The sequence below is a fragment of the Burkholderia pseudomultivorans genome, from assembly GCF_001718415.1.
GTDB lineage: Bacteria > Pseudomonadota > Gammaproteobacteria > Burkholderiales > Burkholderiaceae > Burkholderia > Burkholderia pseudomultivorans_A.
This window is the reverse complement of sequence record NZ_CP013378.1, coordinates 3543447-3600229: the sequence shown is the minus strand read 5'-3', so window position 1 is coordinate 3600229 and position 56783 is coordinate 3543447. Positions and strand designations below refer to the sequence as shown.

Sequence of the window (56783 nt, the reverse complement as noted above, 5' to 3'; positions counted from 1 at the left end):
AGCGCATCGACAGCTACCCGCACCAGCTGTCGGGCGGCCAGCGGCAGCGCGCGATGATCGCGATGGCGCTCGCGTGCCGGCCGCGCCTGCTGCTCGCCGACGAGCCGACCACCGCGCTCGACGTGACGATCCGCGCGCAGATCGTCGACCTGCTGCTGGAACTGCAGCGCGAGGAAGCGGAAAAGCGCGGGATGGCGATCCTGCTGATCACACACGACCTGAACCTCGTGCGGCACTTCGCCGAGCGCGTCGCGGTGATGGAGCATGGCCGGCTCGTCGAGAGCGGTCCGGTCGAGCGGATCTTCGCGGAACCGGCGCATCCGTATACGCAGCGGCTGCTGGCCAGCCGGCCGCAGCGCGCGGTGGCGCCGGTGATGCCGATCGCGCCGGTGCTGCTCGACGCGCGCCACGTGAGCGTGCAGTTCGCGCGCAAGCGGCCGGGCTTCGCCGGCTGGTTCGGCACGCAGCCGGTGACGGCGGTGGCGGACGTGTCGGTGTCGGTGCGGCAGGGCGAGACGCTCGGCATCGTCGGCGAGTCGGGGTCCGGCAAGTCGACGCTCGCGATGGCGCTGCTCGGGCTGCAGAAGACGGCGCACGGCGAGATCGAATTCCAGGGGCGCGCGCTGTCGGCCTACCGCGGCCGCGAGCAGACCGCGCTGCGCGCCAACATGCAGGTGGTCTTTCAGGATCCATTCAGTTCGCTGTCGCCGCGGCATACGATCGAGCGGATCGTCGGCGAGGGGCTCGAGCTGCATCGCCCCGAACTGACGCCCGACGCGCGTCGCGCGAAATCGCTCGCGGTGCTGCGCGAGGTCGGGCTCGACCGCACCGTGCTGCATCGCTACCCGCACGAGTTCTCGGGCGGCCAGCGCCAGCGGATCGCGATCGCGCGGGCGCTGGTGCTGGAGCCGCGCATCCTGATCCTCGACGAGCCGACGTCCGCGCTCGACGTGTCGATCCAGCAGCAGGTGCTGAAACTGCTCGCGAACCTGCAGCAGAAATACAACCTCGGCTATGTATTCATCAGCCACGACCTCGAGGTGATCGGCGCGATGGCGCACCGCGTCGCGGTGATGCAGGAGGGGGCGATCGTCGAGTCGGGCGAGGTCGCCGACATCTTCACGAGACCGTCACATCCTTACACACAAAAACTGTTGAAAGCGGTCTGGAAAGCGTGATAGGGCTCAATGGTCTGACTATCTCGATTGAATTTTTTAATTTGTTTTGACAAACGATTACGCGCTGGCTAGTATCGACCGAAATTTTCCGCCAATCAGCTGATTTTTAAGCAAATTCCATCGACCAATGCAGCATCGATCCCTGACCCAGGCATGCGCGCGCACCCTCGCCGGGCTGTTCATCGGCGCCCTGTTCGCAGCAGCTCCCGGCGCGTTCGCCGACGAAGTCAGCAGTTTTAATCAAAATGTCACGAATTCGACTCAAATCGGGTCGACTTCCTCCCTCCAGCAAGCCAGCACCCAGCCGTCGAGCGGCGGCGCGAAGTCGTTCCTGTCCGGCATGGCGGGCAAGGCCGGCGACGTCGTCGTCAGCGCGCTCAACATGATCGGCGTGCGCTATCGCTGGGGCGGCAATTCGCCGGATTCGGGCCTCGACTGCAGCGGCTTCGTGCGCTACGTGTTCCAGGACACGCTCGGCATGTCGCTGCCGCGTCGCGCGGAAGAGATGAGCCGCGTCGGCGAAAAGGTAAGCATGAGTAACCTGAAGCCGGGCGACCTCGTGTTCTTCAACACGATGCGCCGCACGTTCTCGCATGTCGGCATCTACATCGGCGACAACAAGTTCGTGCATTCGCCGTCGACCGGCAGCACGGTCCGCGTCGACGATCTCGACAACGGCTACTGGGAAAAGCGTTTCACCGGCGCGCGCCGCATCGAGACGCAGTTCCCGATGAAGGCCGACGATCTGCGCCAGCGCGTGCGCGCGACGATCGGCGACGACGCGGGCAACGGCAACAACTGAGTTTCTCCGCGGCCCGTCGCGGGCTGAATCGAAAAACCCCTGTCACCGAAAGGCGGCAGGGGTTTTTGCTTTGGGGCCGACGCCGCGGCGCGTTGCCGGCGCGCGCCGCGCGTGTGATGCGCCGCCGCCGTGCGCGCTCAGGCGGCGGCCACGCCGCGCGCCGCCGCGAGCTTGCGCTGCAGTTCCGGCATGATGCGCGCGACCGCTTCCTCGCCGGCGAGGATCGCCGCGTTGCGCTGGTTGAAGTCGCTGCCGCCCATCGCATTGAGATTCGGGCGGATCACGACGTCCGCGTACTTGTCGAGCTCGTAGGTCTTGATCGTCTGGCCCATGATCGTGAAGGTCTGCAGCAGCATCTCGATCGGGTTGTTGGTCGCCGCGCCGTCGGGGCGCGCCGAGATGTCGACCGCGATCACGAAGCTCGCGCCCATCTTGCGCGCGAACGACGCGGGCACCGGGCTGACGAGGCCGCCGTCGACGTATTCGCGGTTGCCGATCTTCACCGGCTCGAACACCGACGGCACGCTGCACGATGCGCGCACGGCGAGGCCCGTATTGCCCTGCTGGAACAGGATCGGCTGGCCGTTTTGCAGGTCCGTCGCGACGATGCCGAGCGGCTTGGCCATCTTCTCGATCGGCCGGTTGTTCAGCGTCTTGTTCAGGAAGTTCTGCAGCGCGACGCCCTGCAGCAGCCCGCGCGAGCGAAACGGCAGCGCCCAGTCGCTGATCGACGCCTGGTCCATGTCCAGCGCGATCTTGTTGATCTGCAATGCGTTCATCCCCGACGCATAGAGCGCGCCGACCACCGAGCCCGCACTGGTGCCCGCAACGATCTCGATCGGGATCCCGCGCGCCTCGAGCGCCTTCAGCACGCCGATGTGCGAGAAGCCGCGCGCGGCGCCGCCGCCGAGCGCGATGCCGATCTTCACCGGCTTTTCATGCGGCTGCGCGGCGCCCGATGCGCTGTCGGGACGGGACTTGTCGCCGAAGGACGTGCAGGCGGCGAGGCTGGCGGACGCGCACGCGATCGTGAAGTGGCGGCGCGACAGGCGAGGGGACGACATCGAATGGTTCTCCGGCGGCTGGGCGGCGGGGCACACGGCCCGCACGCGGCGATAGGTTCCGAGCGGCGGCGCGACAGGTTGCGCGCGGCCGGCGCGGCGCCGGCAGGCGGCCGCGGCGCGCACATCATAAAGCAAGCGGCGCGCTTGGCGCGATGTCCGGCGCGAGTATAATTCCGGCTTCTTTCCCGTTCCGGGCGTCGCCGGCCCCGTTGCTGTCCGCGCTGCCGTCGCCGTCCCGCGTCGAATCATTCATGCGCCCCAGGCGTTCGAGTTACCGTTTATGACCCGTCCTGTCCGTACCCGCTTCGCGCCGAGTCCCACCGGCTTCATCCACCTCGGCAACATCCGCTCCGCGCTCTATCCGTGGGCGTTCGCGCGCAAGATGAAAGGCACCTTCGTGCTGCGTATCGAGGACACCGACGTCGAGCGCTCGTCGAAGGAAGCGGTCGACGCGATCCTCGAGGGGATGCAATGGCTCGGCCTGGATTTCGACGAAGGCCCGATCTACCAGATGCAGCGCATGGACCGCTATCGCGAGGTGCTCGCGCAGATGCTGGAGAAGGGCCTCGCTTACCCGTGCTACATGTCGGCCGAGGAACTCGATGCGCTGCGCGAACGCCAGCGCGCGGCCGGCCTGAAGCCGCGCTACGACGGCACGTGGCGCCCGGAGCCCGGCAAGGTGCTGCCGGAGCCGCCGGCCGGCGTGAAGCCCGTGCTGCGTTTCCGTAACCCGCTGACGGGCACGGTCGTGTGGGACGACGCGGTGAAGGGGCGCGTCGAGATTTCGAACGAGGAACTCGACGATCTCGTGATCGCGCGCCCGGACGGCACGCCGATCTACAACTTCTGCGTGGTGGTGGACGACATGGACATGGGCATCACGCACGTGATCCGCGGCGACGACCACGTGAACAATACGCCGCGCCAGATCAACATCCTGCGCGCGCTCGGCGGCGAGGCCCCCGTCTACGCGCACCTGCCGACCGTGCTGAACGAGCAGGGCGAGAAGATGAGCAAGCGGCACGGCGCGATGAGCGTGATGGCGTATCGCGACGCGGGCTACCTGCCGGAGGCGGTCGTCAACTATCTCGCGCGCCTCGGCTGGTCGCACGGCGATGCGGAAATCTTCACGCGCGAGCAGTTCGTCGAGTGGTTCGATCTCGAGCATCTCGGCAAGTCGCCGGCGCAGTACGACCACAACAAGCTGAACTGGCTGAACGCGCACTACATCAAGGAAGCGGACAACGCGCGCTTGGCCGCGCTCGCGAAGCCGTTCCTCGCCGCGCTCGCGATCGACGACGCGGCACTCGCGGCGGGCCCGTCGCTCGAGGCCGTGATTGCGCTGATGAAGGATCGCGCGACGACGGTCAAGGAGATCGCCGAAGGCGCCGCGATGTTCTACCGCGTGCCGGCGCCGGACGCCGATGCGCTCGCGCAGCACGTGACCGACGCGGTGCGGCCGGCGCTGGCCGAGCTCGCCGCCGCGCTGAAGGCGGCCGACTGGACGAAGGAAGCGATCTCGGCTGCGCTGAAGGCGACGCTCGGCGCGCACAAGCTGAAGATGCCGCAGCTCGCGATGCCGGTGCGCCTGCTGGTCGCGGGCACGACGCATACGCCGTCGATCGATGCGGTGCTCGCGCTGTTCGATCGCGACGTCGTGGTGTCGCGTATCGAGGCGGCGCTCGCCTGAGGATCGGACGGACGCGGGGCCGCCACGCGGCAATCGACGACGGCCCCGCAAAAAATTTCGTCCGATTCGCAAAAAGGTATTTACAAGTTCAAAGTAGGTCCATATAATCTCATTTCTGTTCTGCAAGGGGGTATAGCTCAGCTGGGAGAGCGCTTGCATGGCATGCAAGAGGTCAGCGGTTCGATCCCGCTTACCTCCACCAACAGAACAAATTAGATTGGTTTGCGAAGCGCGGTGGTAATAAATGCTTCACAAAACGATTTAAAGCAGTTAGAATTTCGGCCTTCGCTGTTGATGAGAAGTGAATAGCGGAAGTCAGACAGATCTGAAAAGATTATGTCCCCTTCGTCTAGAGGCCTAGGACATCACCCTTTCACGGTGAGTACAGGGGTTCGAATCCCCTAGGGGACGCCAGATTCAGCGGCGTTTCATAGAAGTGTCGCGACGCTTGCAGGAACGTAACCGACGTCCTGCGAGTGACGGTGCAGAAAGTTGGAGCGGTAGTTCAGTCGGTTAGAATACCGGCCTGTCACGCCGGGGGTCGCGGGTTCGAGTCCCGTCCGCTCCGCCAGAACGAAGCCCGTTCAAGACGTCTTTGAGCGGGCTTTTGTATTAAAGGTGTAAGCAGTACGTTGTCCCCTTCGTCTAGAGGCCTAGGACATCACCCTTTCACGGTGAGTACAGGGGTTCGAATCCCCTAGGGGACGCCAGATTCAGCGGCGTTTCGTAGAAGTGTCGCAAGGCTTGCAGGAGCCGGGCAGGGTCCTGCGGGTCGCAGTGCAGAAAGCTGGAGCGGTAGTTCAGTTGGTTAGAATACCGGCCTGTCACGCCGGGGGTCGCGGGTTCGAGCCCCGTCCGCTCCGCCAGAACGAGGCCCGTTCAAAGAACGTCATTTTGAACGGGCTTTTGCGTTAAAGATGTAGGCAGTATGTTGTCCCCTTCGTCTAGAGGCCTAGGACATCACCCTTTCACGGTGAGTACAGGGGTTCGAATCCCCTAGGGGACGCCAGATTTCGGCGTCGTTCGAACAAACGATGCGCCGGCAGGAAGCAACCGACGCCTGCCAGGCAAGCAGCAAGACTGGAGCGGTAGTTCAGTCGGTTAGAATACCGGCCTGTCACGCCGGGGGTCGCGGGTTCGAGTCCCGTCCGCTCCGCCAAAAAATGAAGAAGCCCGCCTTGTGCGGGCTTTTTCATTTGTATTTCCGGCTGCGCCCGCTTGCGGGCGCGTGACTGCGGAGTGGAGGAAGCCGCCTGCGCGGCTTCCGGCGGGACTCGAAGGGATGCGCGTGCACGCGCATCCGCGGCCTGCAGGATGTAGGCGAGTCCCGTCCGCTCCGCCAGAAAATGAAGAAGCCCGCTTTGTGCGGGCTTTTTCATTTGTGTTTCCGGCTGCGCCCGCTCGCGGGCGCGTGACTGCGGAGCGGAGGAAGCCGCCTGCGCGGCTTCCGGCGGGGCTCGAAGGGATGCGCGTGCACGCGCATCCGCGGCCTGCGGGATGTAGGCGAGTCCCGTCCGCTCCGCCAAAAAATGAAGAAGCCCGCCTTGTGCGGGCTCAGATTGCTGACGAACCCCACGTTTTTGGAAGCGTGGGGTTTTGTCTTTCTGGGATCAGGATTGCGAGCTCGCCGCGAGCGGGTAGTCGAAGCTGCAGCGCAAACCGCTCACCAGACGCAGCAGCATGCGCACGAAGCGCCAATCGGGACCCGCTGGCCCCTTTTTCCGCTTCCGCGCCACCAGCATCGCGATCTTCTTGATGTTCTGCGCCGCCGCGGCCAGCAAGCACTGCTCGGCCACCTTGCGTAGCCCACGCATACGCGCATAACGGTGCCCATGCAGTTGCTTGGCATCGGCGAAGCTACGCTCCACCGTCTCCTTGCGCCGCGCGTAAATGCGTTGGCCCCATTCGGTCAAGCGCCGCGCGTCCACCTTCTCCTTGGCGCGCTCCCACACGTGGCGCGTCACCACCTTCACCGCGTTCGCACTGTTCGTGCACTGCGCGCGTACCGGGCAACGCCGGCAGATCTGCGGGTTGGATTTGTATTCCCGGTAGCCGACTCGATTGGTCGTGCTGTAAGGCAGTGCCTGCCCCTGCGGGCACACGTATTCGTTGCGATACGCGTCGTACTTGAACTGCCGTTTGTAGAACATGCCCGGCTTGTGGTTCGGCGTGCGATAGCCCATCACCCCGGCAATCCCTCGCTCCTCCAGCCCCTGGCACACCGCCGGCGTGAAGTAGCCCGCATCCAGCCCCACCGCATCGACCTTGAACTCGAAGCGCTCGCGCTGCCGATCCAGCCGATCCAGATACGGCTGGCTGTCGTGCACCGAGGCCGGCGTCACATGCGTATCGGTGATGATCGCGTGCCGGGCATCCACCGTGCGGTGGTCCAGATAGAAGAACCCTTTGGGCTTGTCGTCCCGAACCATGTAGCCGCTGTCCGGATCGGTTCGGCTGATCTTGGTGTCCTTGCTCGGCGGCGGCTCGTCGTCGTCGCGATCCAGCGGCTTCTTGCCATGCGCGGCCCGGTCCGCATCCACCGCCGCATTCAGCGCCTCCGTGTACGCCGCAGGCGTCTGCTCCAGCTTCACGACATCAAACTTGCCTTTGTTCGCATTCGCCTTCAGGTGCGTGCTGTCGGTGTACAGCACCCGACCATCGACCAACCCGCGCTTCATTGCCTGCCGCACGATCTCGTCGAAGATCTCCTGATACACCACCGTGTCCGGGAAGCGGCGGCGGCGATTCTGCGAGAACGTCGACGCATCCGGCACCTTGTCGGTCAGCCGGAACCGCGCGAACCACCGATAGGCGACGTTGACCTGGACCTCACGCATCAGTTGCCGCTCGCTGCCCACCCCAAACAGGTAGCCGATGAACAGCAGCTTGAACATCACCACGGGATCGAGCGCTGGCCGCCCGTTATCCGCGCAATACAGATGCGCCACCTTCGCGCGGATGAACTCGAAATCCACCGCCGCGTCGATCTGGCGCAGCAGGTGGTCCTTCGGCACGAGTTCCTCGAGCGTCACCATCTCGAGTTCGTGCTGCGTGGGCATGGGCGTCTTCAGCATCACGCCATTAAAAAACAAAACCCCCGCACTTGGCGAGGGTTTGTCAGCAATCTGAGCCCGCCTTGTGCGGGCTTTTTCATTTCCGCTTGCCCGCTCCGCGCAATTCGCGATTGCATCCGCGCAGGACTGCGCTATCGTGGCGGAATGCGTTCTGGACCCTTGCGCGATGCTCGACCCGACCGACCTGCGAATCCTGTATCAGCTCCGTCCCGCGGAGCCCGGCGATTTCCCGTTTGCCGAAGCGCTGACGCACGGCAACATGGGCGGCTATTACAAGCGCCACGGGCTCGTCTGGCGCAGCGACCTGTTCTATGCAAGCTGGCGCGAGTCCGAGAACTTCATCCTCGAAGCCGACGGCGAGCGCATCGGCGTGCTGCGCGTGACGGAAGAGGGCGACTCGCTGCATATCCGCGACGTGCAGATCGCGGCCGGCCATCGCGGGCAGGGCGCCGGCACTTACATGCTCGACATGTCGCACCGCTGGGCGCGCGCACGCGGGCTGCACGAACTGCAACTGCGCGTGTTCGTCGACAATCCCGCTGCGCGGCTCTACCAGCGCATGGGTTATCGCGTGACGGGCCCGCGGCTCGCGCAGCTCGGCTCGATCCGGCATATGGTGCGGCCGGTCTGACGGGCCGGATTCCCCGCGCGTCGGGGAGTCAGCGGGCGGTATCGAGCGCGTCGTCGTCCTGCGTATCGTCTTCGTCGGCTGGAAGGCCTTCCACGCCGCGGTGCTCGTAGCCGCGCAGCATGAAGGCGCGCGGGCTCTCGCCGAAGGCGCGCCGGAACATCGCTGAAAACGCGCTCTGGCTCTGGTAGCCGAGCTCGCGCGCGATATGCGACAACGGTCGCCCCTGGTTCAGCAGCGGGATCGCGCGCGCAAGCAGCGCCTGCTGCCGCCACTGCGAAAAGCTCACACCGAGCTCCTGCTTGAAGAGCCGCGAGATCGTGCGGGTGCTCGCGCCGACCTCGCTCGCCCAGTGTTCGAGCGATTCCGCATGCGCCGGTTGCGCGAGCACCGATTCGCACAGCGTGCGCAGCCGCTTTTCGTCGGGCATCGGCACCGACAGCGGCAGCGGTTCGGCATGGCTCAGCTCGTCGAGGACGAGCCCGCACAGCAGGCGTTCGCGCGCCGGGCTCGGATCGCGCGCGCCCAGCGCGACGATCAGTTCGCGCAACAGGCCCGTCACCTCGACGACGCGGCACGCGTCGAGCCCGTCCGGCACGATCGATTCGTCGATATAGAGCGTGCGCAGATACGCGTCCTCGACGATCACGACTTCGTGCGTCACGTGCGGCGGCACCCAGATCGCGCGGGACGGCGGCACCATCCACGTCGTGCCGGTCGTCGCGACGCGCAGCACGCCGCGCGACGCATACGCGAGCTGCGCCCACGCGTGCGTGTGCAGCGGGATGCGCCGGCCGGCGTCGACCTGGCGTGCGCGCACGCGCATCGGATGGACGCGGGTGGGCGCGAATTCGGGCGGGATGTCGATGACGTCGAACGGAGTCGATGCGTCGACCGTGACGGGCGGATTCATGGGCGATTCGGCGCGGCGGCGATGCCGTTATTGTAGAAGGGGCCGTGCAAGCGCATGCGGCGGTTTTTCGGTCGATAATGCAGCGTCCAAATGAACTTTGTATGGGGCCGCGCGCATTCGGGCGCCGGGGTTTGCCGGTATTGACGGCCGGCCGCGGATCGACGCGAACGCGAATGCCCGTCCTCGATCGACTGGAGACGACATGACACTGGCCACGACCGATCTCTGCGACGCGCACGAAGACCTGCTCGCCGCCGGCACGCTGCGCGTGCTCGAACCCGCGCTGCGGGCATATGGCGGCGCCGCGCGCTTCGCCGGCCCGGCGGCGACGCTGAAGCTGTTCGAGGACAACACGCTCGTGCGCGCGGCGCTCGAGCAGGACGGCGGCGGACGCGTGCTGGTGGTCGACGGCGGCGGCAGCCTGCGCTGTGCACTCGTCGGCGGCAACCTCGGCGCACTGGCCGAGAAGAACCATTGGGCCGGCATCGTGGTCTATGGATGCGTGCGCGATTCGGCCGAATTGCGCGCATGCAAGGTCGGCGTGCTCGCGCTCGCGACGCATCCGCGCAAGAGCGACAAGCGCGGCGTCGGCGAACGGGACGTGCCCGTCACGGTGCTCGGCACGCGGATCGCGCCGGGCGAGTGGATCTACGCCGACGAGGACGGCGTGCTCGTCAGCGCGACGGCGCTGACCTGACACGGCAACCCACGAATCGAAGAAGGAGAAGCAGATGCGCCACGTATTCGTCTACGGCACGTTGAGGGCGGGGGAAGCCAACGACATCGGCCACGCAGCCGCGCGGCACGGTATCGCCGCGCCGAAGCTGCTCGGGGCGGCCGCGCTGCCGGGCGAACTGTACGATTTCGGCACGTATCCGGGAATGACCGCCGGCGCGTCCGGCCCATCGCTCGTGTGGGGCGACGTCTACGAGATCGACGAACGGCTCGTCGCGGTGCTCGACGAGATCGAGCGCGTGTATCCGGGCGTCGATACGCTGTTCCGCCAGGAGGCGGTGACCGTCGAGCTCGGCGGCCGACAATACGCGTGCCTGTACTATCCGGTCGCCGCGCATGCGACGGCCGACCGTCCGCGCATCGCGTCGGGCGACTGGGTCCAGCACCGTCGCGAACGGGAAGCGGCCTGAGCAGCGGCGCGGCCGGTCCGGCCGCTAGGCACGAACGCTCGCTCACAAAAAAAGCGCCCGACGGGCGCTTTTTTTTCGCTGTCGCATTGCTCGATCGCGAGCGGACGAAACACGGGCAGGCCGACCGGAGATCCGGCCGGACTGCCCGCGCGTCGTCAGATTTCCTCGTACAGCGGCAGGGTCAGGAATTCGGTGAAGCCTTCCGACGTCGACATCTGTTCGAAGATCGCCGCAGCGCGTTCGTACGGCTGCGTGTTGCCGCCGACCGAGCGCTTCACGTTGTCGAGTTCGGCCTTGATATAGTCGCGCACGAGTTCCGCGGTGACCTTGCGGCCGTCGTCGAGCACGCCCTTCGGCGAGCGGATCCACTGCCACACCTGCGAGCGGGAGATTTCGGCCGTGGCCGCGTCTTCCATCAGGTTGTGGATCGGCACGCAGCCGTTGCCGTCGAGCCAGGCACCGAGGTAGTGGATCCCGACGTTGATGTTGTTGCGCAGGCCCGCTTCGGTGATCGGCGCCTCGGGCTGGAAGTCGAGCAGGTTCTTGCCCTCGACCTGCACGTCGTCGCGCTGCTTGCCGATCTGGTTCGGCTTGTCGCCGAGCACCTTGACGAATTCCTCCATCGCGATCGGCACGAGGCCCGGGTGCGCGACCCAGCCGCCGTCGTAGCCGTCGGTCGCGTCGCGCTGCTTGTCCGAGCGCACGCCGGCCATCGCCTTGTCGTTCGCTTCCGGATCGTTCTTGATCGGAATCAGCGCGCTCATCCCGCCGATCGCCGGCGCGTTGCGCTTGTGGCAGGTCTTCAGCAGCAGCAGCGCGTACGCGCGCATGAACGGCACGGTCATCGTGATCTTCGAGCGATCGGCCAGGCAGAAGTCGCGGTCGTTCTTGAACTTCTTGATCGCCGAGAAGATGTAGTCCCAGCGGCCGGCGTTCAGGCCCGAGCTGTGCTCGCGCAGTTCGTACAGGATCTCGTCCATCTCGAACGCGGCGAGGATCGTCTCGATCAGCACGGTCGCGCGGATCGTGCCGCGCGGCACGCCGACCGCTTCCTGCGCGGCGACGAAGATGTCGTTCCACAGGCGCGCCTCGAGATGGCTTTCCATCTTCGGCAGGTAGAAGTACGGGCCCGAGCCGCGCGCGATCAGTTCCTTCGCGTTATGGAACAGGAACAGCGCGAAATCGAAGATGCCGCCCGACACGCGCTGGCCGTCGACCGTCACGTGCTTCTCGTCGAGGTGCCAGCCGCGCGGGCGCACGATCAGCGTCGCGACCTTGTCGTTCAGCTTGTACGACTTGCCGTTCTGCTCGAGCGAGATCGTGCGGCGCACCGCGTCCTTCAGGTTGATCTGGCCGTCGATCTGGTTCGTCCAGCTCGGCGCGTTCGAATCCTCGAAGTCCGTCATGTACGAGTCCGCGCCCGAGTTCAGCGCGTTGATGATCATCTTGCGCTCGACGGGGCCGGTGATCTCGACGCGGCGGCATTGCAGGTCGGCCGGCAGCGGCGCGACCTTCCAGTCGCCTTCGCGGATCGCCTTCGTGTCGGCGAGAAAGTCGGGGCGCTCGCCTGCGTCGAGGCGCCTGGTGCGCTCGACGCGCGCCTGCAGCAGCGCCTGGCGGCGCGGTTCGAACGCGCGATGCAGCGCCGCGACGAGTTCGAGGGCCTCGGGCGTCAGGATCGCTTCGTAACCCGGCTTGATTTCGCCGGTGATCGCCATGCCTTGCGGCAGCGTGATCGGGGTGCTCATGAGTCTCATCTCCTTGGTCGGTCAGTTGCGGTTTCGGTGAAGGGGGAAGGCGGCAGCGCTGCGAACCTCAAGCGCCCGGGCCGGGGCGCGTGCGGTTGGCGGGCTTGCCGGACGGAGCCGGGGTGGCGAGGAATGCGAGCAGATCGGCCATGCCGGCGCCGCTGCCGTCGGGCGACACGCCGAGTTCCTCGGCGGGTGCGCCCGTGCGGTTGAGCCAGAACGTCGTATAGCCGAACCACGCGGCGCCGGCCACGTCCCACGCGTTCGACGACACGAACACGATGTCGCGCGGGTTCGCGCCGAACGCGGCGGTGCCGAGCGCGTACACGGCCGGGCTCGGCTTGTACGCACGCACGGCGTCGGCCGACAGCACGCGATCGAACAGGCCGGTCATGCCGGCGCTCTTGATCGCGATGTCGAGCATCTGCGGATTGCCGTTCGACAGGATCGCGAGCGGCGGGCGCGGCTCGAGCGCGCGCAGCTTGCGCAGCGCGGGCACCGTGTCGGGATAGGTGGACAGGCACGCGTATTCGTCCATCAGCCGCTTCTCGGCCGCGCTGTTCAGCGCTAGCCCGAGCGAACGCGCGGCGAACCGCAGCGCGTCGAGCGTGATGTCACGGAACGGGCGGTAGTGCGCGCCGGCCGGATCGGCGAGCGTGCGCAACTGCGAATATTCGATTTGCTTGCGTCGCCACAGCTGCGACAACCGTTCCCCGCGGCCGGGAAACATCTGCTCGGCCGCAGCCACGACCGCATGCACGTCGAACAACGTGCCGAATGCGTCGAACAGGATGGCGTCGGGAGAGGAGAGTGTCGTTGTGGCCGACATAGCCTTGCGCTCCAGTTTCAGAGGTCGGGTCGATTCTATTCGTGATCGCTGGTATCAAAAAAGACGCTAATCATCACTTGATCTTTTACTTTCATATACCTAATCTTGAGCGGCTTCAGTCAATGTGAAGGACGGCGCACCGTCCTTTCGAGTCATGGACCGGTTCAAACAGATCGAAACGTTCGCCGCGGTCGCGGCGAAAGGCAGCCTGTCGGCGGCCGCGCACGCGGAGGGCGTCGCGCCGGCGATCATCGGCCGCCGCCTCGACGCGCTCGAGGAGCGGCTCGGCGTCAAGCTGCTGGTGCGCACGACGCGCAAGCTCACGCTGACCTTCGAGGGCTCGGCCTTCCTCGAGGACTGCCAGCGGATCATCAACGACATGCAGAACGCCGAATCGAGCGTGTCCGCCGGCGGCGTCAAGGCGAGCGGCCATCTGCGCATCTCCGCGCCGGCCGGCTTCGGCCGGCGGCACGTCGCGCCGCTCGTACCCGAATTCAGCGGCGCGCATCCGGACGTGTCGGTCACGCTCGACCTGTCCGACCGGATGGTCGACCTCGTCAACGAAGGCTTCGATTGCGCGGTGCGGCTCGGCGAGCTGCCCGACTCGTCGCTCGTGTCGCTGAAGCTCGGCGAGAACCGCCGCGTATGCGTCGCGTCGCCCGCCTATCTGGCGCGGCGCGGCACGCCGACCACGCTCGCGGAACTCGCGCGGCACAACTGCCTGGCGCTTGCCGCGAACGCGAACCAGCAGCGCGGTTGGGCGTTCCAGGAGGACGACAAGGTCGTGTCGATCCGCGTGAACGGCACGATGGAATGCTCGGACGGCGCGGTGCTGCACGAGTGGTGCCTGGCCGGACACGGGCTCGCGTGGCGCTCGTGGTGGGAGGTCGGCGAGGATATCGCGGCCGGGCGTCTCGTCAGCGTGCTCGATGCGTTCGCCGCGCCGCCGATCGGCATCCACGCGGTGTTTCCGCAGCGCCGGCACCTGCCGCTGCGCGTGCGGCTCTTTCTCGATTACCTGAAGCACACGTACGAGCGGCCCGGCTACTGGGGCGAATAGGCGACCGAACAGGGCGACGGCGGCTCGGCCCGCGCGTTTTCGATATGAGGGCGAACCCGCTGCCGGCGCCGGTCGCGGCATTTCGCACACTACAATCGAAACACGCATCTCCGACGGGGCGCGGCCGGTGGATCCGGCACCGCGCCGCGCGGCGTGCGACTGACGAAGGAGGGCGCGATGTTCCGGCACATCCTCGTTCCAACCGACGGTTCCGAACTGTCCCGCAAGGCGATCGACGGCGCGATCGACCTGGCGCGCGCGGTCGGCGCACGCGTGACGGCCTATGCGTGCCTGCCGCAGTATCCGTACTCGCCGTTTTCCGAAGTGATCATCGAGCCGCCCGCCGATTTCCGTGCGCGCAGCGAGCGCGAGGCGCGCGCGCATCTCGACGAGGTCGAATCGGCCGCGAAGGCGGTCGGCGTCGCCTGCGACACCTGGACGAGCGTGCATCCGTCGCCGTACCTCGGCATCATCGAGGCGGCCGAGCGCGGCGGCTGCGACGTGATCTTCATGGCGTCGCACGGCCGCCGCGGGCTCGGCAGCCTGCTGATCGGCAGCGAAACGCAGCGCGTGCTGACCCATACGAAAATTCCGGTGATCGTCTATCGGTGATGCGGCGCCGTTCTTGTCCCGCGCAGGCGGTGTCGCGACCGGTGTTGAAAGAAAGCGCGCCGGACGAAGCCGGCGCGCGTCGCTGCCATGTCGGCCCGCAGGCCGTGCGGCCGGTCGCGCGCGAGCGCGCGCGCCTGCCGTCTCCTCCCTGATTCCTGTTCTGTGGCGGGCGCCGGCGTGACGCCCGCCGCGTGTTATGCGACCTTCTTGCCGTCGAAGAACTGTTCGTCCTCGGTCGAGCCGTGCAGCGCGGTCGTCGATGCTTCGCGCTCGACCGTCTGCGTGACCGCATCGAAGTAGCCGGTGCCGACTTCGCGCTGGTGCTTGACGGCCGTGAAGCCCTTGTCGGCCGCCGCGAACTCGGCTTGCTGCAGCTCGACGAACGCGCTCATCTGCGTGCGGGCATAGCCGTGCGCGAGGTTGAACATCGAGTAGTTCAGCGCATGGAAGCCGGCCAGCGTGATGAACTGGAACTTGTAGCCCATCGCGCCGAGTTCCTTCTGGAACTTCGCGATCGTCGCGTCGTCGAGGTTCTTCTTCCAGTTGAACGACGGCGAGCAGTTGTACGACAGCAGCTTGCCCGGGAACTGCTTGTGGATCGCTTCCGCGAATTTCTTCGCGTACTCGAGATCGGGCTTGCCGGTTTCGCACCAGATCAGGTCGGCGTACGGCGCGTACGCGAGGCCGCGCGAGACTGCCTGCTCGAGGCCCGGCTTCGTGCGGAAGAAACCTTCGACCGTGCGCTCGCCGGTCAGGAACGGCTTGTCGTTGTCGTCGATGTCGGACGTGATCAGGTCGGCGGCTTCCGCGTCGGTCCGCGCGACGAGCACGGTCGGCGTGCCCATCACGTCGGCCGCGAGCCGCGCGGCCGACAGCTTCGCGACGGCTTCACGGGTCGGCACGAGCACCTTGCCGCCCATATGGCCGCACTTCTTCACCGAGGCGAGCTGGTCCTCGAAGTGAACGCCCGACGCGCCGGCCTCGATCATCGCCTTCATCAGTTCGAACGCGTTCAGCACGCCGCCGAAGCCGGCTTCCGCATCGGCGACGATCGGCGCGAAGAAGTCGACGTAGCCTTCGTCGCCCGGGTTCTTGCCCTCCGACCACTGGATCTGGTCGGCGCGCGTCAGCGTGTTGTTGATGCGCTTCACGACGAGCGGCACCGAGTTCGCCGGGTACAGCGACTGGTCCGGGTACATTTCGCCCGCGACGTTTGCGTCGCCGGCCACCTGCCAGCCGGACAGGTAGATCGCCTTGAGGCCGGCCTTCACCTGCTGCATCGCCTGGTTGCCGGTCAGCGCGCCGAGCGCGTTGACGAACGGCTCGGTGTTGATCAGCGTCCACAGCTTTTCCGCGCCGCGCTTGGCCAGCGTGTGCTCGACCGCGATCGAGCCGCGCAGGCGCACGACGTCCTCGGCCGTGTAGCCGCGCTTGATCCCCTTCCAGCGCGAATCGGTTTCCCATTGCTTCTGCAGTTCCTGTGCCTGTTGCTGACGGGACATGATGAGCTCCTTGACGTATTTGCCTGACGAGATGAATCAACGATGACGATGCCGTCCACGAAACGGGGGAGGATTTGCGTGCACGTTTCGTGAAGTCTTGTATAAGAGTCTAGGCAAATCGATGCGCGCGAGACAGAGGCTTTGCGCAGAAGCCGATAAATTTTTATTCGTTATGAATCAGTATCTTGAAATTGATGTTTCGCAATAAGAAACGATTTTTCCTATCCTGCAATCGGTCGCGTTGTGCCGCGCAGCATGATTTTTTACGACACAAAAAAATTTTCCGTATCGTGAAATGGCGCGCGGGACGAAAAAAAACCGGCGCAGAAGCGCCGGTCGGCCGGATCAGCAGGGCGGCGAAGGGGCCGCCCATGCGCGATCAGGATGCGGAGTTGCTGCGGCGCGGGCCGCTGCTGCGCTGGCCGTCGCGACGGCCACCGTCGCGGCTGCCGCCCGGCTTGCCGCTCCAGCCGCCGCCGTTGCCGCTGCCGTAGCTGCGACCGCTGCCGCCATGACCGCCGCCCGGCTTGCCGCCGAAACGCCGGCCGCCGTTGCCGCCGCCCGGACGGCCGCGGCCGTTGCCGCGATCGTTGCGCGGGGGCGCCTTGCGCGGCTCGAAGCCTTCGATCACGTTGACCGGCAGCGGCGCACGCACGAAGCGCTCGATGCGCTTGAGCGCGCCTTGCTCGGCGTGGTGCACGAGGCTCACCGCGATGCCCGAACGGCCCGCGCGACCGGTACGGCCGATGCGGTGCACGTAGTCCTCCGCGAACTTCGGCAGGTCGTAGTTGAACACGTGCGTGATGCCCGGGATGTCGATCCCGCGCGCCGCGACGTCGGTCGCGACCAGCACGCGCACGCGGCGCTCGCGCAGCGCACGGATCGTGCGGTTGCGCGCGCCCTGCGGCAGGTCGCCGTGCAGCGCGGCCGACTGGAAGCCCGCGTCGGCGAGACGGCCGGCGAGCTGGTCCGCGTCGATCTTGGTCGCCGTGAAGATGATCGCCTGGTCGAGCGCGTTGTCGCGCAGCAGGTGATCGAGCAGGCGGTCCTTGTGGTCGCGGTCGTCGACGTAATGCACGGTCTGCGCGATGTTCGCGCGCGACTCGAGGCGCTGCTGGATCTCGATGCGTTCCGGATCCTTCAGCAGGCGGCTCGTCAGCGAACCGATCTTGCCGTCGAGCGTGGCCGAGAACAGCATCGTCTGACGCGACTCGGGCGTCGCCTCGACGATCGTCTCGATGTCCTCGATGAAGCCCATGTCGAGCATGCGGTCGGCTTCGTCGAGCACCAGCATCTTCAGCTCGGACAGGTCGATGCGGCCGCGCTCGAGATGGTCGAGCAGGCGGCCCGGCGTCGCGACCAGGATTTCCGGGTTCTTCGCGAGCAGCATCAGCTGCTGGCCGTAGGCGACGCCGCCGAGGATGCTGACGGTGCGCAGGCGCTTCAGGTGCTTGCCGTAGGTCGATGCGGCCGTCGTGACCTGCATCGCGAGTTCGCGGGTCGGCGTCAGCACGAGCAGGCCCGGGCGCGCGACCGGTTGCGGGCGGCGACCGCGACGATCGCCCTGGTTCGGTTCACGCGGCGCGCGCGGCTGTTGCGCCTGCGCCTTCTGGAGCTGCGCGAAACGTTCGATCGCGGGCAGCATGAATGCGGCGGTCTTGCCCGAACCGGTCGGGCTCGACACCAGCAGGTCGCGGCCGGCGATGCCGGCCGGAATGGCGCGCTGCTGGACCGGCGTCGGCTTCACATAGCCGGCGGCCTGCAGCGCGGAGACGATCTCCGGCGACAGCCCGAGCGACGCGAAGCTCGGCTCGTCCGACGCCGGTTCGAGCGCGGCCGGTGCGGCGGCGGCATCGAGACCGAGCGCCTGGTCGGCGATCGCGTTGAGCGGGCTGGAGTTGATGCTCGAAGTCATAACAATCCTTGAAACACAGATGGGTGAAACGTCGGCGCCAATCGCGCATACCCAAGTCGTCGGATTCAACGAGCAAATCGGGAAACGGGTGCAATCCGCCAAACAGATGGCGGATGAGGCATTAGAAGCTGTTTTGGGTGCGGCGCGCCAGGAGCGAGGCCGCCAGCCTGTGAGTGACGACCGCGAGGGCCGAAGCAGGAGGGGACAGGTTCTAAACCGGATTGGAGCTTAACGCTACGAAGCGTCAGGCCGGAACGGCCTTCGGGCCGTGCGCGGAAGCGACGCAGCCAGCATTATAAGGATTTTTGCTGCGCCGCGCCACTGATTTGATCGCCGATTGCGTCGGGACGCGAACCGGTCAGGAAGCGGTGCCGTTCTTCAGCGATTCGACGAGTTCGATGTATTGCTGCTTCGCGTCATCCTGCGAGGTGCCCTTGAGCGCATCCCAGGCGTCGTACTTGTATTTGCCGACGATGTCGGTGAAGCCCGGCTTGTCGCCGTGCGCGTCGCCGTCGGTGGCCTGCTTGAACAGCGCGTACAGGCGCAGCAGCGTCAGGTTGCCCGGCCGTTCCGTCAATTGCTTGACGTCGATCTGGGCCTGGTCGAAGCGGGCGGTGAGGTCGCTCATCGGGAGTCTCCGTAAGGGTTTCAAGTCGGGCGATCTTAACAAGCGGACCGCCGCGCAGGGTCGAGCGATCCTTCCAAACCGCCGGCCGCCGCACGCGCATGCGAAGATCGGGCCCGAACGCCCGTGGGAGCGGGGCGCCGCATTACAATGTCGGCCATGACGCAAACAGTGCTCCTCGCCATCGATACGTCGACCGAATACTGCTCGGTCGCGCTGCTGCGCTCGGCTTCGGCCGATGCCGGCGTTTCCTCCCCGCAAACCTGGGTCCGCCACGAACTGACGGGCGCCGTGTCGAGCACGCGCGTGCTGCCGGCGATCCAGGAACTCTTCGCCGAATCCGGGCTGACGCTCGCCGACTGCGATGCAATCGCATTCGGTGCGGGGCCGGGCTCGTTCACGGGCCTGCGCACCGCGACCGGCATCGCGCAGGGCCTCGCGTTCGGGCGCGGCCTGCCGGTCGTGCCGATCGGCACGCTGCTCGCATGCGCCGAGCATGCGCGGCTGCGCGCGCCCGGCACGACGCGCGTGCTCGCCGCGCTCGACGCGCGGATGGACGAAGCCTACTGGGCCGATTTCGCGTGGGACGATGCGGCCGGCGACTGGCGCACGCTGCATCCGGCCGCGCTCGACGCGCCGGGCGCCGTCGGCGTGCCCGATGCGCCGTTCACGCTCGCCGGCAATGCGGCGGCCGCGTTCGGCGCGCAGATGCCGGCCACCGCGCGCGCGGTGGCGATCGACGGTGAAGCGCTGCCGCACGCGCTGGCGGTCGCGCATGCCGCGCTGCGCGCGTTCCGCGCCGGGCGCACGGTGCCGGCCGACCAGGCCGCACCCGAATACGTGCGCGACAAGGTCGCACAAACGACCGCCGAACGCATCGCGGCGCGTGCCGCGCAGACGGGCGGGGCGCAACGATGACGGGCGTGCTGCTGAGCGACCGCTATCTGTCGCCGATGACCGACGCCGATCTCGACGAGGTCGTCGCGATCGAGCAGGCCGCCTACGAATTCCCGTGGAGCCGCGGCAATTTCGAGGATTCGCTGCGCAACGGCTATTTCGGCGTGTGCCTGCGGCACGTGACGGGCGCGCTCGTCGGCTATTGCGTGCTGATGCCGGTGATCGACGAGATGCATCTGCTGAACCTGTGCGTCGCGCCGGCGGCGCAGCGCTCGGGCGCGGGGCTCGCGCTGTTGCGCGAGGCGGTGCGCATTTCGCGCGCGGAACGGCTCGACGGCGTGCTGCTCGAGGTGCGGCCGTCCAATCCGCGTGCGATCCAGTTGTACGAGCGCTTCGGCTTCGTGACGATCGGGCGGCGCAAGAACTATTACCCGGCGCGGCATCGCAGCCGCGAGGACGCGATCGTGATGCGTCTGACGCTGAACAAGGATGGAGGGGGCGCGCATGGCGTGGACTGAAGCGGCGCTCGAGGAAATGGGCCTCGCGCAGATCTGGGTGCGGCGCGGGCAGCGCGCGGATGGCGAAGCCGTGGCGGCTGATGCAGGCGCGGTGGGCGCGTCAGCGACGCCGCAGGCCGATGCCGTCGCGGACGGCGGCGCTGCCGTTGCGGCGGCAACGGTCGCCCGGCAGCCGCGACCGGATCACGACGCCGGTTTGCCGCCGGCTGATGTAACGCGCAGCGCGGTCTCCGCCCGCGTACCGGCCGATGCGCCGCCGCAGGCCGTCGCGCCGGCATCCGACGCCATGCGACGCGATACAGCCGACGCGGCAGCCCGTCGCGAATTCGCCGACGAGCGCGCGTCGGCGCAACGCGAGTCCACTGCATCCACGGCCCCGATGCCGCCGGCTTTCGACGCACCGCCCGCCGCCGAAGACGATTTCGCGTGGTTCGACGCCGCGCCGCCGGGCGACCCCGTCGCGCCGGCCGAATCGCGCGCCGCGGAAACGCCGGTCGCGATGCTCGACTGGGATGCGCTCGCCGCGCGCGTCGCCGACTGCACGCGCTGCCGCCTGTGCGAGAAGCGCACCAATACCGTATTCGGCGTCGGCGATCGCGAGGCGGACTGGATGCTGGTCGGTGAGGCGCCGGGCGAGAACGAGGACAAGCAGGGCGAACCGTTCGTCGGCCAGGCCGGCAAGCTGCTCGACAACATGCTGCGCTCGCTGTCGCTCGAGCGCGGCCGCAACGTCTATATCGCGAACGTGATCAAGTGCCGGCCGCCCGGCAACCGCAATCCCGAACCGGACGAGGTCGCGCGCTGCGAGCCGTATCTGCAGCGCCAGGTCGCGCTCGTGAAACCGAAGCTGATCGTCGCGCTCGGCCGCTTCGCCGCGCAGACGCTGCTCAAGACGGATGCGAGCATCGCCTCGCTGCGCGGCCGCGTGCATGCATACGAAGGCGTGCCGGTGATCGTCACCTACCATCCGGCCTACCTGTTGCGCAGCCTGCAGGACAAGTCGAAGGCCTGGGCCGACCTGTGCCTCGCGCGCGACACGTTCGGCGCGGCGGCGGGCGGCGCCGCGCAACAGCCGGCCGGGCAATGACGGCCCGCGCGGCGTTCGCGTTCGTCGATACGCTGCGCGACGCCGCAGTCCGCGACCTGGCGTGGCTCCTCGCGAGCCCGAGCCTGCTCGCCGCGGCGCCGGGCGCGTCGCTCGCGCAGCCGTGGTCGGACGCCGCCGAACGGGCCGCCGTCGAGGCGTGGCTGGCGGCGCTCGACGCCGCGCCGGCGCCGCTGCACCGTGCGCTCGACGGGCTGCGACCCGTGCGCCTCGGCCGCTATGCCGAATGCCTGCTCGAATATTTCCTGACGCACGGCCCGTCGCTGCGGCTCGTCGCGGCGAACCTGCCGCTGCGCAGCAACGGGCACACGCTCGGCGAAGTCGACTTCCTCGTCGATACGCCGGACGGGCGGCGCCTGCACTGGGAACTGGCGGTGAAGTGCTATCTGTGCGCGCCGGTGCACGCGGGCGCATCGCTCGCCGATTTCGTCGGACCGAATCTCGTCGACCGGCTCGACCGCAAGCGCAGCCGGCTCATCGACCATCAGCTGCGGCTGAGCAGCCGCAACGGCTTCACGCTGCTCGGCTACGGCGCGCTGTCCGCGGCGCAGATGTTCGTGAAGGGCTGGCTGTTCTATCCGCACGGCGCGACACGGCCGCCGGTGTCCGCCGAAATCGCGCCCGATCATCCGCGCGGTTTCTGGCTCACGCATGCGCAGTGGCCGGACTGGGCGGCCGCGCAACCGGCCGGTGCGGCGTGGAGCGTGCTGCCGCGGCTCGCGTGGCTTGCGCCGCGGCGGATCGCCGCGCATGCCGATGCGGCGCCCGAACCGCTGGCGGCCGCGCGCGCGTTGCCGCCGGTGCTGGGCGCGCGCCAGCCGCCCGCGCTGATCGGCGTTTATGAACCGTGCGACGACGGGACGTGGCGAGAGACGGCGCGCGGCTTCGTCGTCCCGGACGATTGGCCCGCGCGGGCGCGGGCATTTGCGGCGCAGGTCGACTGAAGTCGGACCGACGTTGCGTCAGTCGCGGTGGTCTGCCGCGCTTACCACCAGCGATGGAAATGATGGACGGGGCCGACGCCGTGGCCGACGTCGAGCCGCCCGCTCGCGGCAATCGCGCCGGTCAGGTAGGTCTTCGCGGCGCGCACCGCGCTTTCGAGGTCGGGATGCTGCGGCAGCAGCGCCGCGATCGCCGACGACAGCGTGCAGCCGGTGCCGTGCGTATTGCTGACGGGCACGCGCGGACCGTCGAGGCGCACCGTATGCGCCGCTTCCACGAGCCAGTCGGGGCTCGCGGCCGCGTCGGGCAGGTGCCCGCCTTTCATCAGCACGGCGCGCGCGCCCGTTTGCAGCAGCGCGCGGCCCTGCCGGACCATGTCGTTCTCCGTCGTCGCGGGCGTGTCGCCGAGCAGTGCGGCCGCTTCGGGCAGGTTCGGCGTGACGACCGTCGCGAGCGGCAGCAGCGCATCGCGCAGCGCGTCGACCGCGTCCGGCGCGAGCAGCGCATGCGCGCTTTTCGAGATCATCACCGTGTCGAGCACGACGAAGCGGGGCGCGTAGCGCCGCAGCGCGTCGGCGACCGCGTGCACGATCGAGGCGTTCGCGAGCATGCCGATCTTGACCGCGTCGATGCGGATGTCGTCGAACACCGCGTCGAGCTGCGCGGTCACGAACGCGGGCTCGGGCGCATGCACGCCGGTCACGCCGCGCGTGTTCTGCGCGGTCAGCGCGGTGATCACGCTCGCGCCGTAGGCGCCGAGTGCGGAGAACGTCTTCAGGTCGGCCTGGATGCCTGCGCCGCCGCCGGAGTCGGAGCCGGCGATCGTCAGGACGTTGGGTATCGGGTGCGTCATGATGGCAGGGCGCCGCTTCGGGGAGCGGCGCCGACGGACGGGAACGGGAAGTGTAGCGTCAGTGCTTCGACTCGCCGATCAGCGCGACCGCATCGAACTGACGCTGGTTCGCCTGGTGGCGGCGCATCACGAGCCACATCGTCAGGCACACGAAGGTGCCGAACAGCACGATCACGACGCCGACCGGCACGTCGAGCCACACCAGCACCGCATACAGGCACAGCATCACGAGCACCGACAGGTTCTCGTTGAAGTTCTGCACCGCGATCGAGTGGCCGGCCGACAGCAGCACGTGGCCGCGATGCTGCAGCAGCGCGTTCATGGGCACCACGAAGTAGCCCGACAGCGCGCCGACGCACATCAGGAAGATGTACGCGATGATCAGGTACACCGGCATGCGCATGTGGCCGATGTGCACGGCCCAGTGCGACGGGAACAGGTCGCGCGTGTAGAACGCCATCAGCATCACCGCGATGCCCATCATGATGCCGACGGGCAGCACGGTCAGCGACTTCTTCAGCGGGATCTGGGCCGCCGCCGCGACTGCGCCGCCCGCGACGCCGACCGCGACCACGGCCTGCAGCAGCGCGCCTTCCGACAGCGACATGCCGAGCGACACCTCGGCCCATTTCAGCACGATGAACTGCAGCGTCGCGCCCGCACCCCAGAACAGCGTCGTGACCGCGAGCGAGATCTGGCCGAGCCGGTCGCGCCACAGCACCATGAAGCAGTCGGCGAAGTCGGTGACGAGCTTGACCGGGCCGCGTTCCTGCTTCGGGTAGCGGGCGCCCGTATCGGGAATCCGCAGGTTGAACAGTGCGGCGATCACGTAGATGGTCATGATGACCGCCATCGCCGATTCGGCCGGCGTATTGATCCATGCGGGCGTGTGCGCGATCACGTGCGACGCGATGTGCGGGCTGATCAGCGCGCCGCCGAGCACGGTGCCGAGGATGATCGAACTGACGGTCGTGCCTTCGATCCAGCCGTTCGCGGCGACGAGCCGGTCGGCCGGCAGCAGTTCGGTGAGAATGCCGTACTTCGCGGGCGAATAGGCCGCCGCGCCGAAGCCGACGATTCCGTACGCGATCAGCGGGTGGGCGCCGAACAGCATGATCAGGCAGCCGACCACCTTGATCGAGTTGGTGATGAACATCACGCGACCCTTCGGGCGCGAATCAGCGAACGCACCGACGAATGCGGCCAGCACGACATAGGACAACACGAAGAACAGCTTGAGCAGCGGTGTCATCCAGTTGGGGGCGTGGAGGTCTTTCAGCAGGGCGATGGCGGCGATGAGAAGCGCATTGTCGGCCAGCGACGAGAAAAACTGCGCGGCCATGATGGTGTAAAAACCTTTTTTCATCTGATGCGATGCTTTCGTCGCTGCGGCTTGGCCGCGTAGGCCGCCTGGTATGCGATCGGCTTATTCCGTTCGAAATGGGTTGTGCGCACGGCTTTATAACATGAAAATACGCCAATTCGGACTAGCAAGATTCCCCGATCGTTCCGCAAATTGTCGGCTTCGGTGCTCAAAAGGCGCGGTAAGCTGATGATTCGCAAGCGTCTTTACGTAAATTTCCCATGCCGCGCCCGATCTCCGCCACCATCCACACCGCCGCTCTCGCGAACAATCTCTCCGTCGTCCGCCGCTATGCCGGCCCGTCCAAGGTCTGGGCGGTCGTCAAGGCCAACGCGTACGGCCACGGTCTCGCGCGCGTGTTTCCCGGCCTGCGCGGCACCGACGGCTTCGGGCTGCTCGACCTCGACGAGGCCGTCAAGCTGCGCGAGCTCGGCTGGGCCGGCCCGATCCTGCTGCTCGAAGGGTTCTTCCGCTCGACCGACATCGACGTGATCGATCGCTACAGCCTGACGACGACCGTCCACAACGACGAGCAGATGCGGATGCTGGAAACGGCCCGGCTGTCGAAGCCCGTCAACGTGCAGCTGAAGATGAACAGCGGGATGAACCGGCTCGGCTATGCGCCGGAGAAATACCGCGCCGCGTGGGAGCGCGCCCGCGCGTGTCCCGGCATCGGCCAGATCACGTTGATGACCCATTTTTCGGATGCCGACAACGAGCGCGGCGTCGCCGAGCAGCTTGCGACCTTCGAGCGCGGCGCGGCGAGCATCGCCGGCGCGCGCAGCCTCGCGAACTCGGCGGCCGTGCTGTGGCATCCGGACACGCACTTCGACTGGGTGCGGCCGGGCATCGTGCTGTATGGCGCGTCGCCGTCCGGGCTGTCGTCCGATATCGCGGACACCGGCCTGAAGCCGGCGATGACGCTCGCGTCCGAGCTGATCGCGGTGCAGACGATCGGCAAGGGACAGGCGATCGGCTATGGCTCGACGTTCTCCGCGCAGGCGCCGATGCGGATCGGCGTGGTCGCGTGCGGCTATGCGGACGGCTATCCGCGCGTCGCGCCCGAAGGCACGCCGGTGATCGTCGACGGCATCCGCACGCGGATCGTCGGCCGCGTGTCGATGGACATGATCACCGTCGACCTGACGCCGTGCCCGCAGGCCGGCGTCGGCGCGCGCGTCGAGCTGTGGGGCAACGCGCTGTCGATCGACGACGTCGCGCGTCATTGCGGGACGATCGGCTACGAGCTGATGTGCGCGGTCGCGGCCCGCGTGCCGGTGCGCGCGGAATAAGGGTAGTGCGCGTGGCCAAACAGAAAACCGTCTACGTCTGCAGCGAATGCGGCGGACAGACCCCGAAGTGGCAGGGGCAGTGCCCGTCCTGCCAGGCCTGGAACACGCTCGTCGAGTCGGTGGCCGAGTCGCCCGCCGCGCATCGCTTCCAGTCGCTCGCCAAACGCGCGCCGGTGCAGCGTCTCGCCGATATCGAGGCGGCCGACGTGCCGCGCTTCTCGACCGGCATCGGCGAGTTCGACCGCGTGCTCGGCGGCGGGCTCGTGCCGGGCGGGGTCGTGCTGATCGGCGGCGATCCGGGCATCGGCAAGTCGACGCTGCTGCTGCAGTCGCTCGCCGACATCGCGAGCGAGCGGCGCGCGCTCTATATCAGCGGCGAGGAATCGGCCGCGCAGATCGCGTTGCGCGCGCAACGGCTCGCGCTGCTCGACGGCGGCGCGCCGGCGGCCGAACTGAAGCTGCTCGCCGAGATCCAGCTCGAGAAGATCCAGGCCGCGATCGACGCGGAGCGGCCCGACGTGGCCGTCATCGACTCGATCCAGACCGTCTATTCGGACGCGCTCACGTCGGCGCCCGGCTCGGTCGCGCAGGTGCGCGAGTGCGCGGCGCAGCTCACGCGCATCGCGAAGCAGTCGGGCACCGCGATCATCATGGTCGGGCACGTGACGAAGGAGGGCAACCTCGCCGGTCCGCGCGTGCTCGAGCACATCGTCGACACGGTGCTGTACTTCGAAGGCGACACGCACTCGTCGTTCCGGCTCGTGCGCGCGTTCAAGAATCGCTTCGGCGCGGTCAACGAGCTCGGCGTGTTCGCGATGACCGAGCGCGGGCTGCGCGGCGTCGCGAATCCGTCGGCGCTGTTCCTGTCGCAGCACGAGCAGGTCGTGCCGGGCTCGTGCGTGCTCGTCACGCAGGAGGGCACGCGCCCGCTGCTGGTCGAGGTCCAGGCGCTCGTCGATACGGCCCATGTGCCGAACCCGCGCCGGCTCGCGGTCGGCCTCGAACAGAACCGGCTCGCGATGCTGCTGGCGGTGCTGCACCGGCACGCGGGCATCGCCTGCTTCGACCAGGACGTGTTCCTGAACGCGGTCGGCGGCGTGAAGATCACGGAGCCGGCGGCCGATCTCGCGGTGCTGCTGGCGATCCACTCGTCGATGCGCAACAAGGCGCTGCCGAAGGGACTGATCGTGTTCGGCGAAGTGGGGCTCGCGGGCGAGATCCGGCCGTCCCCGCGCGGGCAGGAACGGCTGCGCGAGGCGGCGAAGCTTGGCTTCACGATCGCGCTGATTCCGAAGGCGAACGCGCCGAAGCAGGCGATCGAGGGGCTGAAGGTGATGGCCGTCGAGCGCCTCGAGCAGGCGATCGACAGCGTGCGCGACCTCGAATGAACGACGCGGCAGGCGCCTGCCGTGCGATCTGGCGCGTAATTCGTTGTAAAGAATATGTAGGCTGCTGTAACCCGCCGGACATTGCTTTTCCCTATCCTTTGCCGGATTGTCGAACCGCGCATCGTGAAGGGAAGCTATGTTGAAATCGTATGGGCAAGCGCCGGACGCACGCGTGTACAACCTGCGCGGCTGCCGCGTCTCGGAGCCGATCCGTCAGCCGTGGGGCGGCGGATGCCGGATCGTCGAATGGATCGATTCGGAAGGGCGGCTCGCGCGCCGCGTCGTGGCGGAGCACGTGACCGAAGCGGAAGTCGCCGCGGCGATCCGCCGGCCGACCGAAGGGCGCCGGCACCTGATGGGCGACGACGAGCAGATGCCGCGCGATACGCTGCCGCGGCGCTGAGCCGGTGGCCGGCGGGCCGCGAACGAGATCGACAAGGCCGGGCAATGTGCCCGGCCTTGTCGTATCCAGGGTGGTGGTGGCTTGGCGGCGCGCGGAAATGCCGCGACGCCGGCGCGGCTTGGGCGGCGCGGCCGGGCGCGCCCCGCTCGCGGTCAGCCGATCTGCTCGAGTTCTTCCTGCGCGGCGAGCCAGTCCGCCTCGATCGTTTCGAGCCGCGCGTTGACGTCGCCGAGCGTGCGGATCGCGTCCGTGAGTTCGGTCTTGCGCGCCGGTTCGTAGCTCGCCGAATCGGCGACGAACGCATCGAGACGCGCCTTTTCCGCGTGCAGCGCGTCCATTTCCTTTTCGAGCTTCGTGATGCGCGTCTGCAGCGGCTTCTTCAACTGCGACAGGCGCTGCCGTTCCTCGGCCGCCTGCCGCTTCTGGTCCTTGCGGTTGACGGCCGGCCCGGCGCCGGACTCGGCCGCGCCGTCGGCCTTCGCGGCCGCGCGCTGCTCGGCCGCATGCTGCAGCAGCCAGTCGCGGTAATCGTCGAGGTCGCCGTCGAACGGCTGCAGCCGGTGCTTGGCGACGAGCATGAACTGGTCGGTCGTCGCGCGCAGCAGATGACGGTCGTGCGACACGAGAATCAGCGTGCCGTCGAACTGCGCGAGCGCCATCGTCAGCGCGTGACGCGTTTCGAGATCGAGGTGGTTGGTCGGTTCGTCGAGCAGCAGCAGGTTCGGCTTCTGCCAGATGATCAGCGCGAGCGCGAGGCGCGCCTTTTCGCCGCCGGAGAACGGGCCGACCGGGCTCGTCGCCATGTCGCCCGAGAAGTTGAAGCCGCCGAGGAAGTCGCGCAGTTCCTGCTCGCGCGTGTCGGGTGCGAGCCGCGCCAGATGCGCGAGCGGCGAATCGTCTTCGCGCAGCGTCTCGAGCTGATGCTGCGCGAAATAGCCGATCGTCAGCCCCTTGCCTTCGCGCACCTGGCCCGACAGCGGCGCGAGCGTACCGGCCAGCGTCTTGATCAGCGTCGACTTGCCCTGGCCGTTCGCGCCGAGCAGGCCGATGCGCTGCCCGTTCTGGATCGACAGCGCGACGCGCTCGACGATCGGGATTTCCGCGCCGTCGTCGGCACGGTAGCCGCAGCGGACGTCTTCCATCACCATCATCGGGTTCGGCGCGGCGTCGGGCGTGCGGAATTCGAACGTAAACGGCGACGCGACGTGCGCGGGCGCGATCAGCTCCATCTTCTCGAGCGCCTTCATCCGGCTCTGCGCCTGCCGCGCCTTGGTCGCCTTGGCCTTGAAGCGGTCGATGAAGCTCTGCAGGTGCGCGACCGTCTTCTGCTGCTTTTCGTAGGCGCTTTGCTGCAGCGCGAGCTGCTGCGCGCGCAGCACTTCGAACTGCGAGTAGTTGCCGCCGTAGCGCTTCACCTGGCGGTTCTCGAGATGCAGCGTGACGTTGCAGATCGAGTCGAGGAATTCGCGATCGTGCGAGATCACGACGAGCGTGCCGGGGTAGCGGTGCAGCCAGTCTTCCAGCCAGACGATCGCGTCGAGGTCGAGGTGGTTGGTCGGTTCGTCGAGCAGCAGCAGGTCGGAGCGGCACATCAGCGCCTGCGCGAGGTTCAGGCGCATGCGCCAGCCGCCCGAGAAGCTCGCGACGCTCTCGCGCGTCTGCGCGAGCGTGAAGCCGAGGCCGAGCAGCAGCGCCTCGCCGCGCGCGGGCGCGGTGTAGCCGTCGGCGTCGGCGAATGCCGCGTGCGCTTCGGCTTCGGCCGCCCCGTCATGGGCGGCCGACGCGGCGGCGATGCGCGCCTCGATCTCGCGCAGCGCGGCGTCGCCGTCGAGCGTGTAGTCGAGCGCGGAGCGATCGACGGCCGGCGTTTCCTGCGACACATGGGCGATCCGCCACGACGGCGGCATCGAGAAATCGCCGGCGTCGGCGTGCAGCTCGCCGCGCAGGACCGCGAACAGCGTCGACTTGCCGGCGCCGTTCGCGCCGATCAGGCCGGCTTTCTCGCCGGGATTGAGCACGAACGATGCCGAGTCGAACAGCGGCTTGGTGCCGCGCGCAAGGCTGAACTGATTGAAACGGATCACGGCGGAAATGACTGGCCAAAACCGCTATTCTAGACCGCGCGCCGTGTGCGCACGCATCGGCCGTCCGGCAGATGCCGCACCGGCGCGATTTCGCCTAGACTCCACGTCGATCCGGTTTCGAAAAAGGAGTATCCGATGTCCACCCTGTATTCGTTCAGCGCGCAGACGCTTGCCGGTGCGCCGGCGTCGCTCGATGCGTATCGCGGCAAGGTGCTGCTGATCGTCAATACCGCGAGCGAGTGCGGTTTCACGCCGCAGTACGCGGGGCTGCAGAAACTGTACGACCAGTACGCGACGCGCGGCTTCTTCGTGCTCGGCTTTCCGTGCAACCAGTTCGGCAAGCAGGAACCCGGCGACGCCGCACAGATCGGCGCGTTCTGCGAGCGCAATTACGGCGTCACGTTCCCGATGTTCGCGAAGATCGACGTGAAGGGCGAGCACGCACACCCGCTGTACCGCTACCTGACCGACGAGGCGCCCGGCATCCTCGGCCTGAAGGCGATCAAGTGGAATTTCACGAAGTTCCTGATCGACCGCGAAGGGCGCATCGTCAAGCGCTATGCGCCGTCGACCAAGCCCGAGGAGATCGCCGCGGATATCGAAAAGCTGCTGTGACGGCGGGGCCGCCGCCCCCGCACGGCCGGCCCGCCGCTACAGAATCGGTGCGAACAACCGCGCGACGTGCATCGCGATCCGGCGCCACGCAGGCGAGTGCCGGTATTCGTTCGTGTCGACCTCGTACGCCTGCGCGAAGTCGGCGTCGAGCATCGCTTCGACTTCGTCGGCAAACGCGCGGTCGATGGTCAGCACCATGATCTCGAAATTGAGCCGGAACGAGCGGTTGTCGAGGTTCGCGCTGCCGATCGCGGCCGCGATGCGGTCGACCAGCACGACCTTCTGGTGCAGGAAGCCCGGCCGGTAGCGGAACACCTTGACGCCGGCCTCGACGAGGTCGCGCGCATAGAGCTTGGACGCCTCGAACACGACATAGTGATCGCGCCGGCTCGGGATCAGGATGCGCACGTCGACGCCGCGCATCACCGCGAGCTTCAGCGCCGCGACCACGGCCTCGTCCGGCACCAGGTACGGCGTGGTGATCCATATCCGCTCGCGCGCCGCATGGATCGCCTCGACGAAGAACAGCGAGCCGGTCTCCTGCTTGTCGGCGGGCCCCATCGGCACCGCGAGGCAGTGCATGCCGTCGCCGGGCAGCGCGGCCGGCGGCGGGGCGAGCGGCGGCAGGTTCTGGGTCGCCCAGTGCCAGTCTTCCGCGAACACGTACTGGATGCTCGCGACGACCGGGCCGCGTATCTCGATATGGGTGTCGCGCCACGGCGACAGGCGCGGATTCGCGCCGAGATACTCGACGCCGACGTTGTGTCCGCCGACGAACGCGCGGTTGCCGTCGACGACGACGATCTTGCGGTGATTGCGGAAATTGAGCTGGAAGCGGTTGACGAACTTGCGATTGGTCGCGAACGGATGGACTTCCACGCCGCCCCGGCGCAGCGTGTCGACGTAGCTGTGCGGCAGATCGAAGCTGCCGATGCTGTCGTACAGCAGATAGCAGCGCACGCCGGCCGCCGCGCGCGCGAGCAGCGCGTCGCGCAGCATCTGGCCGAGCGCGTCGTCGCGCACGATGAAGAACTGGATGATCACGTAGGCGCGCGCGGCGTCGATCGCCGACAGGATCGCCGAGAACGTCGCGTCGCCGTTGACGAGCGTGCGCACCGCGTTGCCGCCGACGAACGGCATGCCGCCGAGCCGCGTGAGCGCAAGCACCGCCGATCGGCCGAGCGCGTCGCCGGCCGGACCGTCGGTTGCGTCCGCATCGAGCCACGGCGTGCGCTGCGTATGCGTGCGCAACGCTTCCGTCTCGTGGCGGCGTGCGTCGACGTAGCCGGAGAACTTGCTGCGGCCGAGGAACAGGTAGGGGATGAGCGTCAGGTACGGCATCGCGGCGAGTGAGACCGCCCATGCGATCGCGCCTTGCGAGGTGCGCGTGTTCAGGATCGCGTGGAATGCCGCGATGATCCCGAGCACGTGGATGGCCAGGATCAGCGTGCCGAGGTGTAGCCAGTCGAGGGTCATAGGCGCGTGACGGACTCCTGAAGTCATGCGGCGCGGCCGCCGCTTACGCGCATCTTACCCAACCGTGCGGCGCAGCGGTGTGCTGCGCCGCACGCAACGGTGCCCGTCAGGCCTTGCGCGGCAGGTCCGATGCCTGGATCAGGAACACGCTGTCTTCGCCCGCGCTGGTGGGCAGCCACGTCAGCTCGAGGCCGCCGAACGCGGCTTCGACGTGCTCGCGCTCGTTGCCGATCTCGACGACGAGCACGCCGTCGTCGTGCAGCCAGCGGTGTGCGTCGGCGACGATGCGACGCACGATGTCCATCCCGTCGTCGCCGCCGGCCAGCGCCATCTCGGGCTCGTGGCGGTATTCGGGCGGCAGCGCGGCCATCGACGCGGCGTTCACGTACGGCGGGTTGGTCAGGATCACGTCGTAGCGCGTGTCGGGTTCGGCGCGGAACGCGGGCAGCGGCGCGTAAAGATCGCCGCGGTGCAGCGTGATGCGATCGCCGAGGCCGTAGTCCTGCACGTTGATCGCGGCGACTTCGAGCGCCTTGTCGGACAGGTCGACCGCATCGATCTCGGCGTTCGGGAACGCGCTCGCCGCGAGGATCGCGAGGCAGCCGGAGCCCGTGCACAGCTCGAGCACCGCGCCGACCTGCTCGGGATCGGCGACGTACGGCTGCAGCCCGTCGTCGAGCAGCTCGCCGATGAACGAGCGCGGCACGATCACGCGCTCGTCGACGTAGAACCGGTGGCCGTGCATCCACGCTTCGTGCGTGAGGTAGGCGGCCGGCACGCGCTCGGTCGCGCGGCGTTCGATCACGGCGAGCACGGCCTCGATCTCGTCGGGCAGCAGCCGCGCGTCGAGGAACGGCTCGAGCGTGTCGAGCGGCAGGTCGAGCGTGCGCAGGACCAGGTAGGCCGCTTCGTCGTACGCGTTGTCCGAGCCGTGGCCGAATGCGAGCTTCGCCTTCGAGAAGCGCGTGACCGCGTAGCGCAGCAGGTCGCGAACGGTTGCAAAAGGTGTCGTCATGCGAGGCTCCGTCAGGCGATCAGTTGTTCAAGCACGCGGCGATACACGTTCTTCAGCGGGTCGATGAAGCGCAGCTCGATGTGCTCGTCGATCTTGTGGATGCTGCCGTTCGGCGGCCCGAACTCGATCACCTGCGGGCAGATGCGCGCGATGAAGCGGCCGTCCGACGTGCCGCCCGTCGTCGACAGCTCGGTCGTGAGGCCCGTCTCGGCGTGGATCGCGTTCGACAGCGCGTTCGACAGCTCGCCGCGCGGCGTCAGGAACGGCAGGCCGCTTACCGACCACTTCAGCGTGTAGTCGAGGCCGTGCTTGTCGAGGATCGCGTGCACGCGCGCCTGCAGGCCTTCGACCGTGCTGGCCGTCGAGAAGCGGAAGTTGAACAGCAGCTCGGCGTGGCCGGGAATCACGTTGGTCGCGCCGGTGCCCGCGTGCAGGTTCGACACCTGCCAGGTGGTCGGCGGGAAGTATTCGTTGCCTTCGTCCCACCGTTCGGCGGCGAGCTCGGCGAGCGCCGGCGCGAGCAGGTGGATCGGGTTCTTCGCGAGATGCGGATAGGCGATGTGGCCCTGCACGCCCTTGACGATCAGCTCGCCCGACATCGAGCCGCGGCGGCCGTTCTTGACGACGTCGCCGAGCTCGGCGGTCGAGGTCGGCTCGCCGACGATGCAGTAGTCGACGCGTTCGCCGCGCGCTTCGAGCAGTTCGACGACCTTCACGGTGCCGTCGGTGGCCGGGCCTTCCTCGTCGCTCGTGATCAGGAACGCGATCGCGCCGCGGTGGCCGGGATGCGCGGCGACGAATTCCTCGGCGGCAACGACGAACGCCGCGAGCGAGGTCTTCATGTCGGCCGCGCCGCGGCCGTACAGCTTGCCGTCGCGATGCGCGGGGATGAACGGCGGCGAGGTCCACTGCTCGAGCGGGCCGGTCGGCACGACGTCGGTGTGGCCCGCGAACGCGAGCAGCTTGCCGTCGCGGCCGTCGGCGCCGCGCTTGACGGCCCACAGGTTGGTCACGCCGTGCGACGCGATGGTCTCGCATGCGAAACCGAGCGCGGCGAGGCGCTCGGTCATGATCTGCTGGCAATGCTGGTCGTCCGGCGTCACGGACGCGCGGGCGATCAGTTGTTCGGTAAGGGCTAGGGTGGCGGACATGGTTCGGACCACTTTCGATAAAAAATGCCGGCGCGGTGGCCGGCAGCGATGGGACGTCGGGCGCTGCGCGAACCGATGCCGCGCAGCGCGGGCGCCGCTACGCGGCGAACAGCGCCGCGTACTGGTCGGCCGCGAAGCCGAGCGATTTCACGCGACCGTTGACGACGAGCACGGGGCGCTTGATGACCGACGGCTTGTGGATCATCAGCGCGACCGCGCCGGCCTGCGTTTCCGCGGCGGCCTTCATGGCGTCGTCGAGGCCGCGCCACGTGGTGCCGCGCTTGTTGACGAGCGCGTCGAGCGAGACGTCCTTCAGCCAGTCCTCGATCAGCGGCGCGCTGACGCCGGCCTTCTTGAAATCGTGGAACTCGAACTCGACGCCGTGATCGTCGAGCCACACACGGGCTTTCTTCACGGTGTCGCAGTTCGGAATGCCGTAGACGACCACGGTGCGCGGCTTGGCCATCAGTCGCCTCGCAGCAGCTCGTTCAGGCCGACCTTCGCACGCGTCTTCGCGTCGACCTTCTTGACGATCACCGCGCAGTACAGGCTGTGCGAGCCGTCCTTCGACGGCAGGTTGCCCGCGACCACGACCGAGCCGGCCGGGATGCGGCCGTAGCTGACTTCGCCGGTTTCGCGATCGTAGATCTTGGTGCTCTGGCCGAGGTACACGCCCATCGAGATCACCGAGTTCTCCTCGACGATCACGCCTTCGACGACTTCCGAGCGCGCGCCGATGAAGCAGTTGTCCTCGATGATGACCGGGTTTGCCTGCAGCGGCTCGAGCACGCCGCCGATGCCGACGCCGCCCGACAGGTGCACGTTCTTGCCGATCTGCGCGCACGAGCCGACAGTGGCCCACGTGTCGACCATCGTGCCTTCGTCGACGTAGGCGCCGATATTCGTGTACGACGGCATCAGCACGACGTTCTTCGCGATGAACGAGCCGCGGCGCGCGATCGCCGGCGGCACGACGCGGAAGCCGCCCGCGGCGAAGTCTTCGGCCGTGTAGTTCGCGAATTTCGACGGCACCTTGTCGTAGAACTGCGAGTAGCCGCCGGCCGGCATCGGCGCGTTGTCCTCCAGGCGGAACGACAGCAGCACGGCTTTCTTCAGCCACTGGTGCACGGTCCAGTTGCCGTCGATCTTCTCGGCGACGCGCAGCGCACCTTTGTCGAGTTGCTCGATCGCGTGAGCGACGGCTTCGCGGACTTCGGCGGGCGCGGCCTTCGGCGACAGCTCGGCGCGGTTTTCCCAGGCGGTATCGATGATTTGCTGAAGTTGTTGCGACATGTTCGTTTTCGCAGGAGATGGATGGAATTGATCGGGAAGGACGATTAACGCGCGAGACCGCGGCAGAAATCGACGATGCGTTGCGCGCCCTCGACGCATTCGGGGGTGCCCGCGACGAGCGCGATCCGGATGAAATCGCGGCCCGGATTCGTGCCGTGCGCGTCGCGCGCCAGGTACGAGCCGGGCAGAACCGTCACATTATAGTCGTCGTACAGGCGGCGGGCGAACTCGGTGTCCGACAGGCCGGTGCGCGCGACGTTCGCCCACAGGTAGAACGCGGCGTCCGGCAGCTTCACGTCGATCACCTCGGCGAGCATCGGCGTCACGGTGCTGAACTTCTGCAGGTACAGCGCGCGGTTCTCGCGCACGTGCGCCTCGTCGTTCCACGCGGCGATGCTCGCGTGCTGCCACACGGGCGACAGCGCCGCGCCGTGGTACGTGCGGTACAGCAGGAATTGCTTCAGCAACGCCGCGTCGCCGGCGACGAAGCCCGAGCGCATGCCGGGCACGTTCGAGCGCTTCGACAGGCTCGACAGCATCACCAGACGCTCGAAGCCGCGGCCGAGGCGGTGCGCGGCCTCGAGGCCGCCGAGCGGCGGCGCGGCTTCGTCGAAGTAGATTTCCGAATAGCATTCGTCGGACGCGATCACGAAGCCGTGGCGATCCGACAGCGCGAACAGCTCGCGCCAGTCGTCGAGCGTCAGCACCGCGCCGGTCGGGTTGCCCGGCGAGCACACGTACAGCAGCTGGGTGCGCGCCCAGACCTCGTCGGGCACGGCCGCGTAGTCGCACGCGAAGTTGCGGGCCGGATCGCTGTTCGCGAAATAGGGCTCGGCGCCGGCCAGCAGCGCCGCGCCTTCGTAAATTTGATAGAACGGATTCGGACAGAGTACGATCGCTTTCTTGCCGCTTTCGGCCGGACGCGCGTCGATCACCGTCTGCGCGAGCGAGAACAGCGCCTCGCGCGACCCCGACACCGGCAGCACCTGCGTGGCCGCGTCGATCGACGGCAGCCCGTAGCGGCGTTCGAGCCAGCGCGCGATCGAGGTGCGCAGCGCGTCCGAGCCGGCCGTGGCCGGATAGGCGGCGAGGCCGTCGAGCGCGGCCACCACCGCGTCGCGGATCAGCGCCGGGGTCGGGTGCTTGGGCTCGCCGATGCCGAAGCTGATCGGTTTCAGGCCGGCCTGGGGTGTCACGTCCTTGAACAGGGCGCGCAGCTTTTCGAAGGGATAGGGCTGGAGCGAGTCGAGTCGAGGGTTCACGGGCGAAGCGGCCATCGCGGCCGGTTGGAGCGAAAGGAGCGGCGGCGCGCCGCGCGGCTGCGAACGGCGCCGGCGGCGCGCGAGTCGCAGCCGACGATTATAACGTGACGAACTGCGGACACGGCCTGCCGGAACGGCGGCCGGCCGGACGAATAAAGGGTATCGAAGCAAATGAATAACGCGGTACGCGGCAGCCTGCCGACACTGGCGATCCTGATCGGCGCCTCGGTATGGGGCCTGATCTGGTATCCGCTGCGGATCCTCGCGTCGCTCGGCGTGACGGGCACGCTGGCGAGCGCGCTGACGAGCGTCGTCGCGTTCCTGTTCGTGATCGTCGCGCGGCACCGCACCATCGCGACGCTGCGCTGGCACTGGGTGCTGCCCGGGATCGCCGTGACGGCCGGCGTGACGAACCTCGGCTTCGTCTGGGGCACGATCCACGGCGAGGTGCTGCGCGTGATGCTGCTGTTCTACCTGACGCCCGCGTGGACCGCGATCTATGCGCACTTCCTGCTGCGCGAGCGGCTGACCTGGGCCGGCGCCGGGCTCGCGGCGCTGTCGATCGGCGGCGCGATGCTGATGCTGTGGTCGCCGCAGCTCGGCATGCCGCTGCCGGCCGATCTGGCCGAATGGGCGGGGCTGGCCGCCGGGCTGAGTTTCGCGATGAGCAACGTGCTGGTGATCAAGGCGAGCCGCGAGCTGCCGGAGATGCGCGCCGAGATGCGCACCGCGACGCTGTTCGGCGGCGCGGCCGTGTTCGGCGCGGTCGCGTCGCTGTTCGAAGGGCTGCCGGCCATGCCGGCGGGCGGCCAGCTCGGCGTCGCGGCGCTGATCGTCGTCGCGATCGGCGTGACGATGGCGTCGAACAACCTGCTGGTGCAGTACGGGCTCGCGCGCGTGCCGGCCAACCGCGCGTCGATCATCATGCTGTTCGAGATCGTGATCACCGCGCTGTCGGCCTGGGTGTTCGCGCACGAGCTGCCGAGCGCGCGCGAGTGGGCGGGCGGTGCGTGCATCGTGCTCGCGACGCTGCTGTCGAGCCGGGTCCACCGCTCGGCGCCCGCGCAGGGCAAACCCGGCGACGGTCAGGACGGCGCACGCGCGATGGTATGATTGAAGCCGTTTGCGGGGCCCAACGCTTCAGTGCGCGGCCCCGTTTTTGAATTCCGGAGGCGCGCGGCGCGAACGGGCCGTCTGGTCCGGCGTCGCGCGCCGCTGTTCGTTTCACCTCTTCTTCACATCCGATACCGCCGTGCGTCTGAGCTCGATCAAACTCGCTGGCTTCAAATCCTTCGTCGATCCCACGCATTTCCAGGTTCCGGGCCAGCTTGTCGGCGTGGTCGGCCCGAACGGATGCGGCAAGTCCAACATCATCGACGCCGTGCGCTGGGTGCTCGGCGAATCGCGCGCCTCCGAGCTGCGCGGCGAGTCGATGCAGGACGTGATCTTCAACGGCTCGACCGCCCGCAAGCCCGGCAGCCGGGCGAGCGTCGAGCTGATCTTCGACAACTCCGACGGCCGCGCGGCCGGGCAGTGGGGCCAGTATGGCGAGATCGCCGTGAAGCGCGTGCTGACGCGCGACGGCACGTCGAGCTACTACATCAACAACCTGCCGGCGCGCCGCCGCGACATCCAGGACATCTTCCTCGGCACCGGCCTTGGCCCGCGCGCGTACGCGATCATCGGGCAGGGCATGATCGCGCGGATCATCGAGGCGAAGCCCGAGGAGCTGCGCGTGTTCCTCGAGGAAGCCGCGGGCGTGTCGAAGTACAAGGAGCGCCGCCGCGAGACCGAGAACCGCCTGCACGACACGCGCGAGAACCTGACGCGCGTCGAGGACATCATCCGCGAGCTCGGCGCGAACCTCGAGAAGCTCGAGGCGCAGGCGGTCGTCGCGACCAAGTACAAGGAACTCGTCGCCGACGGCGAGGAGAAGCAGCGCCTGCTGTGGCTGCTGCGCAAGAACGAGGCCGCCGGCGAGCAGCAGAAGCAGCAGCGCGCGATCGAGCAGGCGCAGATCGACCTCGAGGCGCAGACCGCGAAGCTGCGCGAAGTCGAGTCGCAGCTCGAGACGCTGCGCGTCGCGCACTACGCGGCGAGCGACGCGATGCAGGGCGCGCAGGGCGCGCTGTACGAGGCGAACGCCGAAGTCAGCCGCCTCGAGGCGGAGATCAAGTTCATCGTCGAGTCGCGCAACCGCGTGCAGGCGCAGATCGCCGCGCTGAACGCGCAGCGCGAGCAGTGGCGCGCGCAGGCCGAGAAGTCGCAGGACGAACTCGAGGCAGCCGAAGAGGCGCGCGCGATGGCCGACGAGAAGGCCGCGCTCGCCGAGGACGACGCCGCGGCCAAGCACGACGCGCTGCCGGCGCTCGAGGCGCAGTGGCGCGACGCGCAGGCGCAGCTCAACGACGAGCGCGCGCGGATCGCGCAGACCGAACAGTCGCTGAAGCTCGAGGCCGCGCACCAGCGCAACGCCGATCAGCAGCTGCAGCAGCTGCAGCAGCGTCACGAACGGCTGAAGGCCGAGGCGGGCGGGCTCGACGCGCCGGACGAGGCGCAGCTCGAGGAACTGCGCATGCAGCTCGCCGAGCAGGAGGAAATCCTGGCCGAGGCGCAGGCGCGCCTCGCCGACGCGCAGGAGACGGTGCCGCGCCTCGACGGCGAGCGCCGCGCCGCGCAGGAGCGCGTGCAGGCCGAAAGCGCGCAGATCCACCAGCTCGAGGCGCGCCTCGCCGCGCTGAAGCAGCTGCAGGAAAACGTTCAGACGGAAGGCAAGGTGCAGCCGTGGCTCGACAAGCACGAGCTTGGCGCGCTGCCGCGTCTGTGGAAGAAGCTGCATGTCGAGCCGGGCTGGGAAGCGGCGCTCGAAGCGGTGCTGCGCGAGCGCCTTGCCGCGCTCGAAGTGTCGAATCTCGACTGGGTGAAGGCGTTCGCGACCGATGCGCCGCCCGCGAAGCTCGCGTTCTACGCGCCGCCGGCCGCCGGCGAGCCGCCCGCGGCCGTGCCCGGGCTGCGCCCGGTGCTGTCGCTGGTGCGCATCGACGATGCGGGCATCCGCGCGGTGCTGAACGACTGGCTCGGCAACGTGTACGTCGCCGACGACGTCGCGCAGGCGCTCGCGACGCGTACGCAGCTGCCGGCGGGCGGCGCGTTCGTCGTGAAGGCCGGCCACATCGTCACGCGCGTCGGCGTGCAGCTGTACGCGGCCGACTCGGAGCAGGCCGGGATGCTGGCCCGCCAGCAGGAAATCGAGAACCTGACGCGCCAGGTGCGTGCGCAGGCGCTGCTCGCCGACGAGGCGCGCACCGCGGCAGTGCGCGCGGAAGCCGCGCATACGCAGGCCACGCAGGCGCTCGGCGACGTGCGCGCGCAGGCCGAACGCGCGACGCAGCGCGTGCATGCGCTGCAGATGGAGGTGCTGAAGCTCGCGCAGGCGCACGAACGCTACACGCAGCGCAGCACGCAGATCCGCGAGGAGCTCGAGGAGATCGGCGCGCAGATCGACGAGCAGCGCGCGCTGCGCGCGGAGTCGGAAGCGAATTTCGAGCGCTTCGACGGCGAGCTCGCCGAATTGCAGGCGCGCTTCGAGGACAACCAGCTCGCGTTCGAGGCGCTCGACGAGTCGCTGACGCAGGCGCGCCAGCAGGCGCGGGATCTCGAGCGCGGCGCGAACGACGCACGCTTCGCCGCGCGCAACGCGGCGACCCGGATCGACGAGCTGAAGCGCAGCATCCAGGTCGCGCACGAGCAGAGCGAGCGGGTCGCAGCATCCCTGGAAGACGCGCGCGCCGAACTCGAGACGATCAACGAGCAGACTGCCCACACGGGCCTGCAGGACGCGCTCGAGATTCGCGCGGTGAAGGAAGAGGCGCTGCAGGCCGCGCGCATCGAGCTCGACGACCTGACGTCGAAGCTGCGCGCGTCGGACGAGCAGCGCCTGGTCGCCGAGCGTTCGCTGCAACCGCTGCGCGACCGCATCACCGAGCTGCAGCTGAAGGAACAGGCCGCGCGCCTGTCCGTCGAGCAGTTCGCCGAGCAGCTCGCGGCGGCCGAGGTCGACGAGGAGGCGCTGCGCGAGAAGCTGACGCCCGACCTGAAGCCGTCGTACCTGCAGGGCGAGGTCACGCGCCTGAACAATGCGATCAACGCGCTCGGCCCGGTGAACATGGCCGCGCTCGACGAACTGAAGGCCGCGAGCGAGCGCAAGGTGTTCCTCGACGCGCAGTCGGCCGACCTGACCGACGCGATCACGACGCTCGAGGACGCGATCCACAAGATCGACCAGGAAACCCGCACGCTGTTGCAGGGAACCTTCGACGAGGTCAACCGTCATTTCAGCGACCTGTTCCCGCGTCTGTTCGGCGGCGGCCAGGCGAAGCTGATCATGACGGGCGACGAGATTCTCGATGCCGGCGTGCAGGTGATGGCGCAGCCGCCCGGCAAGAAGAACGCGACGATTCACCTGCTGTCGGGCGGCGAGAAGGCGCTGACGGCCACTGCGCTGGTGTTCGCGATGTTCCAGCTGAACCCGGCGCCGTTCTGTCTGCTCGACGAGGTCGACGCGCCGCTCGACGACGCGAACACCGAGCGTTTCGCGAACCTCGTGCGCGCGATGTCCGACAAGACGCAGTTCCTGTTCATCTCGCACAACAAGATCGCGATGGAGATGGCGCAGCAGCTGATCGGCGTGACGATGCAGGAGCAGGGCGTGTCGCGGATCGTCGCGGTGGACATGGAAACCGCCGCGGGTTTTGCCCAGAATTGACGTTTGACGAAACCGGACCGCGGGCGCGCGGCGCATGGGCGCCCGTTCGCGGATCCGATCAGAAGAATTGCTGATGGAGCGTGCATGGACGAGTTGACACTCGGTTTGATCGGCGCGGGCGCCGTCGTGGTGGGCGGCGTCGTGGTCTACAACGCATGGCAGGGCGCGAAGGTGCGGCGCAGGATGCCGCGGCCGATGCCGGAAGAGGCGGCGGAGGCGATGAATCGCCCCGAGCGCGACGAGGATCTGCCGTTCATCGAGCCGGTTCGCCAGCCGGTGCGGCGCGAGCCCGTCGCGCCGGCAGCCGCCGGCAGCGCGCCGGTCGAAGCCGCGCGCGTCGAGCCGACGTTCGGCGGCGCCGCGCCGGCCGACACGCTGGCCGACCTGCAGGCCGAGGCGACGGGCAGCGACGTGCCGGTCGACGCGGCCGAGACCACCGAGTCGACGCATTCGGCCGAGCCGGCCAAGGCGTCCGAGCCGGCCGTCGCCGGCGAAGGCGCGGCCGCGGCCGAGCATCCGGCGTCGTCCGAATCTGCCGAACGTGCCGAGCCGGTCCTGCCGGCCGCGACGACGATTTCGTCGGCGCCGCCGACCGTCGTCGATCGCCGCATCGACTGCATCGTGCCGATCCGCCTCGGCGCGCCGCTGCCGGGCGACAAGATCCTGCCCGTCGCGCAGCGGCTGCGCCGCGCGGGCAGCAAGCCGGTGCATATCGAGGGCAAGCCGGAAGGCGGCCACTGGGAACTGCTGCAAAACGGCGTGCGCTACGAGGAACTGCGCGCGGCCGCCCAGCTCGCGAACCGCAGCGGCGCGCTGAACGAGCTCGAGTTCTCCGAATTCGTGACGGGCGTCCAGCAGTTCGCCGACGCGATCGACGGCGCGCCCGAATTCCCGGACATGATGGAAACCGTCGCGATGGCGCGCGAGCTCGACGGCTTCGCGGCGCAGTGCGACGCGCAACTGTCGATCAACGTGATGTCGGACGGCGCGCCGTGGTCGGCGAACTACGTGCAGGCCGTCGCATCGCAGGACGGGCTGCTGCTGTCGCGCGACGGCACGCGCTTCGTGAAGCTCGACGCGAAGCAGAACCCGGTGTTCATGCTGCAGTTCGGCGACACGAACTTCCTGCGCGACGACCTGACGTACAAGGGCGGCAACATGATCACGCTGGTGCTCGACGTGCCGGTTGCCGAAGAGGACATCCTGCCGTTCCGGCTGATGTGCGATTACGCGAAGTCGCTGTCCGAGCGGATCGGCGCGCGCGTCGTCGACGACTCGCGCCGGCCGCTGCCGGAGTCGACGCTGCTCGCGATCGAGCAGCAGCTGATGAAGCTGTACGCGAAGCTCGAGCAGGCGGGCATTCCGGCCGGTTCGCCGGTCACGCGCCGCCTCTTCAGCCAGTAACGCGAACGCGCGGGCGGCGGGCTTCGGCCGGCGTCGCCCGCTGCTGCGGCGCACCGCGCATGCGGCACTGCAGCGAGCCCCGCAGGCGCCGATGGCGGGCCGAATGCGTCCCTATTGAGCGCCCCGCCATGGCGCCAAACTGAGATAATCTGACATTCGATTTTCTCAGAAAGCATCTGCCGCCAGCATGGCCCGAACCCCAGCCGAACCGCCAGCCAGCCAGCCCGACGCGCGCGCCGCGTGGCTGCGCGACCAACTTCAGCAGGCGAACTACGCCTACTACGTGCTCGACCAGCCCGATCTGCCGGACGCCGAATACGACCGGCTGTTCGCCGAGCTGCAGCAGCTCGAAGCCGATCATCCCGAATTCGTGACGCCCGATTCGCCGACGCAGCGCGTGGGCGGCGAGGTGGCAAGCGGTTTCACGCCGGTGGTTCACGATGCGCCGATGCTGTCGCTGAACAACGGCTTCGCGGACGACGACATCGTCGCGTTCGACAAGCGTGTGGCCGATGCGCTCGGCAAGGCCGTCGACCTGGCTGGCTCGGTGACGGACCCGGTCGAATACGCGTGCGAACTGAAGTTCGACGGGCTCGCGATCTCGCTGCGCTACGAGCGCGGCGTGTTCGTGCAGGCGTCGACGCGCGGCGACGGCACGACCGGCGAGGACGTGACCGAGAATGTCCGCACCATCCGTTCGATTCCGCTGAAGCTGAAGGGCGCCGACGTGCCGGCCGTGCTCGACGTGCGCGGCGAGGTGCTGATGTTCAAGCGCGATTTCGCACGCCTGAACGAACGCCAGCGCGCGGCCGAGCAGCGCGAATTCGCGAACCCGCGCAACGCGGCGGCCGGCAGCCTGCGCCAGCTCGATCCGAAGATCACCGCGCAGCGGCCGCTGTCGTTCTTCGCGTACGGGATCGGCGTGCTCGACGGCATGCCGATGCCCGACACGCACAGCGGGCTGCTCGACTGGTACGAGACGCTCGGCCTGCCGGTGAACCGCGAGCGCGCGGTCGTGCACGGCGCGGACGGGCTGCTCGGCTTTTTCCGCAAGGTCGGCGAGAAGCGCGACGGGCTGCCGTACGATATCGACGGCGTCGTCTACAAGGTGAACCGGCGCGACGAGCAGGATCGGCTCGGCTTCGTGTCGCGCGCCCCGCGTTTCGCGCTCGCGCACAAGTTCCCCGCGCAGGAAGCGCTGACGAAGCTCGTCGCGATCGACGTGCAGGTCGGCCGCACCGGCGCGATCACGCCGGTCGCGCGGCTCGAGCCGGTGTTCGTCGGCGGCGCGACCGTGACCAACGCGACGCTGCACAACGAGGACGAAGTCCGCCGCAAGGATATCCGCATCGGCGACACGGTGATCGTGCGGCGCGCGGGCGACGTGATTCCGGAGGTGGTCGGTGCGGTGCTCGACCGGCGTCCGGCCGATGCGGCCGAATTCGTGATGCCCACCGAGTGCCCGGTGTGCGGCTCGAAGATCGAGCGCCTGCCCGACGAGGCGATCGCGCGTTGCACGGGCGGGCTGTTCTGCCCGGCGCAGCGCAAGCAGGCGCTGTGGCACTTCGCGCAGCGCCGCGCGCTCGACATCGACGGGCTCGGCGAAAAGATCATCGACCAGCTCGTCGAGCTGAACTTGGTGCGCACGCCGGCCGATCTGTTCAATCTCGGCTTCGCGACGCTCGCCGAGCTCGACCGGTTCGCCGAGAAGTCCGCGCAGAACCTGCTCGATTCGCTCGAGAAGGCGAAGCACACGACGCTCGCGCGCTTCATCTACGGGCTCGGCATCCGCCATGTCGGCGAGTCGACCGCGAAGGACCTCGCGAAGCACTTCGGTTCGCTCGACCCGATCATGAACGCATCGATCGACGAGCTGCTCGAAGTCAACGACGTCGGGCCGATCGTCGCCGAATCGATCCACCAGTTCTTCGCGGAAGAGCACAACCGGACCGTGATCGAACAGCTGCGCGCGCCGGGCAAGGTCACGTGGCCGGAAGGGCCGCCCGCGCCGAAGGCGCCGCAGGGCGTGCTGGCCGGCAAGACGGTCGTGCTGACCGGCACACTGCCCAACCTCACGCGCGACGCGGCGAAGGAGATGCTGGAGGCGGCGGGCGCGAAAGTGGCGGGTTCGGTGTCGAAGAAGACGGATTACGTGGTCGCGGGCGCCGAGGCCGGCAGCAAGCTGGCGAAAGCGGAGGAACTCGGTATTCCCGTGCTGGACGAAGAAGGGCTGCACCAACTCCTGGAGGGTCATGCGCGATGATTCGCGAAATCCTGAAGATGGGCGATCCGCGCCTGCTCGAAGTCGCCCGGCCGGTCGAGCGGTTCGACACGCCCGAGCTGCACGAGATCGTCGCGGACATGTTCGAGACGATGCATCACGCGAACGGCGCCGGGCTGGCCGCGCCGCAGATCGGCGTCGGGCTGCAGATCATCATCTTCGGCTTCGGCAGCAACAACCGTTATCCGGAGGCGCCGCCGGTGCCGGAAACCGTGCTGATCAACCCGAAGCTCGAATACATGCCGCCGGACATGGAAGAGGGCTGGGAAGGCTGCCTGTCGGTGCCGGGCATGCGCGGCGTGGTCAGCCGCTACGCGAAGGTGCGCTACAGCGGCTTCGACCAGTTCGGCGCGAAGCTCGACCGCGTCGCCGAGGGCTTCCACGCGCGGGTCGTGCAGCATGAATACGACCACCTGATCGGCAAGCTGTATCCGATGCGGATCACCGACTTCACGCGCTTCGGCTTCACCGAGGTGCTGTTCCCGGGGCTCGATCCGGCCGCCGACGACTGAGCATGAAAAAGCCCGCTTGCGCGGGCTTTGTTCATTGATGGCTTCGGCGCGGGCGGGGCCGGCTGCCGTCAGAACGACTCGTCGGCCGACAGGTAGCGCCACTGGCCCTGCGGCAGCGCGCCCAGCATCACGCGGCCCATGCGCACGCGCTTCAGGCCGATCACCTCGAGGCCGACCAGTTCGCACATGCGGCGGATCTGGCGCTTGCGACCTTCGCGCAGCACGAAGCGCAGCTGTTCGCCGTTCTGCCAGCTCACCATCGCGGGCTTCAGCGCGACGCCGTCGAGTTCGAGGCCGTGACGCAGTTTCGCGAGCGATTCGGCGGGGAAGTGCTGGTCGATGTCGGTCAGGCGCTCGCCGAATTTCACGCGCACCAGGTATTCCTTGTCGACGTCCGACTGTTCGCCGATCAGCTGCTTCGCGATCCGGCCGTTCTGCGTGAGCACGAGCAGGCCCGTCGAATCGATGTCGAGCCGCCCGGCCGGCGCGAGCGTGCGCAGGTGCTGCGGCGAGAAGCGCAGCGGCGAACGGTCGCCGCTCCAGTGGTTGTCGCGCGTGATCAGCACGGCGGCCGGCTCGTAGCCGTCCTCGGCCTGGCCCGACACGTAGCCGACCGGCTTGTGCAGCAGGATCGTCACCTGCGCGGCCTGGGCGGCCTGCGCGCGTTCGTCGATCTCGATGTGCTGGTCGGCGCGCACCTTGGTGCCGAGCGTGTCGATGCGTTCGCCGTCGACGAGCACCCAGCCCTTTTCGATCCATTCGTCGGCTTCGCGGCGCGAGCACAGGCCGAGTTCGGACATGCGCTTCGACAGGCGCATCAGGCCGGTTTCGTCGCCATGGTCGACGTCGGTGGCGCGGCGCTTGACCGGTTGCGCGGTCTTGATGCCGGCGCCCGGCCGGCGCTCGGTGCTGTCGCGCGACGGGCGTGCCGGGCGCTCGCCGAAGCTGCGCTTTGCGCCTTCGCTGCCTGCCGTGTCGCGGTAGGGGGCGCGCTTGCCGCCTTCCGCGCTGGTGCTGGCGCGGCGCGGCCGGGCCTCGTCGTCGCTGCGGCGCGCCGGACGATCGGACGACGTGCGGCGCTCGCCGAAGCTGCGCTTCGCGCCTTCGCTGCCCGCCGAGTCGCGGTAGGGTGCGCGCTTGCCGCCTTCCGCGCCGGTGCTGGCGCGGCGCGGCCGCGCGTCGTCGTCGCTGCGGCGCGCCGGACGGTCGGACGACGTGCGGCGCTCGCCGAAGCTGCGCTTCGCGCCTTCACCGCTGGCCGTATCGCGATAGGACGGGCGCTTGCCGCCTTCCGCGCCGGTGGTGGCGCGGCGCGGGCGGGCCTCGTCATCGCTGCGGCGTGCCGGACGATCGGACGACGTGCGGCGTTCGCCGAAGCTGCGCTTTGCGCCTTCGCTGCCCGCCGAGTCGCGGTAGGGTGCGCGCTTGCCGCCTTCCGCGCCAGTGCTGGCGCGGCGCGGCCGGGCGTCGTCATCACTGCGGCGTGCCGGACGATCGGACGATGTACGGCGCTCACCGAAGCTGCGCTTCGCGCCTTCACCGCTGGCCGTATCGCGATAGGCCGGGCGCTTGCCGCCGTCCGCATCGGGCTTGCCACGGTTGAACGTGCGCTCGCCCGCGGGCTTCGCATCCGCACCGCGGTACGAACGGGCTTCGCCGCGCGGCGCCGGCTTGCCGTCGGCGCTGCGCGACGGCCGGCCTTCGCCGGCACGTCCCGCGCCGCCGTCACGCGGCGCGCGCTTTGCCGTGGCCCGATCCGCGCCCGGACGCGCTTCGCCCGCGGCGCTGCGCGGCCTGGACGCGCGCTCGCCGGCTGCCTTCGGGGCGGCCGCCGGCTTCGGACGGGCCGGCTTGTCTGCCGCGGCGGGCGCAGCGGGGCGCACCGGCTTGCGGGCGACGAGGCTGCCGGAGCGGACAGGTGCGCGGGTCGGCGACGCCGGCCGCGGATTCTTGACGGTCAATTTGGTGCGCATAAACGCTGGGATTCATTCAGACTGCGATCGCGCGCAGCAATTCGGTTTCGAGCTGGATCTGCAGACGGTTGTCGGACAGGCCGGCACCGTCGAGCAGGAAGACGTCCTCGACGCGTTCGCCGAGCGTATTGATCCGCGCCGCATGGACGCCGACCCGGTGCTCGGCCAGCACGCGCGCGATCGAATAGAGAAGGCCCGGCCGGTCGTTGGCGGACACGGACAGGATGTAGTACTGGCCGCGCTCGTCGGCCCGCAGGTCGACGCGCGGCGTGATCGGGAATGTCCGCGACAGCCGCGACAGGCGGCCCTTGGACGGCTCCGGAAGCGGCGCGGCCTCGGCCAGGCGCGCCGCGAGCTGCTGCTCGACGAGGTTCGCGATATCGCGGTAGCGCACGTCCTGCTCGGTGCGCGTGACGATGAAGTTGTCGAGCGCATAGCCGTGCCGCGTCGTGCTGACGCGCGCGTCGAGCACCGACAGCCCGTTGCGGTCGAAATACGCGCAGATGCCCGCGAACAGGTCGGGGCGGTCCTTCACGTAGACGAGCACCTGCAGCGCGTCGCCGACCGGCGACGGCCGCGCGCGCACGATCGCGGTTTCGGCGTTCACGTGGCGGTACAGCACGCGCGTCTGCCACGCGATGTCGGCCGCGTCGTGGCGCAGGAAGAAGCCGACGTCGAGCTGGTCCCACAGCGCGCGGTGCGCGTCGTCGGGCACGGTCTCGAGGCGCAGCAGCGCGAGCGCCTGCTCCTGCCGCGACTTCAGTTCCGAATGCGCATCGGGGTTCGCGCCGCCGAGCACCGCCAGCGTGATGCGGTAGAGATCCTCGAGCAGCTTGCCCTTCCATGCGTTCCAGACCTTCGGGCTGGTGCCGCGGATGTCGGCGACGGTCAGCAGGTAGAGCGCGGTGAGCCGGCGTTCGTTGCCGACGAGCTCGGCGAAGCGCTTGATGACTTCCGGATCGCTGGTGTCCTGCTTCTGCGCGACCTGGCTCATCGTCAGGTGATGCTGGACCAGCCAGACGATCAGCGCCGCGTCGTCGCCGGTAATGCCGTGTTCGCGGCAGAAGCGCCGCGCATCGGCCATGCCGAGCGTCGAGTGGTCGCCGCCGCGGCCCTTCGCGATGTCGTGGAACAGCGCCGCGACGTACAGCACCCACGGGCGCTCGAAGTTGCCGATCAGCTGGCTGCAGAACGGGTACTCGTGCGCGTGCTCGGCGACCGCGAAGCGGCGGATGTTGCGCAACACCATCAGGATGTGCTGGTCGACCGTGTACACGTGATACAGGTCGTGCTGCATCTGGCCGACGATGCGGCGGAAATTCAGCAGGTAGCGGCCCAGCACGCTCGTCTGGTTCATCAGCCGGAACGCATGCGTGATGCCTTCGGGCTGCTGCAGGATCTGCATGAACGTGTGGCGGTTCTGCGGATCGCGCCGCCACACGTCGTTCATGATCTCGCGCGAGTTGTACAGCGCGCGCAGCGTGCGCGCGGACAGCCCCTTCACGCCGCGGGTCGTCTCGTACAGCAGGAACGCTTCGAGGATCGCGTCGGGATGGCGCTCGAACACGCCGTCGTCGACGATTTCCAGCATCCCCTGCTTTTCGACGAAGCGATCGGGCGACAGCACGCGCGTGATGCCGCTGGTGGCCGGGAACAGCTGCGCCTCGATGTTCTGGATCAGGATCGTCGCGAGCTGCGTGACGGCCTTCGCCGCCCAGTAGTAGCGGCGCATCAGCTGCTCGCTCGCGCGCTTGGCCGGCGTCGGCGTGTAGCCGAAGCTCTCGGCCGCCTGCGTCTGCAGATCGAACACGAGCATGTCCTGGCGACGGCCGGCGATCACGTGCAGCCGCGCGCGCAGCGTCTTCAGGAACCCTTCGTTGCGGCGCAGCTCGCGCGCCTCGCGATCGGTGATCAGCCCGCGCGTGTCGAGTTCGCGCCAGCTGCTGCCGAAGCCGGCCGCGCGCGCGATCCACAGGATCGTCTGCAGGTCGCGCAGCCCGCCCGGGCTTTCCTTCACGTTCGGCTCGAGGCTGTACGGCGTGTCCTGGAACTTCGCGTGACGCTGGCGCATCTCGAGCACCTTCGCGGTGAAGAACGCGCGCGCGTCGAGCGCCTCGTGGTAGCGCACCGTGAAGCGCTCGAACAGCGCGGTGCTGCCGACGATGCGGCGCGCTTCCAGCAGGGAAGTCTGCACGGTGACGTCGTGCGACGCCTCCTCGATGCACTGCGCGACCGTGCGCACGCTGCTGCCGATCTCGAGGCCGAGATCCCACGCCATGCCGATGAAGCGCTCGATGCGCGCGTCGAGCGCTTCATCGTGCGGGTCGGGCAGCAGCACCAGGATGTCGACGTCGGAATAGGGCGCGAGTTCGCCGCGCCCGTAGCCGCCGACGGCGACCAGCGCGAGCGTCGCGGGCAGCCCGCAGTCGTCCCAGACGCGCCGCAGCGCGTCGTCGGTGAGCTTCGACAGTGCGTGCATCAGCGGCGCGACCTGGGTCGCGCCGCGGAAGCGTTCGAGCAGGTCGGCCTTCGCGGCCTTGAATTCGGCGCGCCGCGACAGCGCTTCGGTCGAGGGGGCGGCGTGAGCGCTCATGGGCGGGCGATCGGGAGCGGGTGGGGCAGCGGCCGCGTCAGACGGCGGCGGCGGGTTGCGCGAACACCGGGCGCGCCGGCGTGCCGGCCGACACGGTCAGCACCTCGTAGCCGGTCTCGGTGACGAGCACCGTGTGTTCCCACTGCGCGGACAGGCTGCGGTCGCGCGTCTTGACCGTCCACTGGTCGGGCATCGTGCGGATGTCGCGCTTGCCGGCGTTGATCATCGGCTCGATCGTGAAGATCATGCCGGGTTTCAGTTCGACGCCGGTGCCCGGCCGGCCGTAGTGGACGACCTGCGGATCCTCGTGGAACACCGTGCCGATGCCGTGGCCGCAGTACTCGCGCACGACGCTGTAGCCCTGCGCTTCCGCATGCTTCTGGATCGCATGGCCGATGTCGCCGAGATGCGCGCCCGGCTTGACCTGGTCGATGCCGAGCCACATGCACTCGTAGGTGGTCTGCACGAGGCGCTTCGCGAGGATCGACCCTTCGCCGACGATGAACATGCGGCTCGTGTCGCCGAAATAGCCGTTCTTGATCACGGTGATGTCGATGTTCAGCGCGTCGCCGTTCTTGATCACCTTCTCGCCGGGAATGCCGTGGCAGATCACGTCGTTGACCGAGATGCAGGTGGCCTTCGGGTACGGCGGATAGCCGGGCGGCTGGTAGTTCAGCGGCGCGGGGATCGTGCCCTGTTCGTTGAGCATGTACTCGTGGCAGAGGCGGTCGAGTTCGGCCGTCGTGATGCCGGCGACGACATGCGGCGTGATGAAGTCGAGCACTTCGCTCGCGAGACGGCATGCGACGCGCATCTGGGCGATATCGTGTTCGTTTTTGAGCGTAATAGCCATCGAGGTGTGCCTGGAATGCGGTGAATTGACGGATTATCGCACCTTATGGCGGGCGTCGCAGCCCCTTGCGGCCGCGCGGATGCGGGTTTTCGCCGATTGTCCGGCCTGCCGGCGCGCGGCAGGCGAAAGTGCCGGGCGACTTGAGGGGCGACAAATCGACGTGCTATACTCTCTGGCTAAGTCGATATCCAAATGCCGTCATGCCCGATGCGGGTGGCGGCATGGTGGTGAAAGGCTTGCGGCACGGGCATTTCCGCACGTGCCGAATCGCAAGCCGGTGCAACCAGGGTGCCGGCCGCGCGCACGAGGGCCTTTCGGGGCGCGTTCGCGCGGCGGTACGGCGCCGGCTTAAGACCCAACCCTCGTGGAGAATTTACATGGCAGTCACGATGCGCCAAATGCTGGAAGCGGGTGTCCACTTCGGTCACCAGACGCGCTTCTGGAACCCGAAGATGGCTCCGTTCATTTTCGGTCACCGCAACAAGATTCACATCATCAACCTCGAAAAGACGCTGCCGATGTACAACGACGCACTGAAGTACGTGCGTCAGCTGGCAGCGAACCGCGGCACGATCCTGTTCGTCGGCACGAAGCGCCAGTCGCGCGACACGATCGCTCAGGAAGCGCAGCGCGCAGGCATGCCGTACGTGAACGCACGCTGGCTCGGCGGCATGCTGACCAACTTCAAGACGCTGAAGGTTTCGATCAAGCGCCTGAAGGACATGGAAGCCGCAGTCGAGGCGGGCGAGCTCGAGAAGATGAGCAAGAAGGAAGCGCTGCTGTTCGAGCGTGAAATCGCCAAGCTGCAGAAGTCGATCGGCGGCGTGAAGGACATGGGCGGCATTCCGGACGCGATCTTCGTGGTCGACGTCGGCTATCACAAGATTGCGATCACCGAAGCGACCAAGCTGGGCGTGCCGGTCATCGCCGTGGTCGATACGAACCACTCGCCGGAAGGCGTGGACTACGTGATCCCGGGTAACGACGACTCGAGCAAGGCTGTCGCGCTGTACGCGGAAGGCGTGGCCGACGCGATCCTCGAAGGCCGTGCGAACGCGGTCAACGAAGTGGTCCAGGCAGTGCGCGGCGACGACGAGTACGTCGAGGAAAACGCGTAATCGGCCCCGAGCCGGCGCAAAAAGGGGGCTCTCAACAGGCCCCCTTTTTTTAAGCTTTGCGCCGGACCCGATTGCGCCGAATCGGTGCGGGTCCGGAACCGAATCTCGGCCGTTCGCGTCCAAGCGGGCGGCGTTGTGAATACAGACTCAAGGAGCGAATGATGGCGGCAATTACCGCAAGCATGGTGGCAGAACTGCGCGCAAAGACCGACGCACCGATGATGGAGTGCAAGAAGGCGCTGACGGAAGCCGACGGCGATCTGGCCAAGGCTGAAGAGCTGCTGCGCGTCAAGCTCGGCAACAAGGCAAGCAAGGCGGCATCGCGCGTGACGGCCGAAGGCGTCGTCGCATCGTTCGTCGGCGGCAATGCCGGCTCGCTCGTCGAACTGAACTGCGAAACCGACTTCGTCGCGAAGAACGACGACTTCCTCGCATTCTCGAAGACGGTCGCCGAACTCGTCGCGACGCAGAACCCGGCCGACGTGGCTGCGCTGTCGGCGCTGCCGCTCGACGGCAAGACGGTCGACGAAGTGCGCCTCGCGCTGGTCGGCAAGATCGGCGAGAACATCTCGATCCGCCGTTTTGTGCGCTTCGAGACCGCGAACAAGATCGCGACCTACCTGCACGGCGCGCGCATCGGCGTGATCGTCGAGTACACGGGCGCGGACGAGCAGGTCGGCAAGGACGTCGCGATGCACATCGCGGCGATGAAGCCGGTCGCGCTGTCGGCTGCCGACGTGCCGGCCGAGCTGATCGACACGGAACGCCGCGTGGCCGAGCAGAAGGCTGCGGAATCGGGCAAGCCGGCCGAGATCGTCGCGAAGATGGTCGACGGCAGCGTCCAGAAGTACCTGAAGGAAGTCTCGCTGCTGAACCAGACGTTCGTGAAGAACGACAAGCAGACGATCGAGCAGATGCTGAAGGCAGCCAATGCGGCAGTGCAGAAGTTCGCGCTGTTCGTCGTCGGCGAAGGCATCGAGAAGCGCCAGGACGACTTCGCCGCCGAAGTGGCCGCGCAAGTCGCAGCAGCAAAGCAGCAGTAAGCAGTCAGGCAGTATCCGCGGCGGGCGTCCGCTCCGCCGCGGCCGGCGGCGCCGCCGGCCGGCCGGGAAACCCGGTCCGACCGGCGGCGCTTGCCCGAATCAGTATTTCGCCCCTACAGTTCGTGGTTGTCATCCTCTCGTCGCTCGGAAGCCCCTATGTCCAATGCCTATAAACGCGTCCTCCTCAAACTCTCCGGCGAAGCGCTGATGGGCGACGATGCCTTCGGCATCAATCGCGCGACGATCGAACGGATGGTGGCCGATATCGCCGAAGTCGTGCGTCTGGGCACGCAGCTGGCGGTCGTGATCGGCGGCGGTAACATTTTCCGCGGCGTCGCGGGCGGCGCGGCCGGCATGGACCGCGCGACGGCCGACTACATGGGGATGCTGGCGACGATGATGAACGCGCTGGCGCTGCAGGACGCGATGCGCCACGCCGGCATCGAGGCGCGCGTGCAGTCCGCGCTGCGCATGGACCAGGTCGTCGAGCCGTACATCCGGCCTCGCGCGATCCGCCAGCTCGAGGAAGGCCGCGTCGTGATCTTCGCGGCCGGCACCGGCAACCCGTTCTTCACGACCGACACGGCCGCCGCGCTGCGCGGTTCGGAAGTGGGCGCCGAGGTGGTGCTGAAGGCGACCAAGGTCGATGGCGTATATTCTGCCGATCCGAAGAAGGATCCGTCGGCCACGCGCTACACGACGATCAGCTTCGACGAGGCGATCAGCCGCAACCTGCAGGTGATGGATGCGACCGCGTTCGCGCTGTGCCGCGACCAGAAGCTGCCGATTCGCGTGTTTTCGATCAACAAGCCGGGCGCGCTCAAGCGCATCGTGCTGGGTGAGGACGAGGGTACGCTCGTCCACGTGTAAACTCCCGCGGATGCGGGTAGCCGGCGCGGGCATCCGGCCGCGGCGCGCGCAGCGCCGGGCGGCCTGCGTTATTTGAAGGTTTGAAGGTTCGGAGGTTGAAATGAGTGTCGCTGATGTCAAGAAGGGCGTCGAGCAGAAGATGCAGCGCTCGATCGAAGCATTCAAGAACGATCTGGCGAAGATCCGTACGGGCCGTGCGCACACCGGCCTGCTCGATCACGTGCAGGTCGACTACTACGGCTCGATGGTGCCGATTTCGCAGGTTGCGAACCTGACGCTCGTCGACGCGCGCACGATCGGCGTGCAGCCGTGGGAAAAGAACATGGTCGCGAAGGTCGAGAAGGCGATTCGCGAAGCCGATCTGGGCCTGAACCCGGCGACGGCCGGCGACCTGATCCGCGTGCCGATGCCGGCGCTGACGGAAGAACGCCGCCGCGAGCTGACCAAGGTCGTGAAGGGCGAGGGCGAGACCGCGAAGGTCGCGATCCGCAACCTGCGCCGCGACGCGAACGAAGCGCTGAAGAAGCTCGTGAAGGACAAGGAAATCTCCGAAGACGACGAGCGCCGCGCGGGCGACGACGTCCAGAAGCTGACCGACAAGCACGTGGCCGAGATCGACAAGCTCGTGCAGACCAAGGAAGCCGAGATCATGACGGTCTGACGACCGTCTTCGCGCGCCGCCTTCTTCCCGCATTCCTGTCTCAACGGCCATGACCTATACCAGCTCTACCGTTCGCGTGCCTGACGTCGGCGTCGTGCCGCGTCATATCGCGATCATCATGGACGGCAACGGCCGTTGGGCGACTGAACGCCGCTTGCCGCGCGTCGCGGGGCATACCCGCGGCGTCGACGCCGTGCGGGCAGTGGTCGAAGGCTGCGCGCGCGCCGGCGTCGAATATCTGACGCTGTTCGCGTTCAGCTCGGAAAACTGGCGGCGGCCGAACGACGAAGTGTCGTTCCTGATGCGCCTGTTCATCACCGCGCTCGAGCGCGAAGTCGGCAAGCTGCATGCAAACGGCATCCGCCTGCGCGTGGTCGGCGATCTCGAGCGCTTCGAGCCGCGCATCCGCGAGCTGATCCGCCGCGCCGAGACCAAGACGGCGCGCAATACCCGTCTTACGCTGACCATCGCCGCGAACTATGGCGGCCGGTGGGACATCCTGCAGGCGACGAAGAAGCTCGTCGAGCAGGCCGTGCGCGAGGGCCGCGAGGTCGAGGTGACCGAAGACGCCTTTGCGCCGCACCTGGCGATGGCCTATGCGCCGGAGCCCGACCTGTTCATCCGCACCGGCGGCGAGCAGCGCGTCAGCAACTTCCTGCTGTGGCAGCTCGCCTACGCCGAATTCTATTTCACCGACAAATACTGGCCGGACTTCGACGGTGCGGCGCTGGCCGACGCGCTGGCGTCGTATACCGAGCGCGAGCGCCGTTTCGGGCGCACGAGCGCACAGCTCGAACCGCAGTCGCAGAACGCCGACTCCCTTTCATGCTGAAAACCCGTGTGATCACGGCGATCGTGATGCTGGCAGTGTTGCTGCCGGTGACGCTGTTCGCGCCGCTGGCCGCGTTCGGCGCGCTGATCGGCGTCGTGCTCGTGTTCGCCGCGTGGGAATGGGCGCGCCTGCTGAAGCTCGGCGGCGCCGGCCCGATCGTCTATGCCGGAGTCGCGGCGCTGGCGCTCGCGGCCACCACGCCGCTCGGCGTCGATACCGCAGCGTCCCGTCCCCTTTTTGCCGCGGCCGGCGTGTTCTGGCTGGCGGTCGGCCCGTTTGCGCTGCGGCGCAAGCCCGAGCTCGCCGGCGGCGTGTGGCGCCCGTTCCTGCTCGCGGCCGGCCTGGTGATTTTCGCGGCCTGCTGGCATGCGCTGGTGGCCGCGCGCGCGCAGGGCGTGCCGTTCGTGCTGTCGCTGCTGCTGGTGGTCTGGCTTGCCGATATCGGCGCATATTTCGCGGGCAAGGCCTTCGGAAAGCGTAAACTGGCCATCACGATCAGTCCCGGCAAGAGCTGGGAAGGGGCGGTGGGCGGCTGGCTCGCGGTGATGATCGTCGCCGGCGTCGCGATGGTCGCGCACTTGTTCGAACCGACCCTGTTTTCCGCATTCGCCGCGCGCTACGGCTTGCCCGGCGCGCTGGCCGCGCTGACGCTGCTCGTCGTGTACAGCGTGATCGGCGACCTGTTCGAGTCGCTGCTCAAGCGTCAGGCGGGCGTGAAGGACTCGAGCGGACTGCTGCCGGGCCATGGCGGCGTGCTCGACCGGGTCGACGCGCTGCTGCCGGTGCTGCCGCTCGCGATGCTGCTGCTTGGTTAAACCACTATTTCTGTTATGCAAAAACGTCTGACATTGCTCGGTTCCACGGGCTCGATCGGAGACAGCACGCTCGACGTGGTCGCGCGCCACCCCGAGCGCTTCTCGGTCTACGCGCTGACCGCGCACCGCAACGGCGACAAGCTGGTCGAACAGTGCCTGCGCTTCGCGCCCGAAGTCGCGGTGGTCGGCGATGCGCAGACGGCTGCCCACGTCGAAGCGCGGCTGCGCGCGGCGGGCAGCAGGACGACGGTGCTGTACGGGCCGCAGGCACTCGTCGACGTGTCGAAGAGCGACGGCTGCGACACGGTCGTCGCGGCGATCGTCGGCGCCGCGGGCCTGGCGCCGAGCCTCGCGGCCGCGCGGGCGGGCAAGCGCATCCTGCTCGCGAACAAGGAATCGCTCGTGATGTCGGGCGCGATCTTCATGGACGCGGTGCGCGACCATGGCGCGATCCTGCTGCCGGTGGACAGCGAGCACAACGCGATTTTCCAGTGCATGCCGCGCGACGCGGCCGAGCACGGCGGGATCGCGAAGATCATCCTGACCGCGTCGGGCGGCCCGTTCCGCACGCGCGAGCCGGCGACGCTCGTCGACGTGACGCCGGACGAGGCCTGCAAGCAC

The 56783-nt window shown here is 68.0% G+C and carries 48 protein-coding genes and 7 tRNA genes (2 of these 55 cut by a window edge); 35 read left to right on the top strand and 20 right to left on the bottom strand.

All coding sequences use genetic code 11. The features are described 5' to 3' along the window. Both WS57_RS28955 and WS57_RS28950 read left to right on the top strand, forming a co-directional pair. A protein-coding gene (locus WS57_RS28955; protein WP_059518820.1) for an ABC transporter ATP-binding protein crosses the window boundary here: on the top strand, nt 1-1178 show its 3' portion. Its footprint begins 445 nt before the window's first position; the window shows 1178 of its 1623 coding nt (coding positions 446-1623); the start codon falls outside the window, past its left edge; it ends in the stop codon at nt 1176-1178. 127 nt (nt 1179-1305) lie between these two features. Then, nucleotides 1306-1980: a C40 family peptidase gene (locus tag WS57_RS28950; RefSeq protein ID WP_009692714.1), complete on the top strand. Its 675-nt coding sequence runs from the start codon at nt 1306-1308 to the stop codon at nt 1978-1980. A 137-nt stretch (nt 1981-2117) separates the two neighbouring features. Here WS57_RS28950 and WS57_RS28945 read toward each other — a convergent pair whose 3' ends face one another. Then, nucleotides 2118-3044 (bottom strand): patatin-like phospholipase family protein, encoded by a 927-nt coding sequence (locus WS57_RS28945; protein ID WP_040128951.1) that lies wholly within the window; start codon nt 3042-3044, stop codon nt 2118-2120. A gap of 280 nt (nt 3045-3324) precedes the next feature. On the opposite strand from WS57_RS28945, the gene gltX reads away from it, so the two are divergent. The 8 genes from gltX (at nt 3325) to WS57_RS28905 (ending at nt 5893) form a co-directional block, all read left to right on the top strand. Next, nucleotides 3325-4734, top strand: coding sequence for a glutamate--tRNA ligase (gltX, locus tag WS57_RS28940; protein ID WP_009695115.1), 1410 nt, complete (start codon nt 3325-3327; stop codon nt 4732-4734). 126 nt (nt 4735-4860) lie between these two features. Continuing rightward, nucleotides 4861-4936 (top strand) — tRNA-Ala (locus WS57_RS28935). A gap of 136 nt (nt 4937-5072) precedes the next feature. After that, a tRNA-Glu gene (locus WS57_RS28930) sits at nt 5073-5148 on the top strand. Between the two features lie 80 nt (nt 5149-5228). After that, nucleotides 5229-5305, top strand: a tRNA-Asp gene (locus WS57_RS28925). A 63-nt stretch (nt 5306-5368) separates the two neighbouring features. Further along, nucleotides 5369-5444: transfer RNA gene (locus tag WS57_RS28920), tRNA-Glu, on the top strand. 79 nt (nt 5445-5523) lie between these two features. Continuing rightward, a tRNA-Asp gene (locus WS57_RS28915) sits at nt 5524-5600 on the top strand. 67 nt (nt 5601-5667) lie between these two features. Continuing rightward, nucleotides 5668-5743: transfer RNA gene (locus tag WS57_RS28910), tRNA-Glu, on the top strand. A gap of 73 nt (nt 5744-5816) precedes the next feature. Further along, nucleotides 5817-5893, top strand: a tRNA-Asp gene (locus WS57_RS28905). A 451-nt stretch (nt 5894-6344) separates the two neighbouring features. Here the strand turns inward: WS57_RS28905 and WS57_RS28900 are convergent. Next, nucleotides 6345-7808: an IS1182 family transposase gene (locus WS57_RS28900; RefSeq protein ID WP_155741224.1), complete on the bottom strand. Its 1464-nt coding sequence runs from the start codon at nt 7806-7808 to the stop codon at nt 6345-6347. 166 nt (nt 7809-7974) lie between these two features. Here WS57_RS28900 and WS57_RS28895 point away from each other — a divergent pair, with 166 nt between their 5' ends. Then, on the top strand, nt 7975-8439 hold the full coding sequence (locus WS57_RS28895) for a GNAT family N-acetyltransferase (RefSeq protein ID WP_009691766.1): 465 nt from the start codon (nt 7975-7977) through the stop codon (nt 8437-8439). Between the two features lie 28 nt (nt 8440-8467). On the opposite strand, the gene WS57_RS28890 is transcribed toward WS57_RS28895, so the two are convergent. Next, nucleotides 8468-9349, bottom strand: coding sequence for an AraC family transcriptional regulator (locus WS57_RS28890; RefSeq protein ID WP_009691767.1), 882 nt, complete (start codon nt 9347-9349; stop codon nt 8468-8470). Between the two features lie 202 nt (nt 9350-9551). Between WS57_RS28890 and rraA the strand changes: the two genes are divergently transcribed. Next, entirely contained in the window at nt 9552-10046 is a 495-nt protein-coding gene (rraA, locus tag WS57_RS28885; RefSeq protein ID WP_009691768.1) for a ribonuclease E activity regulator RraA, read from the top strand. 34 nt (nt 10047-10080) lie between these two features. Next, a complete protein-coding gene (locus WS57_RS28880) occupies nt 10081-10494 on the top strand; it encodes a gamma-glutamylcyclotransferase family protein (RefSeq protein WP_069245187.1) in 414 nt (137 codons plus the stop codon). Between the two features lie 155 nt (nt 10495-10649). On the opposite strand, the gene aceB is transcribed toward WS57_RS28880, so the two are convergent. Beyond that, nucleotides 10650-12242, bottom strand: coding sequence for a malate synthase A (aceB, locus tag WS57_RS28875; RefSeq protein ID WP_059481357.1), 1593 nt, complete (start codon nt 12240-12242; stop codon nt 10650-10652). 67 nt (nt 12243-12309) lie between these two features. Further along, nucleotides 12310-13071 carry a haloacid dehalogenase type II gene (locus WS57_RS28870; RefSeq protein ID WP_069245186.1) on the bottom strand — a complete coding sequence of 254 codons (762 nt, stop codon included), beginning with the start codon at nt 13069-13071 and terminating at the stop codon, nt 12310-12312. 154 nt (nt 13072-13225) lie between these two features. Here WS57_RS28870 and WS57_RS28865 point away from each other — a divergent pair, with 154 nt between their 5' ends. Both WS57_RS28865 and WS57_RS28860 read left to right on the top strand, forming a co-directional pair. Further along, nucleotides 13226-14131: a LysR family transcriptional regulator gene (locus WS57_RS28865; RefSeq protein ID WP_009691772.1), complete on the top strand. Its 906-nt coding sequence runs from the start codon at nt 13226-13228 to the stop codon at nt 14129-14131. Nucleotides 14132-14308: 177 nt separating this feature from the next. Further along, entirely contained in the window at nt 14309-14743 is a 435-nt protein-coding gene (locus WS57_RS28860) for a universal stress protein (RefSeq protein ID WP_009691773.1), read from the top strand. A gap of 194 nt (nt 14744-14937) precedes the next feature. Here WS57_RS28860 and aceA read toward each other — a convergent pair whose 3' ends face one another. The 3 genes from aceA to WS57_RS28845 all read right to left on the bottom strand — a co-directional run bounded on the left by aceA (nt 14938) and on the right by WS57_RS28845 (nt 18788). Beyond that, nucleotides 14938-16245 carry an isocitrate lyase gene (gene aceA, locus WS57_RS28855; RefSeq protein WP_040127726.1) on the bottom strand — a complete coding sequence of 436 codons (1308 nt, stop codon included), beginning with the start codon at nt 16243-16245 and terminating at the stop codon, nt 14938-14940. Between the two features lie 379 nt (nt 16246-16624). Beyond that, nucleotides 16625-18160, bottom strand: coding sequence for a DEAD/DEAH box helicase (locus WS57_RS28850; protein ID WP_059481233.1), 1536 nt, complete (start codon nt 18158-18160; stop codon nt 16625-16627). Between the two features lie 358 nt (nt 18161-18518). Then, on the bottom strand, nt 18519-18788 hold the full coding sequence (locus WS57_RS28845) for an acyl-CoA-binding protein (RefSeq protein ID WP_009695479.1): 270 nt from the start codon (nt 18786-18788) through the stop codon (nt 18519-18521). Nucleotides 18789-18935: 147 nt separating this feature from the next. Between WS57_RS28845 and tsaB the strand changes: the two genes are divergently transcribed. Genes tsaB through WS57_RS28825 form a run of 4 tightly spaced genes read left to right on the top strand, consistent with a single transcriptional unit; the run spans nt 18936 to nt 22249 of the window. Beyond that, complete coding sequence (gene tsaB, locus WS57_RS28840) at nt 18936-19703, top strand: tRNA (adenosine(37)-N6)-threonylcarbamoyltransferase complex dimerization subunit type 1 TsaB (protein ID WP_059512861.1); 768 nt, start codon at nt 18936-18938, stop codon at nt 19701-19703. Continuing rightward, the gene (gene rimI / locus WS57_RS28835; RefSeq protein ID WP_040127723.1) at nt 19700-20200 is read left to right on the top strand and encodes a ribosomal protein S18-alanine N-acetyltransferase; all 501 of its coding nucleotides are present in this window, start codon (nt 19700-19702) and stop codon (nt 20198-20200) included. Before tsaB ends, rimI begins: the two co-directional genes overlap by 4 nt. Further along, the gene (locus WS57_RS28830; protein WP_059512860.1) at nt 20187-21287 is read left to right on the top strand and encodes a uracil-DNA glycosylase; all 1101 of its coding nucleotides are present in this window, start codon (nt 20187-20189) and stop codon (nt 21285-21287) included. Before rimI ends, WS57_RS28830 begins: the two co-directional genes overlap by 14 nt. After that, the gene (locus WS57_RS28825) at nt 21284-22249 is read left to right on the top strand and encodes a DUF1853 family protein (protein WP_069245185.1); all 966 of its coding nucleotides are present in this window, start codon (nt 21284-21286) and stop codon (nt 22247-22249) included. Before WS57_RS28830 ends, WS57_RS28825 begins: the two co-directional genes overlap by 4 nt. A gap of 41 nt (nt 22250-22290) precedes the next feature. Here the strand turns inward: WS57_RS28825 and thiD are convergent, their stop codons facing one another. Then, nucleotides 22291-23100, bottom strand: a complete 810-nt coding sequence (gene thiD, locus WS57_RS28820; protein ID WP_059481229.1) for a bifunctional hydroxymethylpyrimidine kinase/phosphomethylpyrimidine kinase — start codon at nt 23098-23100, stop codon at nt 22291-22293. A gap of 58 nt (nt 23101-23158) precedes the next feature. Then, nucleotides 23159-24466, bottom strand: coding sequence for a lysophospholipid transporter LplT (lplT, locus tag WS57_RS28815; protein ID WP_009690108.1), 1308 nt, complete (start codon nt 24464-24466; stop codon nt 23159-23161). 218 nt (nt 24467-24684) lie between these two features. Between lplT and alr the strand changes: the two genes are divergently transcribed. The 3 genes from alr (at nt 24685) to WS57_RS28800 (ending at nt 27546) form a co-directional block, all read left to right on the top strand. Next, complete coding sequence (gene alr, locus WS57_RS28810) at nt 24685-25755, top strand: alanine racemase (protein ID WP_059512858.1); 1071 nt, start codon at nt 24685-24687, stop codon at nt 25753-25755. A gap of 11 nt (nt 25756-25766) precedes the next feature. Next, the gene (gene radA, locus WS57_RS28805; RefSeq protein WP_009690110.1) at nt 25767-27143 is read left to right on the top strand and encodes a DNA repair protein RadA; all 1377 of its coding nucleotides are present in this window, start codon (nt 25767-25769) and stop codon (nt 27141-27143) included. A 136-nt stretch (nt 27144-27279) separates the two neighbouring features. Beyond that, complete coding sequence (locus WS57_RS28800; protein WP_040127718.1) at nt 27280-27546, top strand: DUF2866 domain-containing protein; 267 nt, start codon at nt 27280-27282, stop codon at nt 27544-27546. A 152-nt stretch (nt 27547-27698) separates the two neighbouring features. Here WS57_RS28800 and WS57_RS28795 read toward each other — a convergent pair whose 3' ends face one another. Continuing rightward, nucleotides 27699-29630: an ATP-binding cassette domain-containing protein gene (locus WS57_RS28795; protein ID WP_059512857.1), complete on the bottom strand. Its 1932-nt coding sequence runs from the start codon at nt 29628-29630 to the stop codon at nt 27699-27701. A 135-nt stretch (nt 29631-29765) separates the two neighbouring features. On the opposite strand from WS57_RS28795, the gene WS57_RS28790 reads away from it, so the two are divergent. After that, entirely contained in the window at nt 29766-30245 is a 480-nt protein-coding gene (locus WS57_RS28790) for a glutathione peroxidase (RefSeq protein WP_009695705.1), read from the top strand. 36 nt (nt 30246-30281) lie between these two features. On the opposite strand, the gene cls is transcribed toward WS57_RS28790, so the two are convergent. From cls to dapC, 6 genes are all read right to left on the bottom strand, one after another. Next, nucleotides 30282-31721 carry a cardiolipin synthase gene (gene cls, locus WS57_RS28785; RefSeq protein ID WP_009695704.1) on the bottom strand — a complete coding sequence of 480 codons (1440 nt, stop codon included), beginning with the start codon at nt 31719-31721 and terminating at the stop codon, nt 30282-30284. A 106-nt stretch (nt 31722-31827) separates the two neighbouring features. Continuing rightward, nucleotides 31828-32736, bottom strand: coding sequence for a 50S ribosomal protein L3 N(5)-glutamine methyltransferase (gene prmB / locus WS57_RS28780; protein ID WP_009695703.1), 909 nt, complete (start codon nt 32734-32736; stop codon nt 31828-31830). An 11-nt stretch (nt 32737-32747) separates the two neighbouring features. Next, nucleotides 32748-33887, bottom strand: coding sequence for a succinyl-diaminopimelate desuccinylase (gene dapE, locus WS57_RS28775; protein WP_009695702.1), 1140 nt, complete (start codon nt 33885-33887; stop codon nt 32748-32750). Between the two features lie 97 nt (nt 33888-33984). Beyond that, entirely contained in the window at nt 33985-34353 is a 369-nt protein-coding gene (locus WS57_RS28770) for an ArsC family reductase (RefSeq protein ID WP_009695701.1), read from the bottom strand. Then, nucleotides 34353-35180: a 2,3,4,5-tetrahydropyridine-2,6-dicarboxylate N-succinyltransferase gene (gene dapD, locus WS57_RS28765; RefSeq protein WP_009695700.1), complete on the bottom strand. Its 828-nt coding sequence runs from the start codon at nt 35178-35180 to the stop codon at nt 34353-34355. Before dapD ends, WS57_RS28770 begins: the two co-directional genes overlap by 1 nt. A 44-nt stretch (nt 35181-35224) precedes the next feature. Then, the gene (gene dapC / locus WS57_RS28760) at nt 35225-36457 is read right to left on the bottom strand and encodes a succinyldiaminopimelate transaminase (protein ID WP_069245184.1); all 1233 of its coding nucleotides are present in this window, start codon (nt 36455-36457) and stop codon (nt 35225-35227) included. Between the two features lie 156 nt (nt 36458-36613). On the opposite strand from dapC, the gene WS57_RS28755 reads away from it, so the two are divergent. The 5 genes from WS57_RS28755 to def all read left to right on the top strand — a co-directional run bounded on the left by WS57_RS28755 (nt 36614) and on the right by def (nt 45404). Continuing rightward, nucleotides 36614-37555, top strand: a complete 942-nt coding sequence (locus tag WS57_RS28755) for a DMT family transporter (protein WP_009695697.1) — start codon at nt 36614-36616, stop codon at nt 37553-37555. A gap of 139 nt (nt 37556-37694) precedes the next feature. Beyond that, a complete protein-coding gene (smc, locus tag WS57_RS28750; RefSeq protein WP_069245499.1) occupies nt 37695-41207 on the top strand; it encodes a chromosome segregation protein SMC in 3513 nt (1170 codons plus the stop codon). A gap of 84 nt (nt 41208-41291) precedes the next feature. Then, entirely contained in the window at nt 41292-42611 is a 1320-nt protein-coding gene (locus tag WS57_RS28745; protein ID WP_069245183.1) for a cell division protein ZipA C-terminal FtsZ-binding domain-containing protein, read from the top strand. Between the two features lie 187 nt (nt 42612-42798). After that, a complete protein-coding gene (gene ligA / locus WS57_RS28740) occupies nt 42799-44874 on the top strand; it encodes an NAD-dependent DNA ligase LigA (RefSeq protein ID WP_059512853.1) in 2076 nt (691 codons plus the stop codon). Further along, a complete protein-coding gene (gene def, locus WS57_RS28735) occupies nt 44871-45404 on the top strand; it encodes a peptide deformylase (RefSeq protein ID WP_009687504.1) in 534 nt (177 codons plus the stop codon). The genes ligA and def overlap by 4 nt, the downstream gene beginning before the upstream one ends. 68 nt (nt 45405-45472) lie before the next feature. Here the strand turns inward: def and WS57_RS36365 are convergent, their stop codons facing one another. The 3 genes from WS57_RS36365 to map are packed head-to-tail and all read right to left on the bottom strand — an operon-like array spanning nt 45473 to nt 50823. Further along, entirely contained in the window at nt 45473-47377 is a 1905-nt protein-coding gene (locus WS57_RS36365; protein ID WP_081337676.1) for a pseudouridine synthase, read from the bottom strand. A 16-nt stretch (nt 47378-47393) separates the two neighbouring features. Next, entirely contained in the window at nt 47394-49970 is a 2577-nt protein-coding gene (locus WS57_RS28725; protein WP_009691803.1) for a [protein-PII] uridylyltransferase, read from the bottom strand. 37 nt (nt 49971-50007) lie between these two features. Continuing rightward, a complete protein-coding gene (map, locus tag WS57_RS28720; RefSeq protein WP_009691802.1) occupies nt 50008-50823 on the bottom strand; it encodes a type I methionyl aminopeptidase in 816 nt (271 codons plus the stop codon). Between the two features lie 377 nt (nt 50824-51200). On the opposite strand from map, the gene rpsB reads away from it, so the two are divergent. The 7 genes from rpsB to WS57_RS28685 form a co-directional block, all read left to right on the top strand. Then, on the top strand, nt 51201-51941 hold the full coding sequence (gene rpsB / locus WS57_RS28715; RefSeq protein WP_009691801.1) for a 30S ribosomal protein S2: 741 nt from the start codon (nt 51201-51203) through the stop codon (nt 51939-51941). Between the two features lie 161 nt (nt 51942-52102). Further along, a complete protein-coding gene (tsf, locus tag WS57_RS28710) occupies nt 52103-52984 on the top strand; it encodes a translation elongation factor Ts (protein ID WP_040128942.1) in 882 nt (293 codons plus the stop codon). A 156-nt stretch (nt 52985-53140) separates the two neighbouring features. Next, a complete protein-coding gene (pyrH, locus tag WS57_RS28705) occupies nt 53141-53854 on the top strand; it encodes a UMP kinase (RefSeq protein ID WP_006402648.1) in 714 nt (237 codons plus the stop codon). Nucleotides 53855-53954: 100 nt separating this feature from the next. Further along, nucleotides 53955-54515 (top strand): ribosome recycling factor, encoded by a 561-nt coding sequence (gene frr / locus WS57_RS28700; protein WP_009694978.1) that lies wholly within the window; start codon nt 53955-53957, stop codon nt 54513-54515. Between the two features lie 49 nt (nt 54516-54564). Further along, nucleotides 54565-55347: a polyprenyl diphosphate synthase gene (gene uppS / locus WS57_RS28695; RefSeq protein WP_009694979.1), complete on the top strand. Its 783-nt coding sequence runs from the start codon at nt 54565-54567 to the stop codon at nt 55345-55347. Further along, the gene (locus tag WS57_RS28690) at nt 55341-56162 is read left to right on the top strand and encodes a phosphatidate cytidylyltransferase (protein ID WP_009694980.1); all 822 of its coding nucleotides are present in this window, start codon (nt 55341-55343) and stop codon (nt 56160-56162) included. The genes uppS and WS57_RS28690 overlap by 7 nt, the downstream gene beginning before the upstream one ends. A gap of 15 nt (nt 56163-56177) precedes the next feature. Then, nucleotides 56178-56783, top strand: the 5' portion of a protein-coding gene (locus WS57_RS28685) for a 1-deoxy-D-xylulose-5-phosphate reductoisomerase (RefSeq protein WP_059512852.1). Its footprint extends 591 nt past the window's final position; only the first 606 of its 1197 coding nucleotides appear in the window; the start codon lies at nt 56178-56180; the stop codon falls past the right edge of the window.

What these genes read in the sequence shown, in the direction of transcription:
- WS57_RS28745 (WP_069245183.1), top strand. Translation starts at nt 41,292, where the DNA reads ATGGACGAGTTGACACTCGGTTTGATCGGCGCGGGCGCCGTCGTGGTG.
- WS57_RS28800 (WP_040127718.1), top strand. Translation starts at nt 27,280, where the DNA reads ATGTTGAAATCGTATGGGCAAGCGCCGGACGCACGCGTGTACAACCTG.
- WS57_RS28845 (WP_009695479.1), bottom strand. Translation starts at nt 18,788, where the DNA reads ATGAGCGACCTCACCGCCCGCTTCGACCAGGCCCAGATCGACGTCAAG.
- WS57_RS28950 (WP_009692714.1), top strand. Translation starts at nt 1,306, where the DNA reads ATGCAGCATCGATCCCTGACCCAGGCATGCGCGCGCACCCTCGCCGGG.
- aceB (WP_059481357.1), bottom strand. Translation starts at nt 12,242, where the DNA reads ATGAGCACCCCGATCACGCTGCCGCAAGGCATGGCGATCACCGGCGAA.
- WS57_RS28890 (WP_009691767.1), bottom strand. Translation starts at nt 9,349, where the DNA reads ATGAATCCGCCCGTCACGGTCGACGCATCGACTCCGTTCGACGTCATC.
- WS57_RS28900 (WP_155741224.1), bottom strand. Translation starts at nt 7,808, where the DNA reads ATGCTGAAGACGCCCATGCCCACGCAGCACGAACTCGAGATGGTGACG.
- uppS (WP_009694979.1), top strand. Translation starts at nt 54,565, where the DNA reads ATGACCTATACCAGCTCTACCGTTCGCGTGCCTGACGTCGGCGTCGTG.
- WS57_RS28770 (WP_009695701.1), bottom strand. Translation starts at nt 34,353, where the DNA reads ATGGCCAAGCCGCGCACCGTGGTCGTCTACGGCATTCCGAACTGCGAC.
- def (WP_009687504.1), top strand. Translation starts at nt 44,871, where the DNA reads ATGATTCGCGAAATCCTGAAGATGGGCGATCCGCGCCTGCTCGAAGTC.
- frr (WP_009694978.1), top strand. Translation starts at nt 53,955, where the DNA reads ATGAGTGTCGCTGATGTCAAGAAGGGCGTCGAGCAGAAGATGCAGCGC.
- WS57_RS28895 (WP_009691766.1), top strand. Translation starts at nt 7,975, where the DNA reads ATGCTCGACCCGACCGACCTGCGAATCCTGTATCAGCTCCGTCCCGCG.
- dapD (WP_009695700.1), bottom strand. Translation starts at nt 35,180, where the DNA reads ATGTCGCAACAACTTCAGCAAATCATCGATACCGCCTGGGAAAACCGC.
- alr (WP_059512858.1), top strand. Translation starts at nt 24,685, where the DNA reads ATGCCGCGCCCGATCTCCGCCACCATCCACACCGCCGCTCTCGCGAAC.
- WS57_RS36365 (WP_081337676.1), bottom strand. Translation starts at nt 47,377, where the DNA reads ATGCGCACCAAATTGACCGTCAAGAATCCGCGGCCGGCGTCGCCGACC.
- tsf (WP_040128942.1), top strand. Translation starts at nt 52,103, where the DNA reads ATGGCGGCAATTACCGCAAGCATGGTGGCAGAACTGCGCGCAAAGACC.
- aceA (WP_040127726.1), bottom strand. Translation starts at nt 16,245, where the DNA reads ATGTCCCGTCAGCAACAGGCACAGGAACTGCAGAAGCAATGGGAAACC.
- dapC (WP_069245184.1), bottom strand. Translation starts at nt 36,457, where the DNA reads ATGGCCGCTTCGCCCGTGAACCCTCGACTCGACTCGCTCCAGCCCTAT.
- dapE (WP_009695702.1), bottom strand. Translation starts at nt 33,887, where the DNA reads ATGTCCGCCACCCTAGCCCTTACCGAACAACTGATCGCCCGCGCGTCC.
- WS57_RS28825 (WP_069245185.1), top strand. Translation starts at nt 21,284, where the DNA reads ATGACGGCCCGCGCGGCGTTCGCGTTCGTCGATACGCTGCGCGACGCC.
- gltX (WP_009695115.1), top strand. Translation starts at nt 3,325, where the DNA reads ATGACCCGTCCTGTCCGTACCCGCTTCGCGCCGAGTCCCACCGGCTTC.
- lplT (WP_009690108.1), bottom strand. Translation starts at nt 24,466, where the DNA reads ATGAAAAAAGGTTTTTACACCATCATGGCCGCGCAGTTTTTCTCGTCG.
- WS57_RS28880 (WP_069245187.1), top strand. Translation starts at nt 10,081, where the DNA reads ATGCGCCACGTATTCGTCTACGGCACGTTGAGGGCGGGGGAAGCCAAC.
- ligA (WP_059512853.1), top strand. Translation starts at nt 42,799, where the DNA reads ATGGCCCGAACCCCAGCCGAACCGCCAGCCAGCCAGCCCGACGCGCGC.
- rpsB (WP_009691801.1), top strand. Translation starts at nt 51,201, where the DNA reads ATGGCAGTCACGATGCGCCAAATGCTGGAAGCGGGTGTCCACTTCGGT.
- WS57_RS28790 (WP_009695705.1), top strand. Translation starts at nt 29,766, where the DNA reads ATGTCCACCCTGTATTCGTTCAGCGCGCAGACGCTTGCCGGTGCGCCG.
- cls (WP_009695704.1), bottom strand. Translation starts at nt 31,721, where the DNA reads ATGACCCTCGACTGGCTACACCTCGGCACGCTGATCCTGGCCATCCAC.
- WS57_RS28830 (WP_059512860.1), top strand. Translation starts at nt 20,187, where the DNA reads ATGGCGTGGACTGAAGCGGCGCTCGAGGAAATGGGCCTCGCGCAGATC.
- rraA (WP_009691768.1), top strand. Translation starts at nt 9,552, where the DNA reads ATGACACTGGCCACGACCGATCTCTGCGACGCGCACGAAGACCTGCTC.
- WS57_RS28860 (WP_009691773.1), top strand. Translation starts at nt 14,309, where the DNA reads ATGTTCCGGCACATCCTCGTTCCAACCGACGGTTCCGAACTGTCCCGC.
- thiD (WP_059481229.1), bottom strand. Translation starts at nt 23,100, where the DNA reads ATGACGCACCCGATACCCAACGTCCTGACGATCGCCGGCTCCGACTCC.
- WS57_RS28870 (WP_069245186.1), bottom strand. Translation starts at nt 13,071, where the DNA reads ATGTCGGCCACAACGACACTCTCCTCTCCCGACGCCATCCTGTTCGAC.
- WS57_RS28865 (WP_009691772.1), top strand. Translation starts at nt 13,226, where the DNA reads ATGGACCGGTTCAAACAGATCGAAACGTTCGCCGCGGTCGCGGCGAAA.
- WS57_RS28690 (WP_009694980.1), top strand. Translation starts at nt 55,341, where the DNA reads ATGCTGAAAACCCGTGTGATCACGGCGATCGTGATGCTGGCAGTGTTG.
- rimI (WP_040127723.1), top strand. Translation starts at nt 19,700, where the DNA reads ATGACGGGCGTGCTGCTGAGCGACCGCTATCTGTCGCCGATGACCGAC.
- WS57_RS28725 (WP_009691803.1), bottom strand. Translation starts at nt 49,970, where the DNA reads ATGAGCGCTCACGCCGCCCCCTCGACCGAAGCGCTGTCGCGGCGCGCC.
- WS57_RS28755 (WP_009695697.1), top strand. Translation starts at nt 36,614, where the DNA reads ATGAATAACGCGGTACGCGGCAGCCTGCCGACACTGGCGATCCTGATC.
- pyrH (WP_006402648.1), top strand. Translation starts at nt 53,141, where the DNA reads ATGTCCAATGCCTATAAACGCGTCCTCCTCAAACTCTCCGGCGAAGCG.
- tsaB (WP_059512861.1), top strand. Translation starts at nt 18,936, where the DNA reads ATGTCGGCCATGACGCAAACAGTGCTCCTCGCCATCGATACGTCGACC.
- WS57_RS28945 (WP_040128951.1), bottom strand. Translation starts at nt 3,044, where the DNA reads ATGTCGTCCCCTCGCCTGTCGCGCCGCCACTTCACGATCGCGTGCGCG.
- WS57_RS28850 (WP_059481233.1), bottom strand. Translation starts at nt 18,160, where the DNA reads ATGACTTCGAGCATCAACTCCAGCCCGCTCAACGCGATCGCCGACCAG.
- prmB (WP_009695703.1), bottom strand. Translation starts at nt 32,736, where the DNA reads ATGACGACACCTTTTGCAACCGTTCGCGACCTGCTGCGCTACGCGGTC.
- map (WP_009691802.1), bottom strand. Translation starts at nt 50,823, where the DNA reads ATGGCTATTACGCTCAAAAACGAACACGATATCGCCCAGATGCGCGTC.